Origin of the sequence: Mesorhizobium kowhaii (genome assembly GCF_042431665.1) — a bacterium.
In the GTDB taxonomy this organism is placed as follows: Bacteria; Pseudomonadota; Alphaproteobacteria; order Rhizobiales; family Rhizobiaceae; genus Mesorhizobium; species Mesorhizobium kowhaii.
Map to the genome: position 1 here is coordinate 392,622 of NZ_JBHLYT010000002.1, position 56,136 is coordinate 448,757.

54 protein-coding genes (2 of these 54 running past the window's edge) are annotated in these 56,136 nt (G+C 62.7%); 23 read left to right on the forward strand and 31 right to left on the reverse strand.

What is annotated here, in order from left to right; translation table 11 throughout:
• From ACFFNA_RS02650 to ACFFNA_RS02665, 4 genes are all read right to left on the reverse strand, one after another.
• Positions 1-383, reverse strand: partial view of a lytic transglycosylase domain-containing protein gene (locus tag ACFFNA_RS02650; RefSeq protein ID WP_378915371.1) — the 5' portion only. 319 nt of this gene lie to the left of the window's left edge; only the first 383 of its 702 coding nucleotides appear in the window; it begins with the start codon at positions 381-383; its stop codon lies off the left edge, out of view.
• A 210-nt stretch (positions 384-593) separates the two neighbouring features.
• Complete coding sequence (locus tag ACFFNA_RS02655; RefSeq protein WP_378915373.1) at positions 594-1,349, reverse strand: N-acetylmuramoyl-L-alanine amidase; 756 nt, start codon at positions 1,347-1,349, stop codon at positions 594-596.
• The gene (locus ACFFNA_RS02660; RefSeq protein ID WP_378915375.1) at positions 1,346-2,065 is read right to left on the reverse strand and encodes a TerB family tellurite resistance protein; all 720 of its coding nucleotides are present in this window, start codon (positions 2,063-2,065) and stop codon (positions 1,346-1,348) included. The genes ACFFNA_RS02655 and ACFFNA_RS02660 overlap by 4 nt, the downstream gene beginning before the upstream one ends.
• Positions 2,066-2,209: 144 nt before the next feature.
• Positions 2,210-2,470, reverse strand: a complete 261-nt coding sequence (locus ACFFNA_RS02665; RefSeq protein ID WP_111543647.1) for a hypothetical protein — start codon at positions 2,468-2,470, stop codon at positions 2,210-2,212.
• Between the two features lie 192 nt (positions 2,471-2,662).
• On the opposite strand from ACFFNA_RS02665, the gene ACFFNA_RS02670 reads away from it, so the two are divergent.
• From ACFFNA_RS02670 to ACFFNA_RS02680, 3 genes are read left to right on the forward strand one after another with little or no spacing between them, the layout of a single operon-like run.
• A complete protein-coding gene (locus tag ACFFNA_RS02670; RefSeq protein ID WP_378915377.1) occupies positions 2,663-6,310 on the forward strand; it encodes a hydantoinase B/oxoprolinase family protein in 3,648 nt (1,215 codons plus the stop codon).
• 31 nt (positions 6,311-6,341) lie between these two features.
• Positions 6,342-7,640, forward strand: coding sequence for a BtaA family protein (locus tag ACFFNA_RS02675; protein WP_378915379.1), 1,299 nt, complete (start codon positions 6,342-6,344; stop codon positions 7,638-7,640).
• Positions 7,637-8,311 carry a class I SAM-dependent methyltransferase gene (locus ACFFNA_RS02680; RefSeq protein ID WP_378915381.1) on the forward strand — a complete coding sequence of 225 codons (675 nt, stop codon included), beginning with the start codon at positions 7,637-7,639 and terminating at the stop codon, positions 8,309-8,311. Before ACFFNA_RS02675 ends, ACFFNA_RS02680 begins: the two co-directional genes overlap by 4 nt.
• Positions 8,312-8,641: 330 nt before the next feature.
• Here the strand turns inward: ACFFNA_RS02680 and ACFFNA_RS02685 are convergent, their stop codons facing one another.
• Positions 8,642-10,021 carry a serine hydrolase domain-containing protein gene (locus tag ACFFNA_RS02685; protein WP_378915383.1) on the reverse strand — a complete coding sequence of 460 codons (1,380 nt, stop codon included), beginning with the start codon at positions 10,019-10,021 and terminating at the stop codon, positions 8,642-8,644.
• 223 nt (positions 10,022-10,244) lie between these two features.
• Here ACFFNA_RS02685 and ACFFNA_RS02690 point away from each other — a divergent pair, with 223 nt between their 5' ends.
• The 3 genes from ACFFNA_RS02690 to ACFFNA_RS02700 all read left to right on the forward strand — a co-directional run bounded on the left by ACFFNA_RS02690 (position 10,245) and on the right by ACFFNA_RS02700 (position 12,967).
• Positions 10,245-11,048: a glycoside hydrolase family 25 protein gene (locus ACFFNA_RS02690; RefSeq protein WP_378915385.1), complete on the forward strand. Its 804-nt coding sequence runs from the start codon at positions 10,245-10,247 to the stop codon at positions 11,046-11,048.
• A 302-nt stretch (positions 11,049-11,350) separates the two neighbouring features.
• The gene (locus ACFFNA_RS02695; protein ID WP_378915387.1) at positions 11,351-12,529 is read left to right on the forward strand and encodes a lytic murein transglycosylase; all 1,179 of its coding nucleotides are present in this window, start codon (positions 11,351-11,353) and stop codon (positions 12,527-12,529) included.
• A gap of 54 nt (positions 12,530-12,583) precedes the next feature.
• On the forward strand, positions 12,584-12,967 hold the full coding sequence (locus ACFFNA_RS02700; RefSeq protein ID WP_111543640.1) for a hypothetical protein: 384 nt from the start codon (positions 12,584-12,586) through the stop codon (positions 12,965-12,967).
• A 65-nt stretch (positions 12,968-13,032) separates the two neighbouring features.
• On the opposite strand, the gene ACFFNA_RS02705 is transcribed toward ACFFNA_RS02700, so the two are convergent.
• Entirely contained in the window at positions 13,033-13,926 is an 894-nt protein-coding gene (locus ACFFNA_RS02705) for a LysR family transcriptional regulator (RefSeq protein ID WP_111543639.1), read from the reverse strand.
• Positions 13,927-14,057: 131 nt separating this feature from the next.
• Between ACFFNA_RS02705 and ACFFNA_RS02710 the strand changes: the two genes are divergently transcribed.
• A complete protein-coding gene (locus ACFFNA_RS02710) occupies positions 14,058-14,789 on the forward strand; it encodes an SDR family oxidoreductase (protein WP_378915390.1) in 732 nt (243 codons plus the stop codon).
• Here ACFFNA_RS02710 and ACFFNA_RS02715 read toward each other — a convergent pair.
• Entirely contained in the window at positions 14,786-16,006 is a 1,221-nt protein-coding gene (locus ACFFNA_RS02715; RefSeq protein WP_378915392.1) for an alanine racemase, read from the reverse strand. The two genes, ACFFNA_RS02710 and ACFFNA_RS02715, sit on opposite strands and share 4 nt — an antisense overlap.
• A 210-nt stretch (positions 16,007-16,216) precedes the next feature.
• Between ACFFNA_RS02715 and ACFFNA_RS02720 the strand changes: the two genes are divergently transcribed.
• Positions 16,217-17,134 (forward strand): DMT family transporter, encoded by a 918-nt coding sequence (locus ACFFNA_RS02720; RefSeq protein WP_111543636.1) that lies wholly within the window; start codon positions 16,217-16,219, stop codon positions 17,132-17,134.
• Between the two features lie 396 nt (positions 17,135-17,530).
• Here the strand turns inward: ACFFNA_RS02720 and metF are convergent, their stop codons facing one another.
• A complete protein-coding gene (gene metF / locus ACFFNA_RS02725; protein ID WP_378915394.1) occupies positions 17,531-18,448 on the reverse strand; it encodes a methylenetetrahydrofolate reductase [NAD(P)H] in 918 nt (305 codons plus the stop codon).
• A complete protein-coding gene (locus tag ACFFNA_RS02730; protein ID WP_111543634.1) occupies positions 18,448-19,455 on the reverse strand; it encodes an ArsR/SmtB family transcription factor in 1,008 nt (335 codons plus the stop codon). Before ACFFNA_RS02730 ends, metF begins: the two co-directional genes overlap by 1 nt.
• Before the next feature lie 131 nt (positions 19,456-19,586).
• On the opposite strand from ACFFNA_RS02730, the gene tsaA reads away from it, so the two are divergent.
• A complete protein-coding gene (gene tsaA, locus ACFFNA_RS02735) occupies positions 19,587-20,111 on the forward strand; it encodes a tRNA (N6-threonylcarbamoyladenosine(37)-N6)-methyltransferase TrmO (RefSeq protein ID WP_378915395.1) in 525 nt (174 codons plus the stop codon).
• Positions 20,108-20,422, forward strand: coding sequence for a DUF2293 domain-containing protein (locus ACFFNA_RS02740; RefSeq protein ID WP_111543632.1), 315 nt, complete (start codon positions 20,108-20,110; stop codon positions 20,420-20,422). Before tsaA ends, ACFFNA_RS02740 begins: the two co-directional genes overlap by 4 nt.
• Before the next feature lie 13 nt (positions 20,423-20,435).
• On the opposite strand, the gene ACFFNA_RS02745 is transcribed toward ACFFNA_RS02740, so the two are convergent.
• The gene (locus ACFFNA_RS02745; protein WP_378915398.1) at positions 20,436-20,939 is read right to left on the reverse strand and encodes a hypothetical protein; all 504 of its coding nucleotides are present in this window, start codon (positions 20,937-20,939) and stop codon (positions 20,436-20,438) included.
• A 156-nt stretch (positions 20,940-21,095) separates the two neighbouring features.
• On the opposite strand from ACFFNA_RS02745, the gene ACFFNA_RS02750 reads away from it, so the two are divergent.
• Complete coding sequence (locus ACFFNA_RS02750) at positions 21,096-22,058, forward strand: D-amino acid aminotransferase (RefSeq protein ID WP_378915400.1); 963 nt, start codon at positions 21,096-21,098, stop codon at positions 22,056-22,058.
• Positions 22,059-22,190: 132 nt separating this feature from the next.
• Positions 22,191-23,030 carry an SDR family oxidoreductase gene (locus ACFFNA_RS02755; RefSeq protein WP_378915402.1) on the forward strand — a complete coding sequence of 280 codons (840 nt, stop codon included), beginning with the start codon at positions 22,191-22,193 and terminating at the stop codon, positions 23,028-23,030.
• A 77-nt stretch (positions 23,031-23,107) separates the two neighbouring features.
• Here the strand turns inward: ACFFNA_RS02755 and ACFFNA_RS02760 are convergent, their stop codons facing one another.
• On the reverse strand, positions 23,108-23,725 hold the full coding sequence (locus tag ACFFNA_RS02760) for an MOSC domain-containing protein (protein ID WP_378915404.1): 618 nt from the start codon (positions 23,723-23,725) through the stop codon (positions 23,108-23,110).
• Between the two features lie 5 nt (positions 23,726-23,730).
• Complete coding sequence (locus ACFFNA_RS02765) at positions 23,731-24,372, reverse strand: TetR/AcrR family transcriptional regulator (protein ID WP_378915406.1); 642 nt, start codon at positions 24,370-24,372, stop codon at positions 23,731-23,733.
• A gap of 124 nt (positions 24,373-24,496) precedes the next feature.
• Here ACFFNA_RS02765 and ACFFNA_RS02770 point away from each other — a divergent pair, with 124 nt between their 5' ends.
• From ACFFNA_RS02770 to ACFFNA_RS02780, 3 genes are all read left to right on the forward strand, one after another.
• On the forward strand, positions 24,497-24,919 hold the full coding sequence (locus ACFFNA_RS02770; protein WP_378915408.1) for a tautomerase family protein: 423 nt from the start codon (positions 24,497-24,499) through the stop codon (positions 24,917-24,919).
• Between the two features lie 31 nt (positions 24,920-24,950).
• Complete coding sequence (locus tag ACFFNA_RS02775) at positions 24,951-25,349, forward strand: VOC family protein (RefSeq protein ID WP_378915630.1); 399 nt, start codon at positions 24,951-24,953, stop codon at positions 25,347-25,349.
• 116 nt (positions 25,350-25,465) lie between these two features.
• Entirely contained in the window at positions 25,466-26,044 is a 579-nt protein-coding gene (locus ACFFNA_RS02780) for a methyltransferase family protein (RefSeq protein ID WP_378915410.1), read from the forward strand.
• A gap of 15 nt (positions 26,045-26,059) precedes the next feature.
• Here the strand turns inward: ACFFNA_RS02780 and ACFFNA_RS02785 are convergent, their stop codons facing one another.
• The 5 genes from ACFFNA_RS02785 to ettA form a co-directional block, all read right to left on the reverse strand.
• Positions 26,060-26,476: a GFA family protein gene (locus ACFFNA_RS02785; RefSeq protein WP_378915412.1), complete on the reverse strand. Its 417-nt coding sequence runs from the start codon at positions 26,474-26,476 to the stop codon at positions 26,060-26,062.
• Positions 26,477-26,703: 227 nt separating this feature from the next.
• On the reverse strand, positions 26,704-27,825 hold the full coding sequence (locus tag ACFFNA_RS02790) for a beta-ketoacyl-ACP synthase III (protein WP_111543625.1): 1,122 nt from the start codon (positions 27,823-27,825) through the stop codon (positions 26,704-26,706).
• Between the two features lie 107 nt (positions 27,826-27,932).
• Positions 27,933-28,271: a hypothetical protein gene (locus ACFFNA_RS02795; RefSeq protein WP_378915414.1), complete on the reverse strand. Its 339-nt coding sequence runs from the start codon at positions 28,269-28,271 to the stop codon at positions 27,933-27,935.
• A gap of 100 nt (positions 28,272-28,371) precedes the next feature.
• Positions 28,372-29,139: a trans-aconitate 2-methyltransferase gene (tam, locus tag ACFFNA_RS02800; protein ID WP_378915416.1), complete on the reverse strand. Its 768-nt coding sequence runs from the start codon at positions 29,137-29,139 to the stop codon at positions 28,372-28,374.
• Between the two features lie 41 nt (positions 29,140-29,180).
• Positions 29,181-30,830: an energy-dependent translational throttle protein EttA gene (ettA, locus tag ACFFNA_RS02805; protein WP_258594742.1), complete on the reverse strand. Its 1,650-nt coding sequence runs from the start codon at positions 30,828-30,830 to the stop codon at positions 29,181-29,183.
• 275 nt (positions 30,831-31,105) lie between these two features.
• On the opposite strand from ettA, the gene ACFFNA_RS02810 reads away from it, so the two are divergent.
• Complete coding sequence (locus tag ACFFNA_RS02810) at positions 31,106-32,392, forward strand: GGDEF domain-containing protein (RefSeq protein WP_378915632.1); 1,287 nt, start codon at positions 31,106-31,108, stop codon at positions 32,390-32,392.
• A gap of 144 nt (positions 32,393-32,536) precedes the next feature.
• Here the strand turns inward: ACFFNA_RS02810 and ACFFNA_RS02815 are convergent, their stop codons facing one another.
• Positions 32,537-33,151 carry a hypothetical protein gene (locus tag ACFFNA_RS02815; protein ID WP_378915418.1) on the reverse strand — a complete coding sequence of 205 codons (615 nt, stop codon included), beginning with the start codon at positions 33,149-33,151 and terminating at the stop codon, positions 32,537-32,539.
• Positions 33,152-33,237: 86 nt separating this feature from the next.
• Complete coding sequence (locus ACFFNA_RS02820) at positions 33,238-34,245, reverse strand: ribonuclease T2 family protein (RefSeq protein ID WP_378915420.1); 1,008 nt, start codon at positions 34,243-34,245, stop codon at positions 33,238-33,240.
• 366 nt (positions 34,246-34,611) lie between these two features.
• Here ACFFNA_RS02820 and ACFFNA_RS02825 point away from each other — a divergent pair, with 366 nt between their 5' ends.
• The 4 genes from ACFFNA_RS02825 (at position 34,612) to ACFFNA_RS02840 (ending at position 42,890) form a co-directional block, all read left to right on the forward strand.
• A complete protein-coding gene (locus ACFFNA_RS02825) occupies positions 34,612-38,928 on the forward strand; it encodes a beta strand repeat-containing protein (RefSeq protein WP_378915422.1) in 4,317 nt (1,438 codons plus the stop codon).
• A 126-nt stretch (positions 38,929-39,054) separates the two neighbouring features.
• Positions 39,055-39,987, forward strand: coding sequence for an alpha/beta fold hydrolase (locus ACFFNA_RS02830; RefSeq protein WP_111543620.1), 933 nt, complete (start codon positions 39,055-39,057; stop codon positions 39,985-39,987).
• A gap of 81 nt (positions 39,988-40,068) precedes the next feature.
• Positions 40,069-41,244 carry a CaiB/BaiF CoA transferase family protein gene (locus ACFFNA_RS02835; RefSeq protein WP_378915424.1) on the forward strand — a complete coding sequence of 392 codons (1,176 nt, stop codon included), beginning with the start codon at positions 40,069-40,071 and terminating at the stop codon, positions 41,242-41,244.
• The gene (locus tag ACFFNA_RS02840) at positions 41,241-42,890 is read left to right on the forward strand and encodes a thiamine pyrophosphate-binding protein (RefSeq protein WP_378915426.1); all 1,650 of its coding nucleotides are present in this window, start codon (positions 41,241-41,243) and stop codon (positions 42,888-42,890) included. The genes ACFFNA_RS02835 and ACFFNA_RS02840 overlap by 4 nt, the downstream gene beginning before the upstream one ends.
• Positions 42,891-42,991: 101 nt before the next feature.
• Here the strand turns inward: ACFFNA_RS02840 and ACFFNA_RS02845 are convergent, their stop codons facing one another.
• Together ACFFNA_RS02845 and ACFFNA_RS02850 are read right to left on the reverse strand one after the other, a co-directional pair.
• Entirely contained in the window at positions 42,992-43,432 is a 441-nt protein-coding gene (locus tag ACFFNA_RS02845) for a CHRD domain-containing protein (protein ID WP_111543617.1), read from the reverse strand.
• A 159-nt stretch (positions 43,433-43,591) separates the two neighbouring features.
• Positions 43,592-44,875, reverse strand: coding sequence for a cystathionine gamma-synthase family protein (locus tag ACFFNA_RS02850; protein WP_111543828.1), 1,284 nt, complete (start codon positions 44,873-44,875; stop codon positions 43,592-43,594).
• Positions 44,876-44,999: 124 nt separating this feature from the next.
• On the opposite strand from ACFFNA_RS02850, the gene ACFFNA_RS02855 reads away from it, so the two are divergent.
• Positions 45,000-45,458, forward strand: a complete 459-nt coding sequence (locus ACFFNA_RS02855) for an Lrp/AsnC family transcriptional regulator (RefSeq protein WP_378915429.1) — start codon at positions 45,000-45,002, stop codon at positions 45,456-45,458.
• Positions 45,459-45,528: 70 nt separating this feature from the next.
• Here ACFFNA_RS02855 and ACFFNA_RS02860 read toward each other — a convergent pair whose 3' ends face one another.
• Genes ACFFNA_RS02860 through ACFFNA_RS02875 form a run of 4 tightly spaced genes read right to left on the reverse strand, consistent with a single transcriptional unit; the run spans position 45,529 to position 49,376 of the window.
• Positions 45,529-46,500: an ABC transporter substrate-binding protein gene (locus tag ACFFNA_RS02860; RefSeq protein WP_111543616.1), complete on the reverse strand. Its 972-nt coding sequence runs from the start codon at positions 46,498-46,500 to the stop codon at positions 45,529-45,531.
• A 41-nt stretch (positions 46,501-46,541) separates the two neighbouring features.
• A complete protein-coding gene (locus tag ACFFNA_RS02865) occupies positions 46,542-47,696 on the reverse strand; it encodes an ABC transporter permease (protein ID WP_378915431.1) in 1,155 nt (384 codons plus the stop codon).
• Positions 47,693-48,571, reverse strand: coding sequence for an ABC transporter permease (locus ACFFNA_RS02870; protein WP_378915433.1), 879 nt, complete (start codon positions 48,569-48,571; stop codon positions 47,693-47,695). The genes ACFFNA_RS02865 and ACFFNA_RS02870 overlap by 4 nt, the downstream gene beginning before the upstream one ends.
• A 13-nt stretch (positions 48,572-48,584) precedes the next feature.
• Entirely contained in the window at positions 48,585-49,376 is a 792-nt protein-coding gene (locus ACFFNA_RS02875; protein ID WP_378915435.1) for an ABC transporter ATP-binding protein, read from the reverse strand.
• 145 nt (positions 49,377-49,521) lie between these two features.
• On the opposite strand from ACFFNA_RS02875, the gene ACFFNA_RS02880 reads away from it, so the two are divergent.
• Positions 49,522-49,920: a cupin domain-containing protein gene (locus ACFFNA_RS02880; protein WP_184874971.1), complete on the forward strand. Its 399-nt coding sequence runs from the start codon at positions 49,522-49,524 to the stop codon at positions 49,918-49,920.
• 29 nt (positions 49,921-49,949) lie between these two features.
• Here the strand turns inward: ACFFNA_RS02880 and ACFFNA_RS02885 are convergent, their stop codons facing one another.
• The 5 genes from ACFFNA_RS02885 to aptA all read right to left on the reverse strand — a co-directional run bounded on the left by ACFFNA_RS02885 (position 49,950) and on the right by aptA (position 54,882).
• Entirely contained in the window at positions 49,950-50,327 is a 378-nt protein-coding gene (locus tag ACFFNA_RS02885; protein ID WP_167458401.1) for a hypothetical protein, read from the reverse strand.
• Positions 50,328-50,341: 14 nt separating this feature from the next.
• Positions 50,342-50,719: a hypothetical protein gene (locus ACFFNA_RS02890; protein WP_378915438.1), complete on the reverse strand. Its 378-nt coding sequence runs from the start codon at positions 50,717-50,719 to the stop codon at positions 50,342-50,344.
• A complete protein-coding gene (gene hydA, locus ACFFNA_RS02895) occupies positions 50,716-52,167 on the reverse strand; it encodes a dihydropyrimidinase (protein WP_378915440.1) in 1,452 nt (483 codons plus the stop codon). The genes ACFFNA_RS02890 and hydA overlap by 4 nt, the downstream gene beginning before the upstream one ends.
• A gap of 64 nt (positions 52,168-52,231) precedes the next feature.
• A complete protein-coding gene (locus ACFFNA_RS02900; protein WP_378915634.1) occupies positions 52,232-53,482 on the reverse strand; it encodes a Zn-dependent hydrolase in 1,251 nt (416 codons plus the stop codon).
• Between the two features lie 71 nt (positions 53,483-53,553).
• Complete coding sequence (gene aptA / locus ACFFNA_RS02905) at positions 53,554-54,882, reverse strand: omega-aminotransferase AptA (RefSeq protein WP_111543607.1); 1,329 nt, start codon at positions 54,880-54,882, stop codon at positions 53,554-53,556.
• Between the two features lie 227 nt (positions 54,883-55,109).
• Between aptA and ACFFNA_RS02910 the strand changes: the two genes are divergently transcribed.
• Positions 55,110-55,745: a TetR family transcriptional regulator C-terminal domain-containing protein gene (locus ACFFNA_RS02910; RefSeq protein ID WP_111543606.1), complete on the forward strand. Its 636-nt coding sequence runs from the start codon at positions 55,110-55,112 to the stop codon at positions 55,743-55,745.
• Between the two features lie 13 nt (positions 55,746-55,758).
• Here ACFFNA_RS02910 and ACFFNA_RS02915 read toward each other — a convergent pair whose 3' ends face one another.
• A protein-coding gene (locus tag ACFFNA_RS02915; protein WP_378915442.1) for a helix-turn-helix transcriptional regulator crosses the window boundary here: on the reverse strand, positions 55,759-56,136 show its final stretch. It continues 510 nt past the right edge of the window; only the last 378 of its 888 coding nucleotides appear in the window; the start codon falls outside the window, past its right edge; it ends in the stop codon at positions 55,759-55,761.

A 56,136-nucleotide genomic window follows, 5' to 3' on the forward strand; every position in this document is an offset into this window, starting at 1 on the left:
ACCGGTACACCATAGCTCGCGGCATAGCGCGCGACGATCGCCGAATACTGACCGCCACCGACCACCGCAGCCGCCGCAGCCGCCGGCAGCGCAACGCCCCTTGGGCCGATCGATGCCGTTGTCATCTTGTCGACGGTCTTGCGGCCGCGCTTCGTCTGCCTTTTGGCGGTGGACTTCTTCGCCTTGGTCAAACTTGCCTTTTCCATTTTCGCGGGAGCCCGCTTCGTCGCCTTGGCGTCGTGGCCTGCCTTGCCGCTTTTGGCGGATACCGTGATGACCCCTTGATCCGCCCGCGGGCTGAGTGGCGCGGCATTCGCGGCACTGAAGGCAAAAGTCATTACGCCGGCAGCAAGAGCTGCCGTTAAAACGGTCAATTTCTGCATGTGATCCTGTTCTGTTTGAACTGCGCGAAGGTGTTCACGCAGCAACGCTTAATCAATATCGGAACATCCGGGGGGCTGGGGGTCCGACAACTTGCACGTCAGCCGTTTGAAGCTCGAATTGGTGCCAAACAAGGCCAGGCAAGTCACTTTGAGTGACAGCTTGTAATTTAAGGATTGGAAAGGACTTCTTGGGAGAGGCTTCCCTCTGGGTCAAGACCTTACGGAAGCAAGCAGCCCTTGCAGCGTCCGCAGTGTCGAGCCATCGGCAACGCCATCCACCTTGCGCTGCCGGAAATGCCGCTGAAACGCTTCGACGACGATCTCCGTCTGGCGGTCGAAAATGCCTGATATCTCGACGCCATAGCCATAGAGCGCCAGCATCGACTGCAACGCCTCGACATCGGCGTCGGTGTCGCCGGCCTTGAGCGCGGCCCCTCGCCTGACCGGTGCGGCCGCCACGAGATGGCCGACACCGGCCGCAAACAGCGTCCGCCATGGAAACTTCTCGCCTGGGTCGATCTTGCGTCCCGGCGCCACGTCGGAATGCGCCAGCACCCGCTCGGCGGCAATCGAATGCCGACCTGCGATCCCGGAGCACAGGCCGATCACCGCATCGATCTGCCGCCTGGGAAAACCGGGATACCCCAGCGAATGTCCCGGATTGACGATCTCGATGCCGATCGAACAGGAATTGATATCGGCGCGTCCGAACCACGAACTCTTGCCGGCGTGCCAGGCGCGATCGCTTTCCCTGACCATCTGCACGATGTGGCCATTCTCATGCACGAGATAGTGCGACGAGACCTCGCTGGCCGGATCGCACAGCCACGCCTCGGCCCCGGCGCCTGTCGACATCCCGGTGTAATGCAGCACGATCATGTCGGGCCTGAGCGTGTCGCGCCGCGGACCGAAATTCGGCGATACCCTGACCTCGGCGCTGGGCTCGTCGGGCAGGAAGCCGCTCATGCGTGCCGCAGGCCCCGCTCGATCATCTCATAGGCGGCATTGATCGCCGCCACCCTGGTCGTTGCGATCTTGATGAATTCCTGCGGCAGGCCGCGCGCGATCAGCCGGTCCGGATGATTGTCAGAGACCAGCTTGCGATAACGCTTCCTGACCTCTTCGAACGACTTGCCGCGTTCGATGCCGAGCACGACATAGGGATCGCCGGCACCGAGATTGATGTGCCGCGCCATGATGCTTTCGTAATGTGCCTCGTCGATACGGAAAATCTCGGCGATACGGTGCAGGAAGTGGCCTTCGCGCTCATGCACCAGGCCATCGGCCTTGGCGATGTGGAACAGACCGTCGAGTATGTCTTCAAGCATCACGCAGTTGGAATGCCCCGAGCCGCACAGTTGGGCCATCCGCTCGGCATAGGTCTCGAATCCGGCCACGTCGCGCTGGGCGAGATCGAACAGCCGCGCCACATTGCGCGTCTCTTTCGGTGGCACCTCGAATATCTCCTGGAAGGCACGCACCTCATCCTGGGTCACGATGCCATCGGCCTTGGCCATCTTGGCCGACAGCGCGATCATCGCCACCGAGAAGGCGACCCGCCGGCGCAGATCGGGGTCGCCGGAGAAAACCGTGCGCACGGCCTCGACGACGTCGGCGACACCCGACGAGGCCGAGGATGAAAAGCGTGTGATGAACTCGCCAAGGCGATCCCAAATCGACATGGCCTGCTTCTTAGTGCCACAGTCCCCCGCTATCAAGCCGGGACAGTGCCGCAGCCCCGGCGCAACCTACGGTGCGAGACAATATGGGAAAGGCCGGCGCATAGCCGGCCTTCCTCATTCATCACACGAGTACTGCTTTGCTGACTACTGCGCGGGCGCAGGAGCTGGTGTTGCCGGAGCCGGCTCGACAGGCTTCTCGGGTGTGATGCTCTTCGTGGTCGAGTTATCGGTTGCCGGAGGTGTTGCGGCCGGCGGCGTGGCTTCCGGCGTCGCCGGCTTCATCGGCTCTTCGGCAGCCGGTGGATTGGTGCTCTGGGTGGTGGTGTTGTCCTTGCCGCTGTCGCTGCAGGCTGCAACGCCAAGCAAGGCCAAGGCGGAAACGGATGCAAGAATGAGCTTTTTCATAAGATCTCTCCTTCAATACACGTTCACGTTACGGTGAACGGTCGAAGAGGAAATGCATCAGACAGCCATGAGTTTCGTAACGTTGCGTTTCCTCATGTAACATCGTCTGGCCCGTTTGCGATTGCCGGCCAGACAACGGCGAACTAACAGGATGCGTTGAACCGATCGAACTGAAACGTGCCGGGAGCTGCCATGACCGCGAAATGGGATTTCTGGATCGATCGCGGCGGTACCTTCACAGATGTCATCGGCCGCGACCCTCAAGGCGGGCTGCATCCGCGCAAGCTTCTCTCCGAAAATCCCGAAGCCTACGCCGATGCCGCCATCCAGGGCATTCGCGACCTTCTCGGCCTGTCCTCCGGCGGCGCGATCCCGCCCGGCCTGATCGGCGATATCAAGATGGGCACCACGGTCGCCACCAATGCGCTGCTGGAGCGCAAGGGCGACCGGGTGCTGCTGCTCATCACCAAGGGCTTTCGCGATGCGCTGAAGATCGCCTACCAGGCGCGCCCGGACATCTTCGCCAAGGAAATCATCCTTCCCGAACAGCTCTATGAGCGCGTCATCGAGATCGACGAGCGCGTGCGCGCCGATGGCCGCGTCGAGCAGTTGCTCGACATCGCCGCTTGCCGGCCGGCGATCGAGCAGGCGAAAGCGGATGGCATCGATGCCGTCGCAATCGTCTTCATGCACGCCTGGAAATATCCCGATCACGAGAAGGCGGTGGCAAGAGTCTGCCGGAAACTCGGTTTCAGCCAGGTTTCCGTCAGCCACGAGGTCTCGCCGCTGATCAAGCTGGTCGGCCGCGGCGACACCGCCGTGGTCGACGCTTATCTGTCGCCGATCCTGTCGAGATATGTGCAACGCGTGGCGGGGGAAATGGGCACCGCGCCAATCCGCCCCAAAAGGGTGGAGATCGGCCAGTCCCCTCATCTCATGTTCATGATGTCCTCTGGCGGCCTTACCGCCGCCGATATGTTCCAGGGCAAGGACGCACTGCTATCCGGGCCGGCCGGCGGCGTTGTCGGCATGGTCGAGACGGCAAAGCTCGCCGGCTTCGACAAGGTCATCGGCTTCGACATGGGCGGCACCTCCACCGACGTCGCCCACTATGACGGCGAGTATGAGCGTGCCTTCGACACCGAGGTCGCCGGCGTGCGTATCCGCGCGCCGATGATGCGCATCCACACCGTCGCCGCCGGCGGCGGCTCGATCCTGCATTACGAGGCCGGCCGCTTCCGTGCCGGACCTGACTCGGCCGGAGCCAATCCTGGCCCGGCCGCTTACCGCCGCGGCGGGCCGCTGGCCGTCACTGACGCCAATGTCATGCTGGGCAAGCTGCAGCCCGATTTCTTCCCGGCCATTTTCGGACCCGCCCAGGACCAGCCGCTCGACGTCGAGACGGTGCGCGCAAAATTCACCGCACTGGCCGCCGAAATCGGCGATGGCCGCACGCCGGAGGCTGTCGCCGAAGGGTTCGTCACCATCGCCGTGGAAAACATGGCCAACGCCATCAAGAAGATTTCCGTCCAGCGCGGCTACGACGTTACCGAATATCTGCTCAATTGCTTCGGGGGCGCCGGCGGCCAGCATGCTTGCCTGGTTGCCGACGCGCTCGGCATGGAAGCGGTGCTGATCCATCCCTTCTCCGGCCTGCTGTCGGCCTATGGCATTGGCCTGTCCTCGGTTTTCGCCTCGCGCCAGCAGGCGCTGCTGAAGCCGCTGGCGGAAGAGTCCAGAACCGAGATCGGCAACCTCATTGCCACCTTGAGAAAGGCCGTCATCGCCGAACTCGCAGTGCAAGGCATCGCAGAGGATATGGTTGCCGCGAAGCCGGTGCTGCACATTCGCTATGACGGCACCGACACGACACTGCCGGTGAATTTCGAGGAAGACTCGATTTTCCAGGCCAAGCGCGATTTCGAAATTGCCCACAAGGCGCAGTTCGGTTTCGTTTACGACAACAAGCCGATGATCGTCGAGACCGTCGGCGTCGAGGGCACAGACATCGGCGGCACGGGGCGCGACGAAAGCGATTCAGCACTCGAAGACATCGCCGCAAATCCTTCGGAGGTCCGAAAAATCTTTTCCGACAGCATCTGGCGCGACGCCGGCATCCTCCGCCGCGAAGGACTGAAGCCCGGGCACAGAATTGCCGGCCCTGCGCTGATCATCGAGCCGAACCAGACCATCGTCGTCGAGTCGGGCTGGCAGGCCGAGATCACCGCCAAGAACCATGTGCTGTTGCGCCGCATCGAGGAGAAGCAGCGGCAGGCAGCGCTCGGCACCGAGGCCGATCCGGTAATGCTGGAGGTCTTCAACAATTTGTTCATGTCGATCGCCGAGCAGATGGGCGTGACGCTGCAGAACACCGCCTATTCCGTCAACATCAAGGAGCGGCTCGATTTCTCCTGCGCGGTGTTCGACCACAGCGGCGCCCTGGTCGCCAATGCGCCGCATATGCCGGTGCATCTGGGCTCCATGGATCGTTCGGTCGAAACCATCATCCGGCTGAATTCCGGCGACATCCGCCCCGGCGACGTCTTTGCCCTCAACGCCCCCTACAATGGCGGCACGCATCTGCCCGATATCACCGTGGTGACACCTGTTTTCGACGATATCAAGCAGAAAATCCTCTTTTGGGCTGCCTCGCGCGGCCACCACGCCGATATTGGTGGCACGGCGCCTGGCTCGATGACACCGCTTGCCACCACGGTCGACGAGGAAGGCGTGCTGTTCGACAATTTCCGCATCGTCGATCGTGGGAAGTTCCGCGAGAAGGAACTGCATACGCTGCTCACCGACCACCTCTACCCGGCGCGCAATCCGCACCAGAACATCGCTGACCTCAAGGCGCAGATCGCCGCCAACGAAAAGGGCGTGGCAGAGCTCCGCAAGATGGTCGCGCATTTCGGCCTCGATGTCGTCGAAGCCTACATGGGCCATGTCCAGGACAATGCCGCCGAGAGCGTACGCCGCGTGCTGGAGCGGCTGCCGGATAGTTCTGAGTACGAATATCCGACCGACACCGGCCAGCTCATCAAGGTGAAGATCACGGTCGATCGGCAAAAGCGCGAGGCGACGGTCGACTTCACCGGCACGTCGCCGGTCATGAAGAACAATTTCAATGCGCCAGAGCCGGTCGCCCGCGCGGCAGTCCTTTATGCCTTCCGTGTGATGGTCGAGGACATGATCCCGATGAATGCCGGGTGTCTGCGGCCAATCAACATCATCATTCCCGATGGCTGCATGCTCAAGCCCGCTTACCCCGCCGCCGTCGTCGCCGGCAATGTCGAGACCTCGCAGCACGTCACCAACGCGCTGTTCGGCGCAATGGGCGCCATGGCCAATGCGCAAGGCACCATGAACAACCTGACCTTCGGCAACAAGACATACCAGTATTACGAGACGATCTGTTCCGGCTCACCCGCCGGCCAAATGAACTCCGGCCGCGGCTTTGCCGGAACCTCCGGCGTCCACACCCACATGACCAATTCGCGCCTCACCGACCCGGAAGTGCTGGAACTGCGTTTTCCCGTGCTGCTCGAGGACTTCCACATTCGGCAAAATTCCGGCGGCAAGGGCAGATGGAGCGCCGGCGACGGCACCAAGCGCACCATCCGCTTCCTCGAAAAGATGGAATGCGCGATCCTGTCCTCGCATCGCAACCGCCCGCCGCAAGGATTGCACGGTGGCGGCGACGGCGAGGTCGGCTCGACCAAGGTCCGCCGCAAGGACGGCACGATCGAAATGCTGAAAGCGTGCGACCAGACCGTGCTTCAAGCGGGCGACGCCGTCATCCTGACGACGCCGACGCCGGGCGGATTTGGCAAGGCCTGAACTTACGTCAACAGGCTGTCACCGGCCTGTCATGACCCTGCGCTACCCGCTTGCGGCAAAGCAAATGGGGAATCACCTTGCCATGACGGACGTTTCCGCAGATCTGGTTTTTCGCCGCGGCAAGGAAGTTGGAAAGGCCGTGTACCAGAACCGCCCGCTGTCGAAAGCCGGCATCTCGGAGCGGCTGTTCGCCTTCCTGTTTTCCGGCCTCGTCTATCCGCAGATCTGGGAGGACCCCGATGTCGACATGGAGGCGATGCAGCTTGGCCAGGGCCACCGCGTCGTCACCATCGCCTCGGGCGGCTGCAACATCCTCGCCTACCTGACCCGTTCGCCGGCACAAATTGACGCCGTCGACCTCAACGCCGCGCATATCGCGTTGAACCGCATGAAGCTGGAGGCCGTGCGCCACCTGCCGTCTCAGGGCGACCTGTTCCGCTTCTTCGGCGCCTCCGACACCAGCCACAATTCGGAAGCCTACGATCGTTTCATCGCGCCGCATCTCGATCCGGTCAGCCGTCACTACTGGGAGCGCCGCAACTGGCGCGGCCGCCGGCGCATCGCCGTCTTCGATCGCAATTTCTACCGGACCGGCCTGCTCGGCCTGTTCATCGCCATGGGCCATCGCACGGCAAAGTTCTTCGGCGTCAATCCAGCCCGTATGATGGAAGCCAAGAACATCGGCGAACAGCGCCGCTTCTTCGATGAGGAATTGGCGCCGGTCTTCGACAAGCCACTGCTGAAATGGGCGACATCGCGCAAGGCCTCGCTGTTCGGCCTCGGCATTCCGCCGGCGCAGTATGATTCGCTGATCACTTCGGGTGACGGCACCATGGCCAGTGTGCTCAAGGCCCGGCTGGAAAAGCTCGCTTGCGATTTTCCGCTGGAGAACAACTATTTCGCCTGGCAGGCTTTTGCCCGCCGCTATCCGAACCCCGGCGAGGCCGCCCTGCCCGCCTATCTCGAAAAACAGAATTACGAGACCATCCGCGGCAATGTCGACCGCGTCGCCATCCACCATGCCAATCTGATCGAGTTTCTTGCCGGCAAGGATGCAGGCGCGGTCGACCGCTTCATCCTGCTCGATGCGCAGGACTGGATGACCGATGACCAGCTCAACGCGCTGTGGTCGGAAATCACCCGCACCGCCTCAGTCGGCGCCCGCGTCATCTTCCGCACGGCCGCCGAGCCCAGCCTGTTGCCCGGCCGGGTTTCCAGCTCGTTGCTCGATCAATGGACCTATCAGGACGAGGCTTCGCGCGAATTCTCGGCCCGCGACCGCTCGGCCATCTATGGCGGCTTCCACCTCTATGTGAAGCGTGCGGCATGAGCACGACCGAGCTGCAGGCCAACCATGCCGAACTGATGGACGGCGTCTACCGCTGGCAGCGCCACATCTACGACCTGACGCGCAAATGCTACCTGCTCGGCCGCGACCAGATGATCTCCGCTCTGGACGTACCGGCCGGCGGCACCGTGCTTGAACTCGGCTGCGGCACCGGCCGCAACATCATCCTGGCCGCCCGTCGCTATCCCGACGCACGCTTCTTCGGCCTCGATATTTCGGCCGAAATGCTGGAGACAGCCGGGACCACGATTGCCCGCGACGGCATATCCGCACGCGTCATGCTGGCGAGGGGCGACGCCACCGATTTCGACGCGGGCGCGCTTTATGGCATCGAACGGTTCGACCGCATCTTCGTGTCCTATTCTCTGTCGATGATCCCTGGCTGGGAAAAGACGGTGTCGGCGGCACTTGCTGCCCTCGCCCCCAGTGGCTCCCTTCATGTCGTCGATTTCGGCCAGCAGGAAGGCCTGCCTGGCTGGTTCCGGACTTTGCTGCGCGGCTGGCTCAAAAAATTCCACGTCGCGCCGCGTGAATCGCTGCGCGAGGTCCTGGAATCGGAATCTCGGCGAACCGGCGCAAGCTTCCGTTTCCGCACGCTTTATCGCGGCTATGCCTGGCTGGCCGTGGTCGGGCGACCTGTCAGCACACCGTAAGTTGCTTCAAACGAGCCTCGGTCAGATCGAGGAGATCCTCCATACGACGGCCCTGGCAATCGGCCAATCCCTCACGCTTCCATTGAGCCTGACGTGTGTATTTGGCTGCAGCATCACGAAATGCGGTTAGCTCGTCGAAGGACAATACGGACCGGTCAGCGTGGTTGTACCCGTGATCAAAGCTTGTCCTAAGCTCGACCAAGTAGGGCTTTTCGCCGGTAGTGCTGATTGCGTACTGGATCACGGACTAAATTATTCGCCTTCCGCCGTTCCAGACCGGTAGATCATCACTCAAACTCAGAACGCCCAACCGTACACGCCCTATAGCGATCACTTCAGCGCCGTCATCAGCGCCCCCGCCATCGTCTGCGGGCGGTAGCCGAGCTTGGCTGGCGTCAGCCCGAGCCGCACCACCACCAGCTGCTCCGAGGGAATGATGGTGACCGTCTGCCCATCATGGCCTTCCATCCAGGTGGTGTCCTTGGGCAGGCCCGCCGCCACGCCGGCGCCGGGGTTTTTCTCGTCGCCCGGTGCCTCGATCCACAACTGGCCTTTGCCGTAGACTTTCGAGGCGGGTGCCGGCTCACGCATCCAGTCGACGAAGCCGGCTGGCAAGACCTGGTTGCCGTTCCACACCCCGCCTTGCAGCAGGAACTGACCGAAGCGCGCCCAGTCGTGCGCGGTGGCATAGAGATAGGACGAGCCGACGAAAGTGCCCTGCTCGTCGGTTTCCAGCACGGCGCTGTGCATGCCGAGCGGCTCGAACAGCGCGGTGCGCGGCCACGTCAGCGCCTTGGCCTTGTCGCCGATCGCGTCTTGCCAGAGGCGCGACAGCATCACCGCCGTGCCGCTCGAATAGGAGAACGCCTTGCCGACCTCGCCGGTCAGCGGCTTGGCTTCGGCGAAGCCCGCCATGTCGGGTTCGAGATAGAGCATGCGCGTCACGTCGGCGACGTCGCCATAGTCCTCGTTGAACTCCAGCCCGCTCGACATCGCCATCATGTCGGCAAGGGTGATCGCGGCGCGGCCATCCGCCTTCCACGGCGCGAACAGGCCTTTGTTGTCGACCGCCATCTTGGCGTCCTTGACCAGCGTGCCGATGATGGCGGCATTCACCGTCTTGGTCATCGACCAGCCGAGCAGCGGCGTCTTTGCCGAAAAGCCCGCGCCATAGCGCTCGGCGACGACGCGGCCGTTCTTGACCACCACCACCGCGCGCATGCCGGTGCCAGTCAGCGCCGCATCGTCGAGCAGCTTGGCAATCACCGGATCCTGTGATGCCTCGACCCGTTCGCCTTCCGGCCACAACGCGTCCTGGCTGACCGCCGACGGCTCGGCATAGATCGCCGTCCGCCGTGCCTTGCCGACATCGCCATCGGGAACCGAGGCGCAGCCCAGACCGTCACGGGCGACGGCAAGGCTTTTGCCAAGGAAGCCAAGCAGGCCCGCCGAGACGGTTCCCCTATTCTTGTCCACCGAGATCCGCATCAACCGCAGCAGCGGGTGCCCGGGCGCCTGCACGTCGACGGCGAGCACCTCATTGGGATCACGCCCGGCGATGAAGACGTTCGAGCAGACGATCTTGGCCGAATAGCCCGAGCCGACGCGGATCATTTCCGGCGGTGCGATGTAAAGCCAGGCAAACAGCGCGGCGATCGCCAGCACGACCAGGCCAAGCAGCCATTTGACGATCTTGGCGACGGTCCGCATTTGTTTCCTCCCAGGCCCCTGCCTGACGCTTATGTCATCGATTTGCCGCCATTGCTTCCGCAAATCGCAGTGCTTGTCGAGCGCCGTCAACCTGATATCAACCATGTTCGGCGATCACTGGGGGAACGGGCAATGCTATGGGGCGATCGCTCGTAGGGGGCCACCGCCGGCCATCAGTGGACAGACCCATCAGCGACCGGCTGAATCCGGCTCGGGAGTTGCGATGCGCCGTCTTGCGGCCCTTTTCATGCTGACGCTGCTTGGCGCCTGTTCGACCGTGGACGATCTCTCGCCGCTGTCGCCGTCCGCGTCGAGCAGCCCGACGACGGTTGCCGTGCGCGCGCCGCGCTTCGCCGATTCCAAGCCGCATGAATGGGACAGCGGCGCGCCGTGGAACTACGCCGTTCACGGCACCGACGTCTCCAAATACCAGACCTCGGTCGACTGGCCGTCGGCCAAGGCCAGCGGCATCTCCTTCGCCTTCATCAAGGCGACCGAGGGCGGTGATCGCTTCGATGAATATTTCAACGAGCATTGGGCCCGCACGAAAGCCGCCGGCGTTCCGCGCGCGGCCTATCATTTCTTCTATTTCTGCACGCCGGCCGCTCAGCAGGCGCGCTGGTTCATCCAGAATGTCCCGGTCGACCGCTCGGCGATGCCGCCGGTCCTCGACATGGAGTGGAACCCGAAATCGCCGACCTGCAGGCTGCGTCCCGATGCGGCCACAGTGCGCGCAGAGATGACCACCTTCCTAGAAATCGTCGAACGGCACTATGGCAAGAAGCCGATCATCTACACCTCGGTCGACTTCTTCGACGACAACGGGCTGTCGACCTTCCGCGGCTATCCCTACTGGCTGCGCTCCGTCGCCGGCCATCCGCGCGAAAAATACGGCAGCCACCCCTTCACCTTCTGGCAATACACCGGAACCGGCATCGTTCCGGGCATGACCGGCAAGTCCGACATCAACGTCTTCAACGGCAGTGAAGCCGCATGGAACAAGTGGCTACGGCAGAACACCCGTTGACACCGGTTCAACGGCAGCGAAGCCGCCTGGAACAAGGGGCTGCGGCAGAACACCGTTGACACCGGGTCAACGGCAACGAAGTCGCCCGGAACAAGGGGCTGCGGCAGAACACCCGTTGACACCGGTTCAACGGCAACGAAGTCGCCCGGAACAAGGGGCTGCGGCAGAACACCGTTGACACCGGGCCTGCCGCCTGCTTTTCGACACAGCCAGCGGCAAAGAGTGCAACCGCCGGTAATCCAGGGCATTGGGCTTCCGAGAGGGGCACGACAAAGGCCCTCATTCGTTTCGAAAGGAAGCTGATGCGACTGCGTTCCCAAGCCCTCGCGGCGCTATTCTTGTGCGCCACGGCTTTGCCGGCGATGGCGCAGGAATGTGGCGACGACTTCGAAGCCTGGAAGCAGGGCGTGGCGGCGGAAGCCAAGGCAGCCGGTGTCGGTGCCGTGGGTCTCGACGCGCTGGAGGATGCCACCATCGACGACAAGGTCCTGGCGCGCGACCGCGCCCAGGGCGTCTTCACCCAGACCTTCGTCGAATTTTCCAACCGCATGATCTCGGCCTACCGGCTGAAGCAGGGCGCGGCAAACCTGAAGAAATACGCCGATGTCTTCGCCCGTGCCGACCAGCAGTTCGGCGTCCAGGCACCGATCATCGCCGCCTTCTGGGCGCTGGAGACCGATTTCGGCGCCGTGCAGGGCGATTTCCACACGCTGAGCGCCCTGCTGACGCTTTCCCATGATTGCCGCCGCCCGCAACTGTTCCGGCCTCAGCTGGTGCCACTTCTGGAATTGATCGATCGCGGCGTCGTACCGGCCGACGTCAGGGGTGCCTGGGCCGGAGAGATCGGCCAGACGCAGATCCTGCCTTCCGACTATCTGGCGCGCGGCGTCGACGGCGACGGCGACGGCAAGGTCGACCTGCGCGGCAGCGTGCCGGATGTGATCATGACCACCGCCAATAAGGTGCTGTCGCGTGGCTGGAAACGCGACGAGCCCTGGATCGAGGAAGTCCGCCTGCCCGACGACATGCCGTGGGACCAGACCGGGCGCACCAACAAGCTGCCGCTGACGCAATGGGCGCAATGGGGCGTCACCTACCCCAGCGGCGCACCGCTGGTCGACAATGGCCTGAAAGCGGGCCTGGCGCTGCCCATGGGCCGCAAGGGGCCTGCCTTCCTCACCTACGACAATTTCGACGTCTATCTCGAATGGAACCAGTCCTTCACCTACGCGCTGACCGCTGCCAACCTCGCCGCCAGGCTGGCGGGCGCGCCACAGTTCGATCCGCGCAATCCCGAGACCGGCCTCAACAACGAGCAGCTGAAGGAGTTGCAGACCAGGCTGGAAGCCAGGGGCTACGATGTCGGCACGGTCGACGGCATCCTCGGCACCAACACCCGCGAAGCGATCCGCAAGGAGCAGATGCGCCTTGGCCTGCCTGTGGATGGCTGGCCGACGCCAGAGCTTTTGGCGAAACTGTAAATTGCCGGTATGACTTTCGAAGCTTGTTGGCACCAAACATTGTGGACGTCAGGCATGAGCCTCTACGACCCAAAGAATAACTACACGCCTAGGCTTGTCCCATCGCAACCATGGGACAGCATAGAGGCGTTCTACGTCTCGCTGACCAACGAAGCTTTCGACCAGCAGCACGCGGTCGATCTCATTCGTCACATCCGGTCTGCTTATGCGGAGAACAGATTTTACGCATTCACCTCGATGCATACGCTGATTATCAGCGTCAACAATCCCATCGAGTTCAATCGCGACAACCTGCGAATTGACTATCATTCCAGCGACGAGACTTGGGCATTCAATTATCTGTCAAAGCCTTTCAAGCCGGCTGAATTCGTCAGGCGCTACCCGGCGGCGCTGGGGATCGAAAAGTTCGACAGTTTCGTACAGATGATCGGCTGGTAGGACCGCGGCTGCGTGGTGACGCATCGGAATCGTCACATCGAGAAACCATTATCTCTCATGAGCATTCATGACCTCTCCCGCACAAAATCAATGAATGCTCGCAAGGCTGGCGGCACGTGGCGTGCGCTTGGGTGGTATAGATAAAAACCTGGAAAGCTTGGTGACCAAGCCTCGAGAAAACGGACCAGCTTGCCCTTCTCGATCCATGGCCGAACCTGGTAATCGATCATGTAGGCAATGCCCGCGCCATCCAGCGCGGCGTTGAGCATCAGGTCGGTTTCGTTGACGGTCAGGCTACCCTCGACAGCGATCTCCAGGGCCCGTTTGCCGCGCGAAAACTCCCATCGGTAAATATTGCCGCCGCTGGGCCACTGGAATTTGATGCAACGATGCTGGTGCAGATCCTGCGGATGGCGCGGGATGGCCCGGTTCTCGAAATAGGCGGGGGCAGCCACCGCAGCCATCTGCAGGTCCTCACTCAATTTGACCGCCACCATGTCCTTTTCCAGCCGCTCGCCAAGCCGGATGCCGGCATCGAACCGCCCTTCAACGATGTCGGTCAGCATGTCGTCGACGATCACCGTCAGCGCGATATCGGGATAGGCGCGCTGGAACTCGCCAAGGATCGGCGCGATGAACCGCACTGCGGCGACGCGTGGCACGTTGATACGCAGCGAGCCCGCTGGCCGATCCCGCGCGGCACGAATGTCGGCGACGGCACCGTCGAGTTCGCCGAACGCGACCGCAAGACGGGCGAACAGCGTATCGCCGGCGGCAGTTGGTGAAACGCTGCGCGTCGTGCGATTGAGCAATCTGACGCCAACGCGGGCCTCCAGCTGGCGGATCGACTGACTGAGTGCCGGCGGCGACACCCGCAGCCTGGCGGCCGCACGAACGAAACTCCCCTCTTCCACGATCGCCGAAAATGCCTTGAGCTCGGTGAATTCGGAGCCTCGCATTGTATATTCCTGGATTAATAAGCTGATCAGATAATAGGCTATTAACTGATCAATTGCATGCCGCTATTTCTCAATCATCGGCGTCGTCAAACAGACCGGCGCGCCTTCTGAATGGTTGAAGGGAATTGATCATGTCTCAGTCTTTGCAAGGCAAAACAGCAGTTGTCACCGGTAGTTCGCGCGGCATCGGCCGCGCAATCGCTGAGGGGCTCGCGGCCAATGGCGCTGCGGTCGCTGTCAACTATGTCGGCAACAAGAAAGCCGCCGACGAGGTGGTGGCCGCCATCGACAGCAAAGGCGGAAAGGCGGTCGCCATCCAGGCCGACATTTCCGTCGTTGACGATGTCCGCCGCCTGTTCGACCAGACCGAAAGCCAGCTGGGCGCGATCGATATTGTCGTTGCCAATGTAGGCATCGCCGTCATCAAGCCGCTGATCGAGGCCACCGAAGCCGATTTCGACCTGGTCTTCGGGACTAACGCCAGGGGCACCTTCTTCACGCTTCAGGAAGCGGCGCGCCGCGTGCGCGACGGCGGCCGCATCATCGCTGTCTCCACCGGCGGCACCAGGATGTTCTTCACGCAGACGGCGCTCTATCTCGGCAGCAAGGGCTCGGTCGAACAATTCGTGCGCGTGCTCTCGCGTGAACTTGGGCCGCGCGGCGTCACCGTGAATGCGTTGTCGCCGGGCTTCACCGACACGGACCTGCTTCCCGAGCGCGATCGCGCCCTGGCGGCCGGCATGTCGCCGTTCGGCAGAATCGGCGCGCCGCGCGAGGTTGCCGACGTCGCGGTCTTCCTGGCCAGCGATGAGGCGCGCTGGCTGACCGGCGAGAATATCCAGGCCGGGGGTGGGGTGGCCTAATCCGCCATCGTCTCCAGGCTCGCAAATCCTTGCGGCGCGTCGCCTTCGTCGAACGGCGTCGTCACCTCGACGAAGGTGTCGGGATAAAAGCCGTTGAAGCGGGTCCTGAGCGACAGCGAATAGGCGCCGATATGGCCGATCTCGATCCAGTCGCCGGTGTCGACCGTTTCCGGCAGCCAGAACGGCCGCGACAGGATGTCGACGGAATCGCAGGTCGCGCCGCAGACCCTGAACGGCACGATGTTCTTGTCCTCGCCATTGCGCGAGCGGATCGCCGGATCGGGGATAAAACGCGCCGGCAACGTGATCTTGCCGGTCCATGAATCCGACAGCGATGCCCAGATGCCGTCATTGATGTAGAGCCGTTTGCCCTTGCGCAGCAGCACGCGCACGATCAGCGACAGGCAGCGCGCCACGATCACCCGGCCGGGCTCGGCCACCAGCGGCATCTGGTCGAACTGATACTCTTTCAGGTCACCGGACAGCCGCGACATGATCTGGCCGAGCGACGGCATCTCGATCTGCTTGCGGTTCGGGTCATGGCCATATTCGGCCGGAAAGCCGCCGCCGACGTCGAGCCCGGCAATGTCGAAGGTCAGCCGGTTGCGCACCCAGTCGGCCGAGGCCAGCGCCCGCTCATAGGTGTCGGGATCCTCGATCTGGCTGCCGACATGGAAACACAGGCCAACCTTGTAGCCGGTGCGGTTCAGCCGCTCCGCCAGTTCGACGGCATAGGCCGGCCCGGCGCCAAACTTCTTCGACAGTTCGTAGGCGGCCGATCCTTTCGTCTGGATGCGCACGAACACGCTGATCGCGCCCGGATCGATGTCGAGTGCCCGCACCACCCGCGTCAGCTTGGTGATCTCGTCCTCATGGTCGAGCGAAATGACCCGGACGGCGTACTTCTCCAGCGCCAGCTTGATGTCCGACTGCGCCTTGACCGGATGCATGTAGAGCATCTCGGCATCGGGTGAGACTGCGCGCACGGCGGCGAACTCGCCGGGCGAAGCGACGTCGAAAGCGGTGACGCCGGCCTCGACCAGCGCCTTCAGCACGATCGGCTCGCCATTGGTCTTGACCGCATAGGCGGTTTTGCCGGGGAACATGCCCATGAACTGCCTGGCATCAGCCATCAGCACCTGCGGGCGGAAGCAATAGATCGGATCGTCCGGGCGAAGCGCCAGTGCCGCCTCGCGGGCATTCTCGAATCGCTGCATGGACGAATCCTTACCTGGGCCGCGCACAATTAATCCAAGCTAGCGGCTAATGAAAACAATTCTGTGTCTCGTGCACCTGACGCAGCGGCGCTAGGTCTTTGGCGGCAGCGTTTGCCATCAGTCAGGTTTCGGGTGGCCCTTGTCGCCGGACCCGATATGCGTTCTGCCTGACCGGCTGGCATTCAGGCCGTCTGGGGGAGGACGATTGACATGGCAATGACCGCGACATCCGCGCCACGCGGGCCGATGGTGCTCAAGGACTGGGGACAGCTTCTGCTGCTCGGTGCGATCTGGGGCGGCTCGTTCTTCTTTGCCCGCATCGCGGTGGCGGAACTTCATCCGCTGGTGCTGGTGCTGTTTCGCGTCGCCATCGCGGCGATCGCGCTGCAGTTGTATCTCGCCATTCGCGGACCATCCTTCCGCCTCGCGCTTCCCCATGCCAGCCTGTTCTTCCTGCTGGCGCTCACCAATAATGTCATCCCCTTCTCGCTGATCTTCGCCGGCCAGACCCAGCTTGGCGCCGGCGTTGCCTCGGTGCTCAACGCAACGACGCCGTTCTGGACGCTGATCCTCGCCAACGCGCTGACATCAGACGAAAAGCTCTCCTGGAATAAGCTCGCCGGCATTGCGCTTGGCATCGCCGGCACGGCGGTGATGATCGGTCCCGGCCTGCTTGCCGGGCTCGGCGGCCCGGTCTGGGCCAAATTCGCGTTGATCGGCGCCTCGCTGTCCTATGGCGTGGCGCTGATGGTCGCCCGCCGCTTCAAGGGCGTGCCCTCGCCGGTCATCGCCACCGGACAATTGACCGCCTCGACCATCATCATGATCCCGATCGTGCTCTTCACCTATGGTCCGGCGGGCCCGTTCTCGGCCTCGCCCCCTGTCTGGGCGGCAGTGCTGGCGCTGGCGCTTTTGTCCACCGCCTTCGCCTACATCCTCTATTTCAACCTCGTCGCCTCGGCCGGCGCCACCAACGCTTCGCTGGTCACGCTCATCGTGCCGGCCAGCGCCATGCTGCTCGGCTTCCTGTTCCTCGGTGAGCGGCTCGAACTGTTCGAAATCGGCGGCGTGGTGCTGATCGCACTTGGCCTCGTCACCATCGACGGACGATTGTTCGGAAGGCGTTAGGACCGACACGGTAGCGCTGCCATGACACAGCAACGACACATCAGCGCCATAATTTATTCACAGGTCTGAAGCGGGTTTTTGCCGAAGAGTTTCAATGCCTAACGGCAAAAGGTGGGTCGCAAATCTAGCAATCACGTCGCAATGCAGCACATTTTCCGCTTGCCTGTGGCACAAATGAACCTAGACTCTCAGACATAGCTCTTTAAGAGGAGGCTATGTCATGGGACTTACGAGGCCTATCAACGCATTGATGATCTGTGCTGCATTCGCCTTCATCGGAGCCCTCATTATGGGCTTTCTTCCCTGACCCGCCAAGACGGGGAAGACCAGCACCCAATAGTCCAACCGATTCGAAAGGCCGGGTTTTTTACCCGGCCTTTTGCTTTTTCAGCCAATTCATGCCGCAGCTGACCCGGCCGCCTCAGCTTCGTGCGAGCGGATGCCGATCATGTGGCAGATGGCAAAAACCAGATCGGCCCGGTTCATCGTGTAGAAATGGAAATCGCCGACCCCGCGCTCGACCAGGTCCATGACTTGTTCGGCCGCCACCGCCGACGCCACCAGCGCATGCGTCTGCGGGTCCCGGTCAAGCCCCTCGAACCGCTCCGCCAGCCAGCCAGGCACATGCGCGCCCGCCCTCGCGGAAAAGTTCGCGACCTGCTTGAAACTATGAACCGGCTGGATGCCCGGCACGATGGGGATGTAGATGCCGGCGCGGCGGACGCGCTCGACATAGCGCTCGTAGAGATCATTGTCGAAGAAGAACTGGGTGATGGCGCGCGTCGCGCCATTGTCGACCTTGCGTTTCAGCATCTCGATGTCGGTGGCGAAATCCGGGCTTTGCGGATGCTTTTCCGGGTAAGCCGCTACGGAGATGTCAAAATCCGAGATTTTCTTAAGCCCGGCGACCAGTTCCGCGCCATTCTCGTAGCCGCCTGGATGCGGGCGATAGGGTTCGCCGACACCGGAAGCCGGGTCGCCGCGCAGCGCCACGAACCGGTTGATGCCGATCGACTTGTAATCCTGGATGACCGCGTCGACCTCTTCGCGCGTTGCACCGACGCAGGTCAGATGCGCCGCAGCCGGAATTCCGGTTTCCGTCAGGATGCGCTTTACGGTGCGTGCGGTGCGCTCACGCGTCGAGCCGCCGGCGCCATAGGTCACCGAGACGAATTTCGGCTTCAACGGCTCCAACCTCGTGACCGTGTCCCACAGCCTTGCCTCCATCTCGTCGGTCTTCGGCGGGAAGAATTCAAAGGAAACCCGGACCTTGTCACCAATGTCGGGGCGGCGGGAAAAGCGGAACTGGTTCATCAGGCAACTTCCCTTATCTGCCTTGTGTCGTTGGAAGGATCGGCGATCAGCAGGCGCCGGTCGCGGCCGAGCCAGAGTTTTACGGTGAGCCTGGCTTCGTTGCCGCCGCGCGGCTCGAACTCCTGGCTGTCCTCGAGATCGAGGCCGGCTTCTGCGAACCAGTCGGCGATCTGCCGGTCGGAAAAACCGAGCCGCATATGCGCGTGCTCGTCACGCAGGAATTCCAGCGTGTGCGGCGCGAAGTCGACGATGACCAGCCGCCCGGCCGGGCGCAAAAGCCGCGCCGCCTCGTGGATGGCGCGGGCTGGATCGTCGAGATAGTGCAGCACCTGGTGGATGGTGACGAGATCGAAGGCATCGCGCTCGACGGGCGGCGCGAAGATGTCGCCCTGCCGCACCTGCGCATTCGAAACGCCGGCCTTGTCGAGATTGGCGCGCGCCACGGTCAGCATCTCGCGCGACATGTCGATGCCGACGCCGCGCCGGTAGAGCGGCGAGAAGATTTCGAGCAGCCGCCCGGTGCCGGTGCCCAGATCGAGCATCGACTGGAACGGCCGCTTGCCGACCAGTTTCAGCATAGCGGCTTCGACGGCGCGGTCCGGCACATGCAGCGAGCGGATATGGTCCCAGCTTGCCGCATTCACGGAAAAATACTCGGCTGCCCGGTCCTGCCGCTTGCGTTTGACCGCGCCCAGCCGCTCGAGATCGCGCTCGACCTGTGGATCGGCACCGCGAATGCCGGAAACCAGCCCCATGACGAAGTCACGCGCGGAATCCGCGTCAGACAGGCGGAAGAAGGCCCACGACCCTTCCTGGTAGCGGCCGATCAGCCCGGCCTCCAGCAGCAACTTGAGGTGCCGCGAAACGCGTGGCTGCGACTGACCGAGAATTTCGGTAAGATCGGAAACGGTGAGGTCGCCGCGCGACAACAGTGCCAATATGCGCAGGCGGCTGGATTCGGCCGCCGCCTTCAATGTGTCCACCATGGTGTCGAGCGAGACATGCATCAGCGTATTCTCTTTGAAAAAGATATAAACATATGTTTATGTCGATTTTCGACACCTTGCAAGGGCTATGTCGCTTCCGGACAAGAAAATGCCGCTTGCGTGATCCCGACCAAAAAGATGCGAGGGCGGAAATGACCGGACCGCGTGAGATGTTCGAGGCGCGCGACGGCGAGCAGAAATTGGAAAACGATCCGGCGCTGATGCCAGCCGACGGCGGCATCGTCTTCATCGGCCGCATCACCTCGCCATGGACGACACGGGAGACCTGCCCCAAGAACATGCGCACCGCGCGCGCGACCGGGCAGCCGGCGGTGCTGACCATCGACGCGCCCTTTCGCCCTGGCCTGCAGGGGCTGGAGCGCGCCAGCCACGTCATCATCCTGTCCTGGCTGCACCATGCACCGCGAAGCCTGATTGTGCAGAAACCCCGCCATGCGGCTGACGCCAAAGGCGTATTTTCGCTGCGCTCCCCTGCCCGGCCGAACCCAGTCGGCCTGCATGTGGCCAGGCTGGTCGGGCTCGACATCGGCACTGGGCGCCTCGATCTCGACGCCATCGATGCGCTCGATGGCACACCGGTCATCGACATCAAGCCTTATTTCGCCTCGACTGACGCCATCGCCGAGGCGACCTTCGAAGGGCGCGACGAGCGATGAAAGCGCCGACCGGCCGCCGCCGTGCCATCGCCAAGGCGCTGACAGCACTTCTGCCGCTGGCGCCCTATGCCGACATGGAGAAGATCCGTGCGGATGCCGGCTCGGTTCACATGAAAACCTTGCCGCCGACCATCGCCGTGTGGCTGGCGACCATTGCCCACATCCGCCACGTGCACACCGATTACGAAAAGCTGCTGGGCGAAGGCTATGACCGCGACTCGGCGCGGTTCTTCGTCATCGAGCAGACCAACATCGTGCTGACCCGCTGGCGCGCCACACGACTGCTCGATGCCGACGACGAGGAAGAATGAGGCTTCAGGTCGTTTATTGCCGCGTCAGCACGGCGACCGCATTGTAGGGCTGGCCGTCGGCCTGGCCGGTCCACGTCCAGGACAGATTTCCCTTGAAAAACCGGACGGTGATGTTGCCGCCGTCGATGCATTTGTCCTGACCGTAGGTGATGCTCTCATGGTATTCCGTCGACGTATCGTCCCTGGACGTCTGCGACAGCGATCCGCCGCAACCGAGCGACGGATAATCGATCGACGTGCCGCCATCATTGATCGTCATGGCGATCGACCAGTCCGCCCCGGTAGCCCCGGCCGGGCTTTGATGGCCGCTGCCGACCCAGGTGCCGCTCAGCGTCGGTACATTCACCACGCAAGGCACGTTCTGGAAGATCGGCGTCAATTCGCTGCCGGTTTTCTCGCAGCGATAGGTCTGGCCGCTCTGGCACAACTCCTCGCCTTCGCGCGCGCATTGGGCACTGGCTTGACCAGCGGCGGCGAAAATCATCATGGCTGCGATGACAGTCCCAAACCTGCCCATGTCCCCTCCCGGTCAGAGCCCGCAACGTAAGACAATTCCCTTCTAATGTATCGTCCAGATCGTCATCGAGGACGAACAGCGCCGGGCGGCTGGCTCTATGCCTTCCGCGTGGCGCCGATAGCCTGCCGATCCCGCCTTGTGCGAGAGGACGCCCCGATGAGCCAGACGATGGCAACCAAGGATGCCAAGCCACTGCCGACGGTCAGCGACCGTTACATCGACCCGCATTCCTATCCCGACGGCATCGCCTTCCTCGACGGCCAGTACCTGCCGATGTCGCAAGCGAAGATCTCGGTGCTGGATTGGGGTTTTCTGCATTCAGACGCCACTTACGACACCGTGCATGTCTGGAAAGGCCGCTTCTTCCGCCTCGACCTGCATCTCGACCGCTTTTTCGGCGGGCTGGAGAAGCTGCGCATGACGATCCCGTTCCACCGTGAAGGCGTGACCGAAATCCTGCACAATTGCGTCGCGTTGTCCGGCCATCGCGCCGCCTATGTCGAAATGCTGTGCACGCGCGGCGCCTCGCCGACCTTCAGCCGCGACCCGCGCCAGGCGGTCAACCGCTTCATGGCGTTCGCGGTGCCGTTCGGCTCGGTCGCCAATGCCGAGCAGTTGCAGCGCGGCCTGCGTGTCGCCATCAGCGACAAGGTGCGCATTCCGCCGGCCTCGATCGACCCGGCGATCAAGAACTACCACTGGCTCGATCTGGTGCGCGGTCTCTACGATGCCTATGACCGTGGCGCCGAGACCGCGCTGATTCTCGATTTCAACGGCAATGTCGCCGAGGGTCCGGGCTTCAACGTCTTCTGCGTCACGGACGGCAAACTGTCGACGCCGGCCAATGGCGTGTTGCCCGGCATCACCCGGCGCACCGTCTTCGACCTCTGCGCCGGAGAAGGTCTTGCCGCCGCCACCAACGATGTCGGTGTCGCCGCTTTGCGCGAGGCTGACGAGGTCTTCATCACCTCGACCGCCGGCGGCATCATGCCGGTGACGGAGATCGACGGCGCCCGGATCGCGAACGGCAAGGTCGGGCCGATCACCAGCCGCCTGATGGCGCTTTATTGGCAAAAGCACGACGACCCGGCATGGTCGAGCCCGGTGCAATATCCCTGATCATCAAGGCGGCTTGTTCAAAAAAGATTTCCCCGCCTCTGGAAAAGCACGGGATGCACCGTATATGCCCGAAAGCGGAGAGGCCTCCGCTTTCACTCGAAATCACGCCGGCAGGGGCAAGGACTCCACATCATGACAAACAAGGTTTGGTTCATCACCGGATCGTCGAAGGGCTTTGGCCGCGTCTGGGCCGAGGCAGCACTCGCCCGTGGCGACCGCGTCGCGGCAACCGCCCGCGATGCCAGCACGCTCGCCGATCTCGTCGAGAAGTACGGCGATAATATTGCCGCGATAAAGCTCGACGTCACCGACAAGAAAGCCGTCAATGCCGCGATCGCCGAGGCGCACAAGCGCTTTGGCCGGCTCGACGTCGTCATCAACAATGCCGGCTATGGCCATTTCGGCGCCATCGAGGAAGTCAGCGAACAGGAAGCTCGCGACCAGATCGAAACCAATGTCTTCGGCGCTCTCTGGGTCACCCAGGCCGCGCTGCCGATCATGCGGGCACAGCGTTCCGGCCACATCATCCAGATTTCGTCGATCGGCGGCGTCAATGCCTTTGCTTCGCTCGGCCTTTACCACGCCTCGAAATGGGCGCTGGAAGCCTTCAGCCAGTCGCTCGGCATCGAGGTCGCGGAATTCGGCATCCATGTGACGCTGGTAGAGCCGGGCGGTTTCTCCACCGATTGGGCCGGCCCGTCGGCCAAGGTTTCCAAGCCGATCGAAGCCTACGCGCCCGCCCGCGCCAAGATGGCCGAGCGCCGCGCCAATTCCGTCGCCGGCGATCCCGAGGCCACCGGAGCGGCGATGTTGGCCATTGTCGACGCCGCCGAGCCGCCGCTGCGCGTGTTCTTCGGCGATGGAGGCCTGCCGATGATCAAGCAGGAATACGCTAACCGCATCGCCACCTGGGAAAAGTGGGACGACGTTTCCATCATGGCGCAGGGCGCGAAAAAGAACCGCAGGGCCTAAGCCCAGCGCTTTTTGCTACGCCGCCCCCGGCGGCGTAGCCCCCATGCGGAAATACCTATTCCGATGCGGGCGAGAGTCTAGCTCTGATAGATCCACTGCTCAGGCACCCGCACCGAGATCTCCTCGCCGGCCTTGATCGTTCCCGGCTTCTCGACCCAGGCGACAAGGCCGCGCAGCCGCTTCGCCGATTTCGGGAACAGCAGCGCGCCGGCTTCAACGTCGGCCATCCCTGCATGTTCGGCGATCGATCGGCCGGCGAGGCGGCAAGGTCCGTTCTGTGCGTCGACCTTGATGGTCACGCCGTCCTTGAAGAACAGCAACGTGCCGGCCGGCAGCATGGACAAATGCGGCACACCCTCGATCAAAAGGTTGGCGCCGATCCACTCCGGCTTGATCTCGGCCAGGCCCATGCGTTCGGCGACGATGGCCAGTTCATCCGCCGCCACAACAGACAATTGCCGCTCGTTGCGCATTTCGGTACCGCGCGGATACCAGGGCTCGCGCCCGCCCGAGCGCCGCGTCGCGCCGGCGTGGAAATCGCCTGATATGCCATCGAAGCCCAGCCGCAACGCATCGGCCGGGCGCGTCTCGAAATGATCCGATGGCGCCACGTAAAGCGCTGCCACCTTGGCGACCAGCTTTCGCGCCGGTACGATTTCGATCGGCTTTTCAGCCTCGGGGAAGAGATCCAGCATCGGCTTCATTCCTTGGATGATGCGCCCTGTTTTTGCCCTTCGATCGCGAACACCGCAAGGGCGGTTTGGGCCAAAGTGCGCAACTCTTCGACCGAAGCGCCGTCCCGCGCCTGGATCGACATGCCGTTCATGACGCCGGCCAGGTATTTGGCGAAGCCCTCGACAGACAGACCTTCCGGCAGGTCGCCCATTGCCCGGCCCTTGGCCAGCCGCTCGGCGATCGCCGCTTCACTTGCCTTGCGATAGGCCTTGAGTTCATCCGCAATGGCTTGTGCCTGCGGCGAAGCTGCGAGCGCACCGCTGACGAACAGGCAGCCACCCGGCTTGCCGGCCCTGGAATAGGCCTCCGCCGCTCCGAGCAGCAACCGCCGGATCGCCTCCCCCGTCGGAACCGGCGCGCTCAGCGCCTCCAGCGCAAAGCCGATCTCGGTCTGGTGGTAGCGCGTCAGCGCCTTGCGGAACAAAGTCTCCTTGTCGGTGAAGGCGTTGTAGATCTGCGGCGGCGTCAGCCCCATCGCCTCGCGCAGCATGGCCAGCGATGTCGCCTCATAGCCATGCTCCCAGAACAGATGCATCGCGGCATCCAGTGCCCGGTCGGGATCGAATGCGCGTGGCCGGCCACCCCTAGGCTTTTCCAATTTATCCATAGTGATCGATACGAAACCTGTTGACTCGCCCTCTCCGCGTAACGTAACAATTGATACGAAACGTGGCAAGCTGGGAGACATGTCCGCCGGCAAGACCATGGAAACCAGCGAAAAGGAGAGCCAAATGCCAATCACCGTGACCGCGCCCGAAGGCGTACTGACCCCCACGGGAGAGCGCGAGATCCTGCCGCGTCTCAGCGCCGCCCTCATCGAAGCCTCCGGCGCCACCGGCAATGCGTTCTTCACCGGGATCGTCGGCGGCACGGTCCACATCCTGCCACTGCATCGCATCTATGCCGGTGGCGCCAATCGGCCGGTCGTCATGGTCGAGCTGAAGCTGCCGAACATCGGCCTTGGTTCGATCGAAACCCGAAATGCCTTCATCACCGCGGCCGCAGGCATTGTCGCCGAGCTCTGCGTGCCCGGCCACCGGCCTGAAAACACCTGGATCAACATCGTCAATGCGCCCGACGGCGGCTGGGGCATCGGCAGCCGGCAATATTCGGGCGAGGCACTTGTCGCTGCCGCAACCGCCGCAGCGCAGTGATTTGGCGGCTGCGATGAACAGGAGCGAACCGATGCGGCTCTCCCCTTCGCTGTTCTTCACCACCAATTGCGAGCCGGCACTGGCCTTCTACGAACAGTGCGGCCTTGGCCGGGGAACGATCCTGCTGCGCTGGGGCGACAACACCATGCCGGTGCGAACCGAAGCCATGCGCGGAAAGGTGTTGCATGCGCGGTTCGAAGGCCCGGGCGTGCTGTTTCATGCCTCGGACAATGACGATGCGGAGCCAATGAAGGGCTCCGCCCTTTGTCTGGAATTCGACAGCCTGCCGGCGATGCGGGAGCTTTTCGCCCGCATCGCCGCAGGCGGCCGGATCACCGTGCCCCTGGCGCGGCAATATTGGGGAACCAGCTTCGGCATGCTGGTCGACGCCTTTGGCGTGCAGTGGATGTTCAGCTGCCCCAATGAATGAGGGCGCGGATCACGATCTTCTTACCTGAAAATAGAACCAGTCCCAAGCTGCGCCGCATTGCTGACGCGCTGCGCCGGTTTCATGGTGACAGCCAGGCAGTTTCAGGAGACTCACCATTGCAACCCGGGACGGCAATCGCTCTGCTTTGGTTGATCTGGGCGGCAACTTGGGCCGCCGCAGCGCTCTGGGCCGACCCGGCCCAGAAACGCGCCGGGTTCAGGGCGGAGGTTCGCTATCGGGTTCTCTGGCTGGTTGGCGCGGTGTTGCTGTTCATTCCAGCGCACGGCTATGAAGGCCGGCTCAGGTTATGGATGCCGAACTTCGCCGAGGCATGGATCTGTGTCGCCCTGATCGCCATCGGCATCGCCTTTGCCTGGTGGGCGCGCCTGCATCTCGGCAGGCTGTGGTCGGGCACCATCACCGCCAAGGCCGGGCACCACGTTGTTGACACCGGCCCGTATGAGCTGGTCCGGCATCCGATCTACACCGGACTGCTGTTGGCGATCCTGGCCACCATGGCGGCCAAGGGTACGGTCTGGGGCATTGCCGGAACCGCTTTGCTCATCATCGGCATCGTGACGAAGGCAAGACTGGAAGAAAGCTTCCTGCGCGGCGAGTTGGGCAGTGCCTATGACGATTATGCCAGGCGCGTCCCGATGCTGGTGCCGTTCGCTCCGGTCCGATACGGCAGTTGAACGCCAGGTTGTGTTTCAGTTTGAATTTTTTGCCGCACTGCTTTGCTGGAAGTGTTCGACGGCACCGTCAATTTGAACCCAATCATGTTTCGACTGCTCGAAAACCGGTCTGGCGGGGGACGGGTATTTTGGGTCTGCCAGTGCGCCGACTGCAATGCCGATCAGCGATGGTAGCTTGTCGGCCTTCCAATAGATCGTCGATCCGCAATTGGGACAAAAGTAGGTGTGGACCTTGCCGCCGCTGGCTGCCTCGCGGGTGAACTCTTTCGCAGTTCCGGAGATGGCAACGGCGTCGATCGGATAAAAGGCGCCGACGCCAAATGGCGCGCCGGTCCTGCGTTGGCAGTCAAGACAATGACAGGCGACGACCAGTTTTGAGGATCCTGGAAGCGTGAGCGTGAGAGCACCGCAGTTGCATCGGGCATCAATCATTGGAAAACCCTCCTTTTCTGAAGCGAGATCGTGTTGATTTCAAACGGAGACACTCCCCAACACAGGATGTGTTGAGAGTCAGGTCAGGCTGAGCGGGAGTGGAAGACGGGCGCGAAAGGGACCAGATTGGCCCGAGAACCGGAACGGAGCGCACTTTTGGGTGCGTGAGCACCGGGTGCGTAGGACGCCGCCCATTCGCAGGCCGGCTGAATGTGGAATGCCCGAGTCTAGAGCATTCTGAGAAGCGCGCCGCCTATGGAATACCCCGCGCCAAAGGCGCAGATCAAGCCGAAATCGCCGGGTTTCATGTCGGCATGGTTCTCCGACAGCGCGACAATGGCGCCGGCACCCGCCGTGTTGCCCAGCCTTTCCAGCACCATCGGCGCGCGGTCGTGGTCGACCTCGTGGCCGAACGACAGTTTCAGGATCATGGCATTCATGCGCGCATTGGCCTGATGCAGCCAGAAGCGCCGGACCGCCTGCGGCGTCAGCCCGTGCTCGGCCAGGAACTCGACGATGAACTTCTGCCCGGCGACGGTGACTTCCTTGAACACCTTGTTACCGACCTGCTTGATCAGATTGCCTTCCAGGTTGATCATGTAGGGATCCTCCTGGGCGGTGCGGGTATGATAGCCCAGATTGGTGCGGATGTTGTTCGACATCTGCGTCCAGATGCGTGTGTCCAGCACCTCGAAACGCCCCGGCCGTTTGTCGCCCTGAGCAAGTCCCTCCACCACCATCGACACCGAGGCATCGCCGAAGATGAAATGCGTCTGCCGGTCGCGGAAATTGAGATGGCCGGTGATGATTTCCGGCGTCGTCACCAGAATGCGCTTGTGCGCACCCGAGCGCACCAAATTGACCGCCATGTGAAGGGCCGCCGCGGCGGACGAACAGCCAAGCCCCATGTCGAAGCCGGCGCCCCTTGTGCCCAGCGCCTCCTGCATTTCGATGGCGATCGCCGGATAAGGCCGCTGGTGGTGCGAGGCCGAGCAGATGATCAGATCGATCTGGGACGGTTCAAGTCCGGCATGGTCGAGAGCTTTTCGCGCCGAGGCGATGCCGAACTCGGCCTCCAGCGACGGCGCGTCGTCGGGCCGCGCCGGAATACGCGGCGCCATGCGGGTCGGATCCAGAATGCCTTCGCGCTCGATCACATGGCGGGTGCGCACACCCGAGGCGTGGACGATAAAGTCGCTGTCCGATTTCGCCAGCGGCGGCTCGTCAGTGCCCTGACGGCGCGCATTCTCCATGTCGACCCAGGCATTGAAGCTGGCGACCAGTTCTTCATTGGTGATCGTGGGTTCGGGGATTTCAACGCCAATGCCGCTGATGATGACGCGATGCATGTCCAGTCCGTCCCATCCGCAGGCGTTGCGGGCTTCATGTGGGCGCCGGAACGCTCCGGCGCAACACTTTTCTCACCGAGGCGGTTTACGCCGACTTAAGCCTGACTTCACCAGGCGCACAACTTGGTGTTGGTCTGCGGGTTGTTCCAGCAGGCGCCGTCGTCGCGGCCGCGCACGAACTGCCCCGGCAACGGTACGTTGCGATGGCCGAGATTGACATAGCCATAGGCGAAGCCAGGCCCGTCGATCTCCAGGACATAGGTCGGAAATCCCGGCGCCGAGATGCGGAAGCTGCCCGCATCGTCGATCGCGCGATAGCTGCACGAGAAATAACCGTCATCGCTGGTATAGCAGCGCGCCCGCTTGGCCTCTGCCGGGATCGAGAACGCCAGAAGGGCCGCCGTGCACACGCCGCCGCCGAAAAGCATCTTTTTCAATGTTATCATCCACCCCCGCCACTGGTCATCGTGACCCCAACGCGATGAAATGCGCACGGTGACGAAACCGGGTCAAGCGGCCGCGATTGGCGACGCGCAAGGTGGACAATCAAGCCCGCTTGGCGACGATGAAGATGCGCGGAAAGCGCAAAAGCACCTTGCCGCTCGCCGTCTTCGGATAGGCCTTGGCGATCTTGGCCGTGTAGCTGTCGAGGAACATTTTGCGCTCGTCCGCCTCGAGCGGATCGAGGAACGGTTTCAACCCGGTCGATTTCACCCATTCAACGATCGCCTCGGCGTCGGCAAGCGGATGGTTGTAGATGGTGTGCCAGATGTCCATCCGATCACTGAGCGGCGACAGCAGGTCATAGTAGAACGACACCGACGGCAACGGCCCGCGTGCCGCGCCCTTGAGCTTGTCGGCAAACGGCATTTCAGTGGCAGTCTCCCGCATCAGGCGATGCGAGTCCTCGCCCATATTGTCGGGCATCTGGATGGCCAGCGCGCCGCCTGGGGCGAGGAAACCCATCAGCCGCTGGAACACCGCCGGATGCTCCGGCAGCCACTGGAACACCGCATTGGCGAAGATCACGTCGACCGGCTCCGCCGGCTGCCACTTGGACGCGTCGGCAAGGTCAAAGGTGACGTCAGGCAGACGCGCCCTCGCCTTCTCGATCATGTCTGGCGAGGCATCGAAACCGCTCACCTCAGCGTTCGGCCAGCGCTCGACAAGCAGCTCGGTCGAGTTGCCCGGCCCGCAGCCGATGTCGACGACCCGGCGCGGGAAATCCACCGGCACTTGTGCTGCGAGATCACGCGCGGGTCGCGTGCGCTCATCTTCGAATTTCAGATATTGGGCGGCGGACCAATCAGCCATGTGAACTCCTCATTTTGAGAATTCGCCGCCCGAAAAACCCCTTACCGCGTCAGCCTCTTGTAGGTCATGCGGTGCGGATTGACGGCATCCGGCCCGAGGCGGCGGATCTTGTCCTGCTCGTAGTCCTCAAAATTGCCCTCGAACCATTCGACATGGCTGTCGCCCTCGAAGGCAAGGATGTGCGTGGCCAGGCGATCGAGGAACATACGATCGTGCGAGATGATGACCGCGCAGCCGCCGAAATTTTCCAGCGCGTCTTCGAGCGCCGCCAGCGTTTCCGTATCCAGATCGTTGGTCGGTTCGTCGAGCAGCAGCACGTTGCCGCCGGTCTTCAGCATCTTGGCCAGGTGCACGCGGTTGCGCTGGCCACCGGACAGATTGCCGACCTTCTGCTGCTGGTCGCCGCCACGGAAGTTGAACGAGGCGCAATAGGCACGCGTGTTGGCCTCGAACTTGCCGAGCTTGACCACTTCGGCGCCACCCGAAATCTCCTCCCACACCGTCTTTGACGGATCGAGCGCATCGCGGCTCTGGTCGACATAGCCGAGCTTGACCGTCTCGCCGACGCGGACAGAGCCCGCATCCGGCTTTTCCTGGCCGGTAATCATGCGAAACAGCGTCGTCTTGCCGGCGCCGTTCGGGCCGATGACGCCAACGATGCCACCGGGCGGCAGCTTGAATTCCAGGCCGTCGATCAACAGCGTGTCGCCAAAGCCCTTCGACAGGCCTTCCGCCTCGATCACCACATTGCCGAGCCGCTCGCCATGCGGAATGACGATCTGCGTATCGCTCGGACGCCGCTTGTCGGCGGCATCCAACAGATCCTGGAACGCCTGGATACGCGCCTTGGACTTGGTCTGGCGGGCTTTCGGGCTGGACTGGATCCACTCGCGCTCGCGGCCAATGGCGCGCTGGCGGGCGTCGTCCTCGCGGCCTTCCTGCTTGAGGCGCTTGGCCTTCGCTTCGAGATATTTGGTGTAGTTGCCCTCATAGGGAATGCCGCGGCCGCGGTCGAGTTCGAGGATCCAGCCGGTGACATTGTCGAGGAAGTAGCGATCGTGGGTGATGATCATCACGGCGCCCGGATAGGCGCGCAGATGCTTTTCCAGCCACGCCGTGGTTTCGGCGTCGAGATGGTTGGTCGGTTCGTCGAGCAGCAGCAGGTCAGGCTGGCGCAGCAAGAGCTGGCAGAGCGCCACGCGGCGGCGTTCGCCGCCCGACAGCTTGGTGACATCGGCTTCCTTGGGCGGGCAGCCCAGCGCTTCCATCGCCATCTCGACCTGCTGTTCGAGATCCCACAGGTTCAACCGGTCCATCTCGTCCTGGAGCTTGGCCGACTCGTCGGCCGTCTCGTCAGAATAGTTCATCATCAGTTCGTTGTAGCGTTCGATGACGGCGGTCTTGGCGGCGACGCCTTCCATGATGTTCTCGAACACCGTCTTGCTCGGATCGAGCGCCGGCTCCTGCGCCAGGTAGCCGACGGTGGCGCCTTCGGCCAGCCACGCCTCGCCGTTCCACTCCTTGTCGAGCCCGGCCATGATCTTGAGGATCGTCGACTTGCCCGAGCCGTTGGGGCCGAGGATGCCGATCTTGGCGTCGGGATAAAAGGAGAGATGGACATTCTCGAGCACCTTCTTGGTGCCATAGGCCTTGTTGAGGCCGGCCATGTGATAGATGAACTGGCGTGCCACGCGCGCTTTCCCTGAAAAACTGACTGGCCCAGAGAAACTGACTGGATTTGTCAAATTGAATGGAGGTTGGCCGCTATGTAGGCGATGCGGCGGCGAACGGCAATCGCTTTTGCCGCTTCGGGCCGGTCACACGCGGAAGTGTCCGTCAACCGGTGAAGTTTTCCGCCGGTCGCCGGGCGCGATGAAAGCTCCGTTAACCCTTCCGCGTCAAAACAGGATCGAGGTGGAATCGCTGGTTTGTCGCGATTTCAGGAGAAATGATCGGATCGACGGCGTTGCTGAACAGTTTCCTGCTCCTTGCCGAATCGGTCGTCTACTTCAGCGTCATGGTGACGCTTTTCCGTTTCAGGAAGCGCATTGGCCTCGGCGTGTTCGTCTGCGCGCTCGGCGTCATGCACTTCCTCGAGACCTATCTCGCCAGCGTCTTTTACGTCGCCTTGCCGGTCGGCATGGTCTCACCGGGCTCGGCGGTGCTGTTTTCGGGCAAGCTGGTGATGCTTTTGCTGCTCTACATGAAGGAGGACGCCGCCACCGTGCGTCAGCCGATCTATGGCCTGCTGCTTGGCAACGCGCTGATGATCGGGCTGGTGCTGCTGTTGCGTCTGCACGCCATCGCCCCGCTTCCCGATGGCAGGCTCCCCGACATCGGCTTCATCGACGAGATGGGCTGGCTGATGGTGTGGGGCACGACGCTGCTCGTCGTCGACGCCATCCTGATCATCCTGCTCTATGAAAAGCTTGGGCGTTACCTGCGCAAGGCACAGTCCGCGCGCATCCTGATTTCGGTCGCCTGCGTGCTCACCTTCGACCAGGCGGGGTTCTTCACCGCGCTGCATTTCGTCGCCGGCGCGCCGATCGCGGTGTTTTTCGGCGGCTGGTTTGCCAAGATGATCGCGGCGCTGACCTTCAGCACCATGCTCGTGGCCTATCTCAGATGGTTCGAGGAACGCCAGATCCCGGTGCCGCGCGGACTGACCGACATCTTCGACACGCTGACCTATCGCGAGCGCTATGAGGCGCTGGTCGAACATGTCGGCCGGGACGGCCTGACCGGTCTGCTGCACAGGGGGCGCTTCGACAGCGATGGTGAAGCGGCTGTCCAGGTCAGCCTGCGCACGGCGAAGCCGCTCAGCCTGCTGATCATCGATGTCGATCATTTCAAGTCGATCAACGACCGCTTCGGCCATGCCGAAGGCGACAAGGTGCTGAAAGCCGTTGCGACCCTGCTCGGCGAAGCGGCAAGCGCCGAAGACCAGGTGTTCCGGATCGGCGGCGAGGAATTCGCCATCCTCAGTTCGCGTCCGCACTCGGTCGCCAGGCTGTTTGGCGAAAGCATCCGCCACGCGGTCAAGGCCTCCGCCAACACCAGCCGCTTCGACCTGACAGTCAGCGCCGGTGTCTCCAGCGTCAGCGAAACGACGCGCTGCCTTGCCGATCTGTTCGCGCTTGCCGATCAGCGCCTCTACAAGGCGAAGTCGACCGGGCGCGATCGCATTGTCGGCGAACCGGGCGGCCACGAGGCCGACGCCGCCGTTGCATGGACCAAATCCGCCCAGATTTAGAGCAATTCCAGGAAAAGTGTGAAAGGGTTTTCCGTCCGGAATTGCGTCAAAACGAAGAGATAGAGCACGATCCCGAAAGTGGTGTCCGGTTTTCTCGGACAAACGGAAACCGTTTGTCCAGAGATCGTGCTCAGCTGTGAGCGCTTACGGCGACTTTTTCTGCCGCCGTATGCCGGCCAAAGTAGAGACCGCCATCAGCGCGATCGCCAGCCATTTCAGCGCGGTGATGATCGGCCGGGCTTCGATGTCGTAGGCGATGAACAGCAGGATGCCAGGCACCAGCAGGCCGCACATGATCAGCATGATGCGGTTGATCTGCCAGGACACTTTTGAGGCCAGCGCCTCGTCGCCGGGCGCGGTGATCAGCGCCGCACGCACCGTCTTGCTGGCCACCAGCACTGCCGAAAGGCGCATAGAGATCGGCAGGCCAAGCCCTAAGATCAGAAAGGCGCAAGCTGCCAGCAGCAGCGAAAACTTCAGCGCGCTGGTCTCCGCCGGCACCGGAAACAGCACCGTCGCCAGCGGCAGGAAGACACCGAAAATGCCGAGCGCCGCAATCGTAATGAAGATCACCGCATTGACGATGGTGAACAGCTGGTAGGTGCCGGTGCCAATCGGTTCGGAAAGCGTCCGCATCCGCGCCCATTCGGTGTCGGTGTAGGAAAAACCCGGCCATTCCATGCGGCCGTCGCTGATCGCGACCATACCCTTAGCCCAGAAAGCCAGCCGCGCCAGCGCGCTGCTCGTCATGCCATCCATTGCGACCCCCGCCCGAATGATGCTCGACGCAGCATAGCACCACGACGCGGCAAAGTGACAGTCCGGCGTCTGCGTTCAGCCAGTGCTTACTGGAACCCGATCGCGTCGACGGTGCCGGTCGGGCAACCGGCCTTGTTGGTCGGCACCGAAGCCAGCAGCAGGTCCTTGAGCGAGCTGTCGGGACCGATCGGGCCGGCAAGGCCGAGCGTCAGTTCGCCGATCAGCCGCCTGCCGCTAGACGGATCGATGACGCAGGAGACGCGCACCCGGTCCCCTGCTCCAGCGCCAAAGGCGCTGTCGAAGGCACCGCGGATCTGGTCCGCCGTCAGTTTCCCACCAATGTTCTTGGCGAAGAGATCGCGCACCGGCGAGCTGTTCACGGCACGCATCAAATTGAGCGCGTCGGAGAAATAGTCCTGCTGGCTCTTGCCGTAGCAAGTGCCGTGCTTGATCCATTCATGCCGCTCGAGATGGGAAGCCGTACCCGGCATCACCTGGTCGAGTTCCGTGCGGGTGCTGGCGTCCAAATTGACCGGCGGCAGGTCCTTCCAATGGGCCGGATTGTCGTTGGCCTTGTCGCTCGCTGTCGCCTGGCAATAGAAATTGCCGTTCGGCTGCGGCCACAGCCCGTGCAAGGTGAAATGCGTCGCGTCGAAATCGCCGGCGCTCTGCGCCTTGCATTCGGTCTTGCTCGACTTGGTCTCGCAAAAGGCCGGCTGCCAGCTCAGCGCGAAGACATATTCGGGTTTTCCCGAAGCCGCCGGCTTGCCTTGCCCGCCAGGTGCTGCCGGCACTGTCGCGGCACTGCTGCCGGAGACATGGCCGCAACTGACCTTCACCCAGCGGCGCTCCGGATCGGCGCCCGGCATCAGGATGAGATAATGCGTCGGCGCATCCTTGTTGCCGGCAAGCAGCGGGTAGCTTTGTCCGGCGTCAGTCGAGACATTGCCGGGGTTCTTGCCGTTCTTGATGGCTTGCGTTGCCGGACAGGCCGCGTCGGCAACGAAGGTGCCGCTCATCTTGACGTCGGCATGCGCAGCATCGGCCAACGACGCCACCAGCATGGCCAATCCGAAAACAACACCAATGCGCATGGAAAATCCCCGGCTGAAGAAGTGGGCGACAGACTGAAGCTGTCTCCATGTCAGAATTGCGATATTTTGCTGGCCAAGCGCAAGAAACATCGTCGCGGAAAAGCAGGCAGGGCGGATTGACGCGACGCCGAGGGTTTTCCTGCACGGCCAAGCCGATCGAACGATTTCACACCGATGCCGATACACTACGTCTCGGACATTAAAAATATTTCTGTTCTCGCCGGTTGGGAATTGACACGACTACGCACCTGCGGGAGCCTGAAAGAGTAATTCGGCGGGAATCGAAACAACGCTTCGGCGTCTCGAGTTTTGGCCATCGAATATATTAGTTGGAAGAGATATTCCTTTTCAGCGGGGGGCTGCGCCATGGCTATCATTTCGGGTACTTCTGCAAACAACACTCTATACAGCCTCGCCAGCGATGATTTTATGTATGGCTACGGTGGCAGCGATACATTCGTCTACGACTGGGGCAATGGCTGGGACGATTTCATCGGTGGCGAAGACGTCGGCGGCGCAGACAGGGACAGGATCCAGTTCAGGACCGACTATTTCGGATCGGCCGAGATCAGGATCCGATCGATTTCGGGCATAGAAGTCTTCGACAACAGCAATTCCAACTACTCGCCAAAACTTCGCGTCGACGGCAGCCTCGATCTGACGGAAATCGCCAACGACTCGGTTTCCGGCGGTTATGCGGCCTTCACCGGCAAATGGTACGATACGCTGAACAGCCCAGACAAGGGGTACAAGTTCTATTTGCTTGAAGTGGAGGGCTGGACGGGCAACGACGTCATCAACACGAGCGCACTCGTCAACGCCAATTTCGCCCCCGTGAATTTCACCTACTTCACCGGTTCGGTACCCGCTGTCCTGATCGCCGGGCTTGGCGGAAATGACGAGATCCACACCGGTGCCGGCAACGACGTCATCTATGGCGATGAGCGGCCCGACGTCACCTATAGTTCCGTCATCGCCGGAAATGATCTCCTTTATGCTGGCGCCGGGAACGACGAAGTTCACGCCGGAGGCGGCAATGATGTTGTCTATGGCCAGGCAGACGACGATGTTTTGTCCGGCGACGACGGTGATGACGAACTGCATGGCGACAGCGGCGATGATACCCTTCGCGGAGGTGCAGGAAACGACGCCCTTTATGGTGACGCTGGCCACAACACGATCGATGGCGGGGCCGGCCATGATATCGTCTATCTGGGCGGCCTCTCCAGCGACTGGACGCAAGGCACGGACGGCTCCGGCACTCTGACTGACACGAACGGGGTCGACGTCAATACATTGCTGAGTATCGAGGAGATCCGCTTTCTTTCCGATCCAGGCAACCCGATCGTTTTCGAGAGCCTGCCGACGCCGATCGCTGACAATGACGGCGGCGCCAATCAGGTGGCGGAGGACGCCGCCAACGGAACGGCGGTCGGCATCGCCGCATCCTCTGTCGATCCGGACGGCAATTCGATCGTCTACACCCTGACGGACAGTGCCGGTGGCGCCTTCGCCATCGATTCCGCGACTGGAGTGGTGACGGTCGCCGATGTCAGCAAGCTCGACTATGAAACCCGCGGCAGCCTGCAGATCATCGTCGATGCCACCGACGGCATAGGACATGTGACCGAGACCTTCACGATTGCGATCCTCGACGGAAACGACGCGCCATCCGCTCCCACAGACAGCAACGCCGCCGCCAATACCGTCGCCGAAGGCGCTGCCAACGGAACCACTGTTGGCATCACCGCCGCTGCGACAGATCCAAACAGCGACACGCTGACCTACAGTCTCGTCTACGACGCCGGCGGACGCTTCACGATCGATGCCACGACAGGCGTCGTTACAGTCGCCAACGGCTCGCTGCTGGACTACGAGACCGCGCAGTCGCATCAGATCACCGTGCGGGCCAGCGACGGGCAGTTCTGGAAGGATCAGATCTTTACGATCGGCGTGACCAACGTGTCGGACAATCCTGTGCTGACCGGAACGGCGGGTAACGACACGCTCATTGCCAATTCGCCGGACAACTGGACCATCCATGGTCTGGGCGGCAACGACACGATCACCGGCGGCACCGGCAACGACATAATTTTCGGCGACGCCGGCGACGATACGCTGAACGGCGGCAATGGCGACGACATCTTCCTGGTCGATGGAGCGGCCGAAGGTTTTGATGCCGTCACCGGCGGCGTCGGCACCAGTGACGTGATCAAGGCAAGCAGCGACGGAACGGTAATCGGCCTGCGGTCGCTGGCAACCATCGAGACGATCACCGCCGACGGCCACAGCAACGTCACCATCAGCGGCGATGGCACGGCAAACGTACTCAGCTTCTCAGGCGTGACGCTGACCGGTATCGTTGCCATCAGCGGCGGCGACGGCAATGACAGCATCACCGGCGGCGCGGCCAACAATACGATCAATGGCGATGGCGGCAATGACACGCTGGTCGGCGGTGCCGGGGTCGACATCCTGACGGGCGGCGCCGGGAACGACACCCTGTTGGGCCTTGACGGTAACGATGTCTTCCTGCTCGGCGGATCAGCAGACGGTTTCGATTCCGTCACCGGCGGCAACGGCACCGACACGATCAAGGCCACCAGCGACCACACCATCATCGGCCTGACATCGATCGCGACCATCGAGGCAATCACCGCCGATGGCCATGCCAACATCATCATCAGCGGCGATGGCGCGGCAAATTCGCTCAGCTTCGTCGGCGTGACCTTGACCGGCATTGCCAGCATCAATGGCGGTGACGGCGGCGACACGATCACCGGCAGCGCCGCAGGCGACACCATTGTCGGCGGCATGGGTTCGGACGCGCTGAACGGCGGCGACGGCAACGACGTCTTCCTCACGGGCGGTACGAATGACGGTTTCGACGGGGTGGCCGGCGGCAATGGGTCGGATGTTCTCAAGGCCACCAGCAACGGCACGATCATCGGTCTGGCGTCCATCGCCACGATCGAGGCGATCACCGCGGACGGCTACAGCAACGTCACCATCGCCGGCAGCACGGCGGCGAACACGCTCGACTTCTCGGCCGTCGCGCTGACCGGTATCACCAGCATCAGCGGCAGCGCCGGCAACGACATCATCACCGGCACCTCAGGGGACGACACGATCTTCGGCGATGCCGGGCTGGACACGCTTAACGGCGGAGCCGGCAGCGACACCCTGACCGGCGGTGCCGACAATGACACGCTGAGCGGCGGCGACGGCGACGACGTCTTCCTCATGAGCGGTGCCAGCGACGGCTTCGATTCGGTGACGGGCGGCAACGGCACCGACATCATCAAGGCTACCGCCGACAACATGATCATCGGCCTGACGGCGATCGCCACCGTCGAGGAAATCTCCGCCGACGGCCATGCCGGCGTGTCGATCTCCGGCAGCGCCAGCGCCGACACGCTGAATTTCTCCGCGCTTACGCTGACCGGGATCACCGGCATCTTCGGCGGCAGCGGCAACGACACGATCACCGGCAGCGCCGCCGCCGACATCATCTCGGGTGATGCAGGCGACGATACGCTGGGCGGCAGCGACGGCAACGACATCTTCCTTTTCAGCGGCACTGCCGGTGGCTTCGACGCCATCACCGGCGGCAACGGCACCGACACCATCAAGGCTCTCGCCAATGGCACGATCATCGGTCTTCGTTCGATCGCCGGCATCGAGGCCATAACCGCCGATGGTTTCGCCAATGTCCAGATTGCTGGCAGCGGCAACGCCGATACGTTGGATTTTTCCGACACAACGCTGACCGGAATCGTCTCCATCGATGGCGGTGCTGGCAACGACATCATCACCGGCTCTGCCGCTAATGATGTCATCATCGCCAATTCCGGGACCGACACGTTGAACGGCGGCGACGGCAACGACGTCTTCTCGATTGGGAGCGGCGGCAGCAATCACATCATCAACGGAGGCAATGGCAGTGATACGATCGTTGCCACATCCACCACGCTCAGCATCGCGTCGTTCAGCGGGATCGAAGCGATCGACGGCAGCGGGGTGGCCGGCCTTTCAATCGTCGGAACCGGGGTGGCCGATACATTCGATTTTTCCGCCACCACGCTGACAAATGTCGTGCTGATCAATGGCGGTGCCGGAAACGACACCATTACCGGCTCAGCGTCGGACGATGTCATCAGCGGCGGAGCCGGCGCGGATATCCTCAATGGAGGTGCCGGTAACGACACCGTCACCTATGCCGCCAGCACGGCCGCGGTGACTGTGAACCTCGCCACCACCACCCAATCTGGCGGCGATGCGCAGGGCGACCAGTTGACCGCCATTGAGCACGTCGTCGGCAGCAACTATGCGGATACGCTGACGGGAAACACGGGCGACAATTCGCTCAACGGCGGGACAGGCAACGACCGGCTCACCGGTGCGGGCGGCGACGATCTCCTGACCGGCGGGGCGAACAACGACACCTTCGTGTTCCGCGCCGGCTTCGGACACGACACGATCATGGATTTCGCGGCCGGCGCGACGGTCTCCGACGTGATTGAATTCAGCCAGGATCTCTTCGTGGACTATACCGCAGTGCTGGCGGCAGCGAGCGACGTGGGCTCGGATACGCTGATCACACTCGACGCCAACAACAGCATTCTCTTGCACAATGTAACGGTCGCCAGCTTGAACGCGAACGACTTCCTGTTTGTCGCGTGAGGGTGCAGTATCCCGCGTTGCTGACATCGTCGCGGAAAAGCAGGCAGGGCGGATTGACGCAAAACCGGTGCCGGCGCAAACAAAGCCGGCGCCACGGTGGCGGCCAGAGCCTGGAGACCGAGCGGCATGTCATTCAGCCAGCAGCGCGTGGTTGCCTCGCCGACCGGTGCCGATCTCAATCTTTTCGTCAGGCAAGCCGATGGCCGGGCACGTGCCGTCGTCCAGATCAATCACGGGCTGGCCGAGCACGCCGCGCGCTATGCCCGCTTTGCCGATTTTCTCGCGCCACGCGGCTTCCACGTCTATGTCCACGATCATCGCGGCCATGGCGCGACCAAGGCGCCCGACGCGCCGCTTGGCAGGTTCGCCGACAGGGACGGTAGCGCCAAGGTGATCGCCGACGTCGACGCCATCCATGATCTGATCGCCAGCGAACAGCCGAACCTGCCGGTCGTCCTCTTCGGCCATTCGATGGGTGCTTCCGTGGCGCTGAACTACCTGCTGCGCCACTCGCCTCGCGTTCATGCGGCCGCGATCTGGAACGGCAACTTCTCGCAAGGGCTGCTCGGCCAACTGGCCCTGGGCATCCTTGGCTGGGAACGGATGCGGCTGGGCTCGGATGTCCCCTCGCGCCTGCTGCCGAAACTCACCTTCCAGGCCTGGGGCAAGGCGGTGCCCAATCACCGCACATTGTTCGACTGGCTGTCGCGCGACGAGGCGGAGGTGGCGAAATACATCGCCGATCCACTTTGCGGCTGGGATGCATCGGTGTCGATGTGGCGCGACGTCGTCGGCATGGCGCTCAACGGCGGCAAGGATGCCGGCTTTGCCGGCATCCGACGCGACCTCCCCGTCGGCACCGTCGGTGGCGAAAAGGATCCCGCCTCGGATTACGGCAAGGGGATCACGCATCTTGCCAATCGCATGCGCAAGATGGGCTTTTCAAATCTGGTTTCAAAGGTTTACCCCGACACCCGCCACGAAAGCCTGAACGAGGTGAATCGCGACATTATCATGGGCGATTTCGCGGCTTGGGCCGACGGCGTGCTGAAGGGTTGAAGGGATTGGCCTATCGCAACAGCCGTGACAGCCGTTGCAAGGCTTGATAGAGGCTCTGCTTTCGATCAACCACGGTGATCTATGACTGAGCCCCCGCTGAAAGGCGTCCGCGTCGTCGAACTCGCCCGCATCCTTGCCGGGCCATGGGCCGGGCAGTTGCTTGCCGATCTCGGCGCCGATGTCATCAAGGTCGAGAGCCCCGATGGCGGCGACGACACCCGCAAATGGGGCCCGCCCTTCGTCATGGGCAAGGACGGCGAGAACCTGTCGGCCGCCTATTACCATTCCTGCAATCGCGGCAAGCGCTCCATCGCCATCGATTTCTCGACACCTGAGGGTGCCGAGACGGTGCGCCGGCTGGTCGCGACTTCGGACGTGCTGATCGAGAACTTCAAGCTCGGCGGCCTGAAGAAATACGGCCTCGACTATGACAGCCTGCGCAAGACCAACCCCCGCCTCGTCTACTGCTCGATCACCGGCTTTGGTCAGGATGGACCCTACGCGCCACGCGCGGGCTACGACTTCATCATCCAGGCCATGGCCGGCATGATGTCGATCACCGGCGAGGTCGGCCGCGAGCCGCAAAAGGCCGGCGTCGCCATCTCGGACATCTTCACCGGCCTTTATTCCGTCATCGCCATCCAGGCCGCATTGCGCCATGCCGAACAGACCGGCGAAGGCCAGCACATCGACATGGCGCTCTTCGACACCCAGATTTCAGCGCTCGGCAACCAGAACCTGAACTATCTCGTCTCCGGCAAGTCGCCGGTGCAGATGGGCAACGCGCATATGAACATTGCGCCTTACGAGGTGGTGCCGGTCAGGGATGGCCACATCATCCTGGCGGTCGGCAATGACGGCCAGTTCGCCAAATTCTGCGCCGCCGTCGGATTGGACGAATTGCCGTCGAATCCTGACTTCGCCACCAATCCGGCCCGCGTCGCCAACCGGGTCAAGCTGCGCGAACACATGATCGAGGCGCTGAAGATTTTTGACCGCGACGCGCTGCTGGCAAAGCTGGAAGCGGCAAGCGTGCCGGCGAGCCCGATCAACACGATCGGCCAGATGTTCGCCGACCCGCAGACGATCGCGCGCGGCATGCGGCTCGACCTCGACGACGGCCATGGCAATCTTCTGCCTTCAGTGCGCGCACCGATGGTCATGTCCGGCACGCCGCTTGTCTATGAGCGCCCCTCGCCGCGCCTGGGCGAGCACACGCAAGAAATCCTTGCCGAACTGGAGAAGTCTGGACAATGAAGACCGGCGGACAACTGATCGTCGATGCGCTCGAAGCCAACGGCACCGACCGCATCTATTGCGTGCCCGGTGAATCCTACCTGGCGGTGCTCGACGCGCTGCACGATTCGGCGATCCGCACCATCGTCTGCCGCCAGGAAGGCGGCGCCGCCATGATGGCCGATTGCCACGGCCGCCTGACCGGCAAGCCCGGCATCTGCTTCGTCACCCGTGGCCCCGGCGCCACCAATGCGTCTGCCGGTATCCACATCGCCATGCAGGATTCTATTCCTGTCATCCTGTTCATCGGCCAGGTCGCTAGCCACGCCAAGGAGCGCGAGGCCTTCCAGGAGGTGGATTACAAGAGATTCTTTGGCGACATCGCCAAATGGGTGGTCGAGATCGATGACGCCTCGCGCATCCCGGAATTCGTCACCCGCGCCTTCGCGGTGGCGACCTCGGGCCGTCCCGGCCCGGTGGTCATCTCGCTGCCGGAAGACATGCTGACCAGTGTCGTCGAAGCGCCCATCGCCTTGCCGCATACACCGGTCGAAACCCGGCCGGGCGAAGCCGAACTCGACGCGCTGGAGGGATTGCTGTCCAAGGCCAAACGGCCCTTCGTCATCCTTGGCGGCACGCGCTGGGATGCCGAGGCCGTGGCGCAGATGCGCTCGATCGCCGAAGCCTGGTCGCTGCCGGTCGGCTGTTCCTTCCGCCGCCAGATGTTGTTCGACCATCTGCATCCGAACTATGCCGGCGATGTCGGCATCGGCATCAATCCGAAGCTGGCCACAGTGATCAAGCAGGCCGATCTCGTGCTGTTGATCGGTGGCCGCATGGGCGAAATGCCGTCATCCGACTACACGCTCTTGAAAAGTCCCTACCCCGACCAGACGCTGATCCATATCCATGCCGATGCCGGCGAACTCGGCCGCGTCTACCGGCCGGCACTGGCGATCAACGCCTCGCCTTCGGCCTTCGTTCAGGTCTTCGCCAAGCGCAAGCCGACCTCGGCATCCGTTTGGGCAGCCGAGACGCCAAAGCTGCATGCCGCCTATCTCGACTGGTCGACGCCGCCCGAAAGCGGCCCCGGCCCGGTCCAGATGGGGCCGATCATGAACTATCTCGAAAAGATGCTGCCCGACGATGCCATCCTCACCAACGGCGCCGGCAATTACGCCACCTGGGTGCACCGCTTCCACCGCTTCCGCCGCTTCGCCACGCAGGCAGCACCGACGTCAGGCTCGATGGGCTACGGCACCCCTGCCGCGGTCGCCGCCAAAGAGCTGTTTCCGGAGCGCATCGTGGTTGCCTTCGCCGGCGACGGCTGCTTCCTGATGAATGGGCAGGAGTTTGCCACCGCCGTCCAGTATGACCTGCCGATCGTCGTTGTCGTCGTCAACAACGGCATCTACGGCACCATCCGCATGCATCAGGAGCGCGAATATCCCGGCCGCGTCGTGGCCACGGATCTCAAAAATCCGGACTTCGCGGCCTTGGCCCGCGCCTATGGCGGCCATGGCGAGACAGTGGAGAAGACAGCGGATTTCGCCCCAGCCTTCGAGCGCGCCCGCGCCAGCGGCAAGCCGGCGATCGTCGAGATCAGGCTCGACCCCGAGGCGATCACGCCGACCAGGACGATGACCCAGATCCGCGACAAGGCATAAGCACCAACGGCATAGGCCGAACACCTTCGCGCCCCCTCCATCCTGCCGGACAGAGGGGGAAGCGTCACGCAGCGCAATTATCGCCCTCGGGGCGACGTTACCTACTTCGCCTTTTCGATCTGGCCGCGGATCTCGCCGTCCTTGTTGGCGGCGGTGTGGACGTTGACGTAATATTTGCCGGCCTCAAGGTCAGCCGCCTGGGCATCGGTCAACGTTTCCGATCCCTTGATCGGGCTCTTGAGCTTTTTGAACGGGATGACGGGTCCAGCGTTTTCACCCATCGCCGCCGGGCCGTGGATGTGCGCGGCCGTCGCCGGCCCGCTCAGGCCGGAATATTTGACGTTCCAGCTGAGTTTCTTCTTGGCGGTGTCGAACGTCAAAGTCGCTGTGCCTTTGCCCTTCGTGGTGACGGGCGGGCTCTGCTGGCCGCCATCGAGCGTCGCCTTGAACTTTTCCATGTCGGCCATGGCTGGCGATGCGAACAGGAAAGCGGTCGAAATGGCCAGCGCCGAGAGTGCCGGCAGGAAGGATTGGGTGCGCATGAAGAATCTCCGATTGGCTGTCGCATCCGTCACGCCCCGTGGCGCGCGTATGCCACAACGCAACGGCTGGGCGGCGTAATGTATCCCACCACACGCATTTGTGATGACGTACAAAAATCCGATCGCCCGTCCTGCCCTCGCTTTTGGGGAAGGTAGCCGTCAGACCGCCGCCAGCGCCTGCGTCAGGTCGGCGATCAGATCGTCCGGGTGCTCGACACCGATCGACAGCCTGACCGTGGTCTCCAGCACGCCGATGCGTTGGCGCACGTCGAAGGGAATGCCTGAATGGGTCATCGCCGCGGGGTGGCTGGCCAGCGATTCCGTTCCGCCGAGGCTCACTGCCAGCTTGAAGATCTGCAGTCCGTTGAGAAAGGCGAAAGCCGCCTTCTCTCCGCCGCGTATGTCGAAGGAGAATGTCGAGCCGGCGCCGCTGCATTGCGCGCGGTACGCACGGCCCGCCGGCGTGTCCTCGCCCAGGAACGGCAAATAATGCACCTTCTCGACCTTGGCATGATCGCGCAGGAATTCGGCGACCAGGCGCGCATTGTCGTTCGCCCGCTCCATGCGGATCGACAGCGTCTCCAGCGAGCGGCCGAGCATCCAGCAGGAATGCGGATCGAGCTGCGTGCCGATCGCACCGCGCAGCGCCTTGATCGGCTTGGTGACCGCCTTGCTGCCCATGGCGGCGCCCGCGATCAGGTCGGAATGGCCGCCGACATATTTGGTCAGCGAATAGACGGATACATCGGCGCCATGTTCGATCGGCCTCTGGAACACCGGACCGAGCAGCGTATTGTCGCAGACGACAATCGGCGTCGAGCCTTGCCTGACGCCGATCTCGTCGGCGATCCTGCGCATCAGCGCGATGTCGACAAGGCTGTTGGTCGGATTTGACGGCGTCTCGATCAGGATGACCGAGACGCGGCCCTTCGCGACTGCAGCTTCGGCCGCCGCGCGCACCGCCGTCTCGTCGACGCCATCCGCGAAGCCGACAGCACCTATACCGAAGCCCGAAAGCGTGCGCGTCAAGAGCGTCTCGGTGCCGCCATAAAGCGGCTGCGAATGCAGGATGACGTCACCCGGGCGAGCATAGGCGAGCAGTGTCGTCGCGATCGCAGACATGCCTGATGAAAACAGGATGCAGGCATCCGTCCCTTCATAGATCGCCAGCCGGTCCTCGACGATCTCGCTGTTGGGATGGTTGAAGCGCGAATAGACCAGGCCGGACGCCGTGCCGCTCGGTGGCTCCTTGCGGCCCGAGGTGTAGTCGAAGAAGTCGCGTCCCTCTTCCGCCGACTTGAACACGAAGGTCGAGGTCAGGAACACCGGCGGCTTGACCGCGCCCTCCGAAAGCTGCGGATCGAAGCCATAGCTCAGCATCAGCGTCTCCGGGTGGAGCTTGTGGTTGCCGATATGGGTTTTCGAAGGGCGTGGCGCGGGCATGGCTTTTTCCTGCTTTTTCGAGGAGTGTCGCACGGCAATTTATGCGATCCTCATCGCGCAGTCTTTGCTATTTTTGGGCGCGCATGGCTGCATCCTCGCAACAAATTGCCTGGAGAGGCCGAAAGTGCAGCAGAAGATAGCCGATGATTTCGACCGCAGGATTCTGCGTGAGCTGCAGGCCGACGCCCGCATCACCAACAACGAGCTTGCCGAGCGGATCGGCCTGTCGCCGTCGCCCTGTCTGAGGCGGGTGCGGCGGCTGGAGGAGACCGGCGTCATCAGAGGCTACACCACGCTGGTCGATCCGGCCGCCTTCGGCTGGAGCATGGTCGCCATCGCAACCATCCGGCTCAGCCGGCAGAACGAGGACGAGATCGTCATGTTCGAGGACGCGATCCGCGGCTGGGAAGAGGTGCTGGAATGCCACCTCGTCACCGGTTCGCGCGACTATGTGCTGAAGGTGGTGACTGGCAGCCTCGAACAGTACGAGCGCTTCATCAAGGAAAAGATCGCGCGGCTGCGATGCGTCGCCTCGATCGAGACCAGCTTCGTCATGAACACCATAAAGGAACGGCGCCTCTGACATTTTTGCCAGAGGCGCCGCGATCTTGTTGTTTGAGCATGATCTTTTCGGGGATCATGCTCTGGCATATTTACTTGACCGCCTTGTCGGTGATGGCGGTGGTGTAGGCGCCGGTCGGCTCCTTGGTGATGATCTTCTGGTCGAGCAGCGCCTTGGCGGTGCGCTCGTAGGTCGCCGGGTCGAGCTTGCCGTCGGCATTGTCGACCAGCTTGGCGATTTCGCTCATCATGCGCTTCTGGTGGTTCTCGTCCTGGCCGCCACCGTCCATGACGATGCCTGCGGCCTCGTCATTGTTGTCGATGGCGTATTTCCAGCCCTTCATCGAGGCGCGCACGAAACGCACCATCTTGTCCTCGAAGGCCGGATCCTTGAGCTTGTCTTCCGACGCATAGAGCCCGTCCTCGAGCAGGTCGTTGCCCATCGCCGAATAGTTGAACACCGTCAGCTGTTCCGGCTTGTAGCCGGCGTCGATCAGCTGCCAGTACTCGTTGTAGGTCATGACCGAGATGCAATCCGCCTGCTTCTGGATCAGCGGCTGCACGTCAAAGCTCTGCTTCAGAACGGTGACGCCATCCGGGCCGCCATCGGTCTTGAGCCCAAGCTTGTTCATCCAGGCATAGAACGGATATTCGTTGCCGAAGAACCAGACGCCGAGCGTGTGGCCCTTGAAGTCGGCTTCGGTCTTGATCGGGCCGTCCTTCGGGCAGACCAGCTCCATGCCGGCCTTCTTGAACGGCTGGGCGATGTTGACCAGCGGCACGCCCTTTTCGCGGGCGGCCAGCGCACCGCCCATCCAGTCGACGATGACATCGGCGCCGCCGCCGGCGATCACCTGCTCCGGCGCAATGTCGGGGCCGCCCGGCTTGATGTCGACGTCGAGGCCTTCAGCCTCGTAGAAACCCTTGGCCTTGGCAACATAGTAGCCGGCAAACTGGGCCTGCGTGACCCATTTCAGCTGCAACGTCACCTTGTCGGCGGCCATTGCCTGGAACGCGGCCAGCGACATCGCGCCGGCCAGAACAGGAATAATCAGTCTTTTCATCTTTTTACCCTCTGAAGTTAGCACCCTTAAACCCACCGCCCCTATCCACCACGGACAGAGGGATGCCAAAACGTGACGGCTCTTTCGACAAGAGCGACCACGCCATAAAAGACCGAACCCGCAAGTGCTGCAACTGCGATTTCGGCCCAGACCATGTCGATGTTCATCCGCCCGACCTCGGTCGAGATGCGGAAGCCCATGCCGACGACAGGCGTGCCGAAGAACTCGGCGACGATGGCGCCGATCAGCGCCAGCGTCGAGTTGATCTTCAGCGCGTTGAAGATGAAAGGCGCTGCTGCCGGCAGCCTGAGCTTCAGCAGCGTTTGCCAGTAGCCCGATGCGTAGGTGCGCATCAGGTCACGCTCCATATGGCCGGAGGCGGCAAGCCCGGCGACCGTGTTCACCAGCATCGGGAAGAAGGTCATGATAATGACGACGGCCGCCTTGGACTGCCAGTCGAAGCCGAACCACATGACCATGATGGGGGCGACGCCGATGATCGGCAGCGCCGAGACCATGTTGCCGATCGGCAGCAGGCCGCGCCGCAGGAACGGTACGCGGTCGGCGAGGATCGCGGTGATGAAGCCGGCGCCGCTGCCGACGACATAACCGAAGATCACCGCCTTGAAGATGGTCTGCCGGACATCGGCGCCGAGCACCGGCAGCGAGCTGGCGATGCGCACGCCGATGGCACTCGGCGGCGGCAGCAGGATAAAGGGGATGCCGGCACCGCGCGTCACCGCTTCCCAGATGATCAGGATCCAGGCGCCGAAGATGGCGGGGATGATCAGGCGCAGCACCGTGCGGGCCCAGCTTGCCATCGGGCGAAGTCCCGACAGGACAGCGACGCAGCGCCAGCCGAGCAGCCAGGCGGCCGTGAGCAGCAAAAAGTACGGCGCCAGTGCGGTGCCTTCGAACCCGGATATGCCTGATATCAGCAGCCAGGCGACGAGGTGGGCGCCGCCAAACAGCACCATCGCTTCTGCAAGGGGCGGGATCCTGGTCATCGAGATCAGCGCCGCCAGCATGGCCAGGCCCAACATCAAGCCCTTCGTTCCGAGATAGGGGTAGTTGAAGCTGGCTGCCGGGTCGGCAAGCGCTGCCGCTTCCGGCTTCGACATCGCGCCGAGCGCCACCGCGATCAGGCACAACACGATGGCCAGCACCGCTTGCCAGGAGGGTTTCAGCCAGTTCATGCCGGCCTCCCGCCCATGGCGCGGTCGACGATGCGCCCGGCAATGCCGACCACCATGACCAGAAGTGCTGCCACCACCGAACCGGCGACCAGCGCCGACCAGATGTCGATGGACTGGCTGTAGTAGGCGCCTGCCAAAAGCTTGGCGCCGATGCCGGCGACCGCACCGGTCGGCAGTTCGCCGACGATGGCGCCGACGAGGCTTGCCGCCACCGCCACCTTCATCGAGGTGAACAGGAACGGCACCGAGGCCGGCACGCGCAATTTCCAGAAGGTCTGCGAGGCGCTGGCGTTGTAGGTGTGCATCAGGTCGAGATGCATGATCTCGGGCGAGCGCAGGCCCTTCACCATGCCGACGGTCACCGGGAAGAATGACAGATAGGTCGAGATCATCGCCTTCGGAATCAGGCCGGTGATGCCGACCGCCGCCAGCACGACGATGATCATCGGCGCCACCGCCAGGATGGGAATGGTCTGCGAGGCGATGATCCACGGCATCAGGCTGCGGTCGAGCGTTGCCACATGCACGATGCCGACGGCGATGATGATGCCGAGCGCCGTGCCGAAAGCGAAACCGAGCAGCGTCGACGACAGCGTCACCCAGGCATTGTAGACGAGGCTGCGGTTCGAAGTGACGCTGCGCAGGAAGGTGTTCTCGAAGAAATTCACCGCCACCTGATGCGGCGCCGGCAGCGTCGGCTTCGGCTGCGACAGCGTCTTGCCGATGAACTCGCTCAACGCCGGCGTTTCACCGGCGCGGCGGTCGAGATCGCGCTGGAACGGCGTGTTGAGGATGACGGCGAAAACATACCAGAGCACGACCACGCCCGCGAGGATCGAGGTCACCGGAACGAGCTTGTCGCGGAAGGTGTCCATCTAGCGCGCCGCCTCAATCATCGTAGCTGTGCCCTGCCCGCAGCCCATCGCGCACGCGCGCGGCGATCGCCAGGAATTCCGGCGTCTCGCGGATGTCGAGCGGCCGCTCTTTCGGCAGCGTCGATTCGATGACATCGCTGACACGGCCCGGCCGCGGCGACATGACGACGATGCGCGTCGACAGATACACGGCTTCCGGAATGGAGTGGGTGACGAAGCAGATGGTCTTGTTCGTGCGGCCCCACAGCTCCAGCAATTGCTCGTTGAGATGGTCGCGCACGATCTCATCCAGCGCGCCGAACGGCTCGTCCATCAACAGAAGGTCGGCGTCGAAGGCCAGCGCACGCGCGATCGAGGCGCGCTGCTGCATGCCACCAGAAAGCTGCCAGGGATATTTCTTCTCGAAGCCGCTGAGGTTGACGAGGTCGAGCGTGCGCTTGATGCGCTGCGCCTGCTCCGCCTTGGACAGGCCCATGATCTCCAGCGGCAGCCCGACATTGCGCTCGATGGTGCGCCATGGAAACAGCGCGGCGGCCTGGAAGACATAGCCATAGGCGCGTTTCTCGCGCGCCTGTTCGGGCGTCATGCCGTTGACCGAAATCGTCCCAGAGGTCGGCTTCTCCAGATCAGCGATGACGCGCAGCAAGGTGGTCTTGCCGCAGCCCGACGGCCCGATGAAGGAAACGAACTCCCCCTTGCCGATGGTCAGGTCGACATTGGACAACGCCTGCACCGGCCCGTCATTGGTCTGGAAGGTCAGTCCGAGTTTGCTTGCCGAAACGACGGCTGGCGAAGTCCCTGTCATCGGCTGCAGCCTGCCCGTTCCCGCCCCTGCGGCGCCGGCTGGAATCCGATTGCTTTTATCGCGATGTTGTTTTCCACTCGCCCTGTCCCATTGGCCCCAGTCCCACTAACCTTGTCCCACTCAATCGACGCCCGGAGTTTCCCCGATGTCGCCCACTTGTCATCTTATCCGCCCTGAAACCACTTATGAAGGCAAGCAGGGATTGACCTATTTCGCAGGCATCGCCGCTGAAACCGTCGGCTCCTCCGGCATCTGCATGCATATGCTCACCATGCCGCCCGGCGCCCGCGCCAAGGCGCATATGCACGAGAGCCATGAAACGGCGATCTATGTGCTCTCCGGCGAGGTCCATACCTGGTATGGCGACCGGCTGGAGCATCATATCGTCGTCAAGGCCGGCGACCTCTTCTACATTCCGGCCGGCGTGCCGCATCTCCCGGCCAATCTGAGTGGCGCCCCGTCGTCGGCCGTCATCGCCCGCACCGATCCCAACGAACAGGAAAGCGTCGTCCTGTTGCCGGAACTGGACGCGCTGGTCGCCTGAAGCCGGCAGCGCCGATGGTGATTTGACCGTCATCGGCACCGGGAGACTTCCCCCATGACGTTGCCGTCCTCGTCGGTGATGACCAGCTTCTTGGCGTTCTTGGGACTGTGCTTGACGGTGAACTCGGCCGGCGATTGTCCATCCTCGCCTTCCGCCTCGCATTGCGCCTTGATGGTCAGCGAGCCATCGAGCTTCGCCTGCTTGTCGGTGAATGTGCAGGCGCTTGCCACGGTGATCAGATCCGTGTCCGTCAACAGCAGCATATCCTCGGCATAGACTTTCTGACCATTCTTGTTGATGCAGCCGGACTTGTTGCCGTAGGGCTTGGACAGATCGATGCCTGCCGCCGAAGCCTGACCGGCCGCCAGCACGAGAACCATCGCAACAGACAGACAAAAACCGCGCATGCTCACCCCCAATGTCACGAACATGATTGCAGCGGCCCCATTTCTTCAAGGCCGGGAATGGTGACGAAGAACCCATCCTCCCCCTTGTTGGTGACCACAACGGTTTCGATCGTCGTCCCCGCCTCGCCCTCGGCGGAACAGGTCGAAGTCAGCGATTGGGCACCCAGCACCGACGTCAATTGCTGCGCGAACCGGCAGCCGCTGCCATAGGTCTCGATGCCCTCGGCGGTCAGCACGATATAGGCATCACTGTCCTGATAACCGGCCTTTACGCCGGCACAGCCGATATCGTTGCCCCAGGAGCCGGCCAGCACGCCGCTCGCTGCTGCCGGACCAGCGACAACTGCCGCCAGAACCAACGAGATGAGCGCGGCCGAGCGCGCCAAACTCAAACCCCGGTCGCCGGGATGCCGGTGCGTTCGACCTTGCGCGGCGCGGAAATTTCCTTCCACGTCGATAGCGCCCGGTTGACCGCCGCGTTCGGCTCGCGGCCGACGAACTCGCCATGCCCCGGCTTGGCCTTGACCTCGGCCTCCTGGATCAACAACTCGCCGCGCGAGAACACGAAGCGCGGCAGGCCGGTCACCTCGAACCCTTCGAATACATTGTAGTCGATGACGGATTGCTGCTTCTTCGCCGAGATCTTCTTCTTGCGCTTTGGATCCCAGACAACGATGTCGGCGTCAGCACCTTCGACGATGGCGCCCTTCTTCGGATACATGTTGAGGATCTTGGCGATGTTGGTCGAGGTCACCGCGACGAACTCGTTCATCGTCAGCCGTCCGGTGTTGACGCCCGTGGTCCACAGCACCGGCATGCGGTCTTCCAGCCCACCTGTGCCGTTCGGGATCTTGGTGAAATCGCCGACGCCGTTGCGCTTCTGCTTGGTGGTGAAGGCGCAATGGTCGGTCGCCACCACCTGCAACGAACCGGCCTGCAGGCCGGCCCACAGCGAATCCTGGTGCAGCTTGTTGCGGAAGGGCGGGCTCATCACGCGGCGCGCCGCATGGTCCCAGTCCTTGTCGAAATACTCGCTCTCGTCCAGCGTCAGGTGCTGGATCAGCGGCTCGCCGAACACGCGCATGCCCTTCTGGCGCGCCCGGCGAATGGCCTCGTGGCTTTGCTCGCAGGAGACATGCACGACATAGAGCGGCACGCCTGCCATGTCGGCGATCATGATGGCGCGGTTGGTCGCCTCGCCTTCCACTTCCGGCGGGCGCGAATAGGCATGGCCCTCCGGGCCATTGTTGCCGGCCGCAAGCAGCTTCTGCGACAGGGCTGCAACCACGTCGCCATTCTCGGCATGCACCAGCGGCAGCGCGCCAAGGTCGGCGCAGCGCTGGAACGACGCATACATCTCGTCGTCGTCGACCATCAGCGCACCCTTGTAGGCCATGAAGTGCTTGAACGAGGTAATGCCCTTGTCGACGACGGTGGCCATCTCGTCGAACACCTGCTTGCCCCACCAGGTGATCGCCATGTGGAAGGAATAGTCGCAGGATGCTTTCGAGGTCTTGTTGTCCCACATCTGCAAGGCTTCGAGCAGCGACTGCTGCGGCGCCGGCAAGCAGAAATCAACCACCATCGTGGTGCCGCCGGCAAGGGCGGCCCGCGTGCCGGATTCGAAATCATCGGCCGAATAGGTGCCCATGAACGGCATTTCGAGATGGGTGTGCGGATCGATGCCGCCCGGCATCACATAACAGCCGGTGGCGTCGAACTCGTGGTCGCCATGCAGGTCCGAACCGATGGCGGCGATCTTGCCGTGCTTGAACAGCACATCGGCCTTCCACGTGCGGTCGGCGGTGACGATGGTGCCGTTTTTGATGACTTTGGTCATTTTTCTTGTTCCCTTGTTCTCTTCGCGCTTCTTGCGAGCGACGTTTGGAATGCGGATTATAAGCTCACTCCACGATGACAGCCGTCTCCACCACAGCGTGGAACAGCACGTCGGCGCCGGCCGACGCCCATTCCTTCGTGATGTCCTCGGCCTCGTTGTGGCTGAGCCCGTCGACGCAGGGGCACATCACCATGGCGGTCGGCGCAACGCGATTGATCCAGCAGGCATCGTGGCCAGCGCCGGAGACGATGTTTCGGTGCGAATAGCCGAGGCGGTCGGCGGCATCGCGGATTGCCTTGACGCAGCCGGCGTCAAAGGTGACCGGGTCGAAGGCGCCGACCTGTTCGATCTTGTACTGGATGTCGAGCGCCTCGCAGATCGTGTCGATGCCTTCGCGGATGCGGCCGTCCATCGCATCCAGCACTTCCTTCTCGGGTGAACGGATGTCGATGGTGAAAACGGTGCGGCCGGCGATGATGTTGCGCGAGTTGGGAAACACCTCCATATGGCCGACCGCGCCGACGGCGTCGGGCTGGTAGTCCATGGCGATCTCGTGCACCAGTTCGATCACCCTGGCCATGCCAAGCCCGGCATTGCGGCGCTTGGGCATTGGCGTCGAACCGGTATGCGACTCCTTGCCGGTCAGCGTCACCTGCAGCCATTTCAAACCTTGCCCGTGGGTGACGACACCGATGTCGATGCCTTCATCCTCAAGGATCGGCCCCTGCTCGATATGCAGTTCGAAGAAGGCGTGAATCTTGCGGTCGCCGACCTTCTCGGCGCCCTTCCAGCCGATGCGCTCCAGCTCCTCGCCGAATTTCTTGCCTTGCTTGTCAACATGTTCGTAGACATCGGCCTGGTCGAGCACGCCGGCAAACACGCCGGACGCCATCATCGCCGGCGCAAAGCGCGCGCCCTCCTCGTTGGTCCAATTGGTGACGACGATCGGATGCCTGGTCTTGATGCCGAGGTCGTTGAGCGAGCGCACCACTTCAAGCCCACCGAGCACACCGAGCACGCCGTCATATTTGCCACCGGTCGGCTGCGTGTCGAGATGGCTCCCGACATAGACAGGCAACGCGTCGGGATCGGTGCCTTCGCGGCGGGCGAACATGGTGCCCATTTCGTCGACGCCCATTTCGAGCCCGGCCGCATCGCACCAGCGCTTGAACAGATGCCGGCCCTCGCCATCCTCGTCGGTCACGGTCTGGCGATTGTTGCCGCCGGCAATGCCGGGGCCGATCTTCGCCATCTCCATTATCGAATCCCACAAACGGTCTGAATTGATTCGCAGATTCTCGCCGGGTGCGGCCATTCCAAGTCCTCTCATTTCATGTCCTGGGCGGGCGGCGGTTCCCGTCGCCACCCGTCTAGGTCTAAGCAGATTTAGTCCACCGCCCTCAAGACTTCACGCACGTGGTCGATCAATTCGTTGATCTGGCCCTTGGTGATGATCAGCGGCGGCGACAGCGCGATGATGTCGCCGGTGGTGCGGATCAGCGCGCCACGCTCGAACGCCTTGACGAAGGCCGAGAAGGCACGCTTGGTCGGCTGGCCGGCGATCGGCGCCAGCTCGATCGCGCCGATCAGGCCGATGTTTCTGATATCGATGACGTTCGGCTCGCCCTTCAGCGAATGCAGCGCGTCTTCCCAATAGGGCGCCAGTTCCTCGCCACGGGTCAGCAGGCCCTCTTCCTTGTAGGTGTCGAGCGTGCCCAAGGCCGCCGCGCAGGCGATCGGATTGCCCGAATAGGTGTAGCCGTGGAAGAACTCGATCATATGCTCGGGGCCGGTCATGAAGGCGTCGTGGATTTCCTTCTTCACGAACACCGCGCCCATCGGGATGACGCCGTTGGAGACGCCCTTGGCGGTGGTCATGATGTCGGGCGTGACACCGAAATAGTCGGCGGCGAACGGCGTGCCGAGACGGCCGAAACCGGTGATGACCTCGTCGAAGATCAACAGGATGCCGTGTTTGGTGCAGATCTCGCGCAGCTTCTGCAGATAACCCTTGGGCGGCAGGATGACGCCAGTGGAACCGGCGACCGGCTCGACGATGACGGCGGCGATGGTCGAGGCGTCATGCAGCGCGACGATGCGCTCCAGCTCGTTGGCGAGTTCCGCGCCATGCTCCGGCACGCCTTTGGTGAAGGCGTTCTTCTCCGGCAGATGCGTGTGCGGCATGTGGTCGACGCCGCCGAGCAGCGTGCCGAACATCTTGCGGTTGGTGACGATGCCACCAACCGAGATGCCGCCGAAATTGACGCCGTGATAGCCGCGCTCGCGGCCAATCAGGCGAGTGCGCGAACCCTCGCCCTTGGCGCGGTGATAGGCGATCGCCATCTTCAGCGCCGTTTCGACCGATTCCGAGCCGGAATTGGTGAAGAACACATGATCCATGCCCTTGGGCGCGAGGTCGACCAGGCGGTTGGCCAGTTCGAAGACGATCGGATGGCCCATCTGGAAGGCCGGCGCGTAGTCGAGCTCGGCAGCCTGATGCTGGATGGCCTCGGTGATCTTCGGCCGGCAGTGGCCTGCATTGACGCACCAGAGACCGGCGGTGCCGTCCAGCACCTTGCGGCCGTCGCTGGTCGTGTAATGCATGTCCTTGGCGGACACCATCATGCGCGGCGCCTGCTTGAACTGCCGGTTTGCCGTGAACGGCATCCAGAATGCGCTGAGATCGTTCGGCGTGACTTTCAGCCGGTTGGACATGACCAAGACTTCCCCTTGTAACCTGTTTCGGTGCGCCCAACGCTTGGTCTTCGTTGCGATTTCGTGCTACGCAAATTTTTGACCGATTGGACAAACGTTAGCACCGCCCTGTCGGCGGTCAAGGGATTACTAGCGGAAATGCGGCACTTGAAGTGCGTTCCACAGGCCAAGGAAAAACTGGTCCAGAGAATTGGTCCAGATGACCGTCAACGCGAGGGCCCGCAACGGTGAACACCAGCACGGACGCCCCTCGCCGCACCCGCATCCAGCAGGAAAAGCGCGAACTCATCCTGGAGGCGGCGCTCGAGGTTTTCTCCACCAACGGTTTTCGCGGCTCGACCATCGACCAGATCGCCGAAGCCGCCGGCATGTCGAAGCCGAACCTGCTTTATTATTTCCGCCGCAAGGAGGACATCCACGAGACGCTGATGCAGCGCCTGCTCGACACCTGGCTGGCGCCGCTGCGTGAACTCGACGACATCGGCGATCCAATGACCGAATTGCGCAACTACATCAGGCGCAAGCTCGAAATGGCCCGCGATTTTCCGCGCGAGAGCCGGTTGTTCGCCAACGAGATCCTGCAAGGCGCGCCGCGCATCATGCCGCTGCTGGCCGGCGAATTGAAGACGCTGGTCGACGAAAAGGCCGCTGTCATCAAGGGCTGGATGCGCGCCGGCAAGATCGCCAGGACCGACCCCTGGCACCTGATCTTCTCGATCTGGGCGACGACGCAGCACTATGCCGATTTCGACGTCCAGGTCCGCGCCGTGCTCGGAGCCGACCGCGGCGGCGACGGCCGCTTCGAAGACGCCGCCCGCTTCCTGGAGCAATTGTTCCTCGACGGGCTGAAGCCGAAAAACTAACTTTCGGCGGTTATCAGGCGCTGCGCCGTTCGGCCGGCAGCGCGTCCAGCAATGTCTGCAGCTTGGCGATCGAGTTCTGCTCGGCAAGCGGCGTGTAGACGATCAGCTTCATGTCGGAGCCGTCGCCCACTGACAAGCTCATATGCTCGAACGTCATGGCGCCGGCGCTCGGGTGCCGGACATGCTTCACCCCAGACAATCGGTGCGCGACGTCGCGCTGCGGCCACCAGGCGCGAAACTCGGGGCTCGAGCGCGTCATCAACTCGATCAGCCGCTCGAAATCCGGATCGCCGACATATCTGGCGCTTGCGGCCCGGAACGAGGCCAGCACGATGCGCGCCAGCTGCTCCCAGTCGACCAGCAGCCGCCGGTGGTGCGGATTGGTGAAGAC

Bases quoted from the DNA above. Each gene is read 5' to 3' on its own strand.
- ACFFNA_RS02655 (WP_378915373.1), bottom strand. From the start codon at position 1,349: ATGAGCGGCTTCCTGCCCGACGAGCCCAGCGCCGAGGTCAGGGTATCG.
- ACFFNA_RS02660 (WP_378915375.1), bottom strand. From the start codon at position 2,065: ATGTCGATTTGGGATCGCCTTGGCGAGTTCATCACACGCTTTTCATCC.
- ACFFNA_RS02665 (WP_111543647.1), bottom strand. From the start codon at position 2,470: ATGAAAAAGCTCATTCTTGCATCCGTTTCCGCCTTGGCCTTGCTTGGC.
- ACFFNA_RS02670 (WP_378915377.1), top strand. From the start codon at position 2,663: ATGACCGCGAAATGGGATTTCTGGATCGATCGCGGCGGTACCTTCACA.
- ACFFNA_RS02675 (WP_378915379.1), top strand. From the start codon at position 6,342: ATGACCCTGCGCTACCCGCTTGCGGCAAAGCAAATGGGGAATCACCTT.
- ACFFNA_RS02680 (WP_378915381.1), top strand. From the start codon at position 7,637: ATGAGCACGACCGAGCTGCAGGCCAACCATGCCGAACTGATGGACGGC.
- ACFFNA_RS02685 (WP_378915383.1), bottom strand. From the start codon at position 10,021: ATGCGGACCGTCGCCAAGATCGTCAAATGGCTGCTTGGCCTGGTCGTG.
- ACFFNA_RS02690 (WP_378915385.1), top strand. From the start codon at position 10,245: ATGCGCCGTCTTGCGGCCCTTTTCATGCTGACGCTGCTTGGCGCCTGT.
- ACFFNA_RS02695 (WP_378915387.1), top strand. From the start codon at position 11,351: ATGCGACTGCGTTCCCAAGCCCTCGCGGCGCTATTCTTGTGCGCCACG.
- ACFFNA_RS02700 (WP_111543640.1), top strand. From the start codon at position 12,584: ATGAGCCTCTACGACCCAAAGAATAACTACACGCCTAGGCTTGTCCCA.
- ACFFNA_RS02705 (WP_111543639.1), bottom strand. From the start codon at position 13,926: ATGCGAGGCTCCGAATTCACCGAGCTCAAGGCATTTTCGGCGATCGTG.
- ACFFNA_RS02710 (WP_378915390.1), top strand. From the start codon at position 14,058: ATGTCTCAGTCTTTGCAAGGCAAAACAGCAGTTGTCACCGGTAGTTCG.
- ACFFNA_RS02715 (WP_378915392.1), bottom strand. From the start codon at position 16,006: ATGCAGCGATTCGAGAATGCCCGCGAGGCGGCACTGGCGCTTCGCCCG.
- ACFFNA_RS02720 (WP_111543636.1), top strand. From the start codon at position 16,217: ATGGCAATGACCGCGACATCCGCGCCACGCGGGCCGATGGTGCTCAAG.
- metF (WP_378915394.1), bottom strand. From the start codon at position 18,448: ATGAACCAGTTCCGCTTTTCCCGCCGCCCCGACATTGGTGACAAGGTC.
- ACFFNA_RS02730 (WP_111543634.1), bottom strand. From the start codon at position 19,455: ATGCATGTCTCGCTCGACACCATGGTGGACACATTGAAGGCGGCGGCC.
- tsaA (WP_378915395.1), top strand. From the start codon at position 19,587: ATGACCGGACCGCGTGAGATGTTCGAGGCGCGCGACGGCGAGCAGAAA.
- ACFFNA_RS02740 (WP_111543632.1), top strand. From the start codon at position 20,108: ATGAAAGCGCCGACCGGCCGCCGCCGTGCCATCGCCAAGGCGCTGACA.
- ACFFNA_RS02745 (WP_378915398.1), bottom strand. From the start codon at position 20,939: ATGGGCAGGTTTGGGACTGTCATCGCAGCCATGATGATTTTCGCCGCC.
- ACFFNA_RS02750 (WP_378915400.1), top strand. From the start codon at position 21,096: ATGAGCCAGACGATGGCAACCAAGGATGCCAAGCCACTGCCGACGGTC.
- ACFFNA_RS02755 (WP_378915402.1), top strand. From the start codon at position 22,191: ATGACAAACAAGGTTTGGTTCATCACCGGATCGTCGAAGGGCTTTGGC.
- ACFFNA_RS02760 (WP_378915404.1), bottom strand. From the start codon at position 23,725: ATGCTGGATCTCTTCCCCGAGGCTGAAAAGCCGATCGAAATCGTACCG.
- ACFFNA_RS02765 (WP_378915406.1), bottom strand. From the start codon at position 24,372: ATGGATAAATTGGAAAAGCCTAGGGGTGGCCGGCCACGCGCATTCGAT.
- ACFFNA_RS02770 (WP_378915408.1), top strand. From the start codon at position 24,497: ATGCCAATCACCGTGACCGCGCCCGAAGGCGTACTGACCCCCACGGGA.
- ACFFNA_RS02775 (WP_378915630.1), top strand. From the start codon at position 24,951: ATGCGGCTCTCCCCTTCGCTGTTCTTCACCACCAATTGCGAGCCGGCA.
- ACFFNA_RS02785 (WP_378915412.1), bottom strand. From the start codon at position 26,476: ATGATTGATGCCCGATGCAACTGCGGTGCTCTCACGCTCACGCTTCCA.
- ACFFNA_RS02790 (WP_111543625.1), bottom strand. From the start codon at position 27,825: ATGCATCGCGTCATCATCAGCGGCATTGGCGTTGAAATCCCCGAACCC.
- ACFFNA_RS02795 (WP_378915414.1), bottom strand. From the start codon at position 28,271: ATGATAACATTGAAAAAGATGCTTTTCGGCGGCGGCGTGTGCACGGCG.
- tam (WP_378915416.1), bottom strand. From the start codon at position 29,139: ATGGCTGATTGGTCCGCCGCCCAATATCTGAAATTCGAAGATGAGCGC.
- ACFFNA_RS02815 (WP_378915418.1), bottom strand. From the start codon at position 33,151: ATGGATGGCATGACGAGCAGCGCGCTGGCGCGGCTGGCTTTCTGGGCT.
- ACFFNA_RS02820 (WP_378915420.1), bottom strand. From the start codon at position 34,245: ATGCGCATTGGTGTTGTTTTCGGATTGGCCATGCTGGTGGCGTCGTTG.
- ACFFNA_RS02825 (WP_378915422.1), top strand. From the start codon at position 34,612: ATGGCTATCATTTCGGGTACTTCTGCAAACAACACTCTATACAGCCTC.
- ACFFNA_RS02830 (WP_111543620.1), top strand. From the start codon at position 39,055: ATGTCATTCAGCCAGCAGCGCGTGGTTGCCTCGCCGACCGGTGCCGAT.
- ACFFNA_RS02835 (WP_378915424.1), top strand. From the start codon at position 40,069: ATGACTGAGCCCCCGCTGAAAGGCGTCCGCGTCGTCGAACTCGCCCGC.
- ACFFNA_RS02840 (WP_378915426.1), top strand. From the start codon at position 41,241: ATGAAGACCGGCGGACAACTGATCGTCGATGCGCTCGAAGCCAACGGC.
- ACFFNA_RS02845 (WP_111543617.1), bottom strand. From the start codon at position 43,432: ATGCGCACCCAATCCTTCCTGCCGGCACTCTCGGCGCTGGCCATTTCG.
- ACFFNA_RS02850 (WP_111543828.1), bottom strand. From the start codon at position 44,875: ATGCCCGCGCCACGCCCTTCGAAAACCCATATCGGCAACCACAAGCTC.
- ACFFNA_RS02860 (WP_111543616.1), bottom strand. From the start codon at position 46,500: ATGAAAAGACTGATTATTCCTGTTCTGGCCGGCGCGATGTCGCTGGCC.
- ACFFNA_RS02865 (WP_378915431.1), bottom strand. From the start codon at position 47,696: ATGAACTGGCTGAAACCCTCCTGGCAAGCGGTGCTGGCCATCGTGTTG.
- ACFFNA_RS02870 (WP_378915433.1), bottom strand. From the start codon at position 48,571: ATGGACACCTTCCGCGACAAGCTCGTTCCGGTGACCTCGATCCTCGCG.
- ACFFNA_RS02875 (WP_378915435.1), bottom strand. From the start codon at position 49,376: ATGACAGGGACTTCGCCAGCCGTCGTTTCGGCAAGCAAACTCGGACTG.
- ACFFNA_RS02880 (WP_184874971.1), top strand. From the start codon at position 49,522: ATGTCGCCCACTTGTCATCTTATCCGCCCTGAAACCACTTATGAAGGC.
- ACFFNA_RS02885 (WP_167458401.1), bottom strand. From the start codon at position 50,327: ATGCGCGGTTTTTGTCTGTCTGTTGCGATGGTTCTCGTGCTGGCGGCC.
- hydA (WP_378915440.1), bottom strand. From the start codon at position 52,167: ATGACCAAAGTCATCAAAAACGGCACCATCGTCACCGCCGACCGCACG.
- ACFFNA_RS02900 (WP_378915634.1), bottom strand. From the start codon at position 53,482: ATGGCCGCACCCGGCGAGAATCTGCGAATCAATTCAGACCGTTTGTGG.
- aptA (WP_111543607.1), bottom strand. From the start codon at position 54,882: ATGTCCAACCGGCTGAAAGTCACGCCGAACGATCTCAGCGCATTCTGG.